Genomic DNA, 56,498 nt, shown 5'->3' on the forward strand with positions numbered 1-56,498 from the left:
TCATGTGTCGAAGATACTCGAGACAAGCGTTCATCTCATCCGCTGCGGATGAGACCGCGTTCGAGGCCTACAGGAGCCTGTGAGTATTTCGGAATGAACCGAATGCTTGCCGGGCCGAGCCGCCGGGATGTGGGGCGGGACCTCCTCGGCGGAGTCACGCTGCTCGCGTTCAGCCGGGTGCGCAGCGGCGCGCTTCCGCGGCTGGGCCGTTTCGAGGTCGTGCCCGAAGGAGATCCGATCTACCCGACGAACCGGGCCGACCTCGCAACCCCTCCCATCGACACGACCGCTCGGTCGAGGAACTGACCATGTTGGGCTCTGTCATCGGGGAGACGCTGCCGCTCGCACTCGGCATCGCGATCAGCCCTTTCACGATCATCGCGGCCATTCTCATGCTGCTTTCCGCGAGCGCTCGCCGCACCGGCCCCGGATTCCTGATCGGCTGGATCCTCGGGATCGCCATTGCGGTGACGGCGTTCGTGTTGCTCGCCGGCCTGCTCACGCCCCACGGCGATTCGGGCGGACCGAACGTGCCGCGCGCAATCGTGCAGCTCCTGCTTGCGGCCCTGTTGCTGTTGTTCGCGGTCAGGCAATGGCGAGACCGACCGAAACCCGGCATGGATCCCGCACTCCCGAAATGGATGGCGGCCATCGACGGCTTCACGTTGAAGCGCGCATTCGGCCTCGGCCTTCTGCTTTCGGCACTCAACCCGAAGAACCTCCTCATCGCCGCGAGCGCCGGAGTGACCATCGGAGACGCCGGTCTCGCCGCCCTCCCGGCAAGTATCGCGACGGGGGTCTTCGTCCTGTGCGCCACCTCGACGGTATGGGTGCTGGTCTCAGCGTTCATCGTCGCTTCAGAGCAGCTCCGGGGACCGCTTGATGCGCTGCACCGGTGGCTCGTCCGCGAGAACAACGTGGTCATGACCGTACTCATGGCATTCATGTCGGCACTCATGCTCGGCAAGGCCATCGCCTCCCTCTGAGCTCTGCTTCACCACGCTCCCTCATCCATCGGCCGCGAACCCCGCGCCCCCTCACAAGAATCGGACAACACACATGAACTTCTGGGAAAGCCTCGGCTGGATGCTGTGGGCGACCGTCTTCATCGGATATCTCTTCGCGCTGTTCGCGATCATCGCCGACCTGTTCCGCGACCATAAGCTGAACGGTTGGCTCAAGGCCGTCTGGGTGTTCTTCCTTCTCTTCCTGCCCATCGTCACCGCACTCGTCTATCTCGTCGCCCGCGGCGAAGGAATGACGGAACGCAGCAACAAGGCCGCACGCGCCGCCGAGAACGCTGCCGAGTCGTACATCCGCGAGGTCGCGGGGAAGAGCCCCAGCGAGGAGATCGCCACAGCCGCAGCACTCCTCGAAGCAGGAGCGATCAACGAGGAAGAGTTCTCCGCACTGAAGCTGAAGGTCCTCTCGTGAGCGGCGACGTGGTGAGTGCCGCGCGTTTCGGACCTGTCGACTTCTATCTTCTCGGTCTGCCCGGGGAGGGCCTCGACCCGGCCGCACTCTCAGCGCTCACCGAGCTTACGGATACCGGCCTGGTGCAGCTGCTCGATCTGATCGTCATCTCCAAGTCCGAGGACGGCGAACTCACCCTCATCGAGGTCGAGGAGTTGCCGAACGGCTTCGAGATCAATGTCGAGATGCTCGGCGCGTCCGGTCTGCTCGGGCATGAAGACATCACCGAACTCGCGGCGGCGATCCCCGCCGGCGCTGCAGCGCTGCTGGTCGCGCTCGAGCTGGTCTATCAGCGCGAACTCGCCGCCCGGACCGCCGAGTCCGGCGCGGTGCTACTGGGTTACGAGCGGATACCCGCCCCGGTCGTCAACGCCCTCATGGACTCGATCATCCCGAAACTGGAGGTCTGACATGCCGTACATCCCGCGAAGAGGTCGCCCCGGACTGCTGGGCCTCGCCGCGCGCACCGCGGTCGTAGCCGGTACCGCGACCGCCGTCAGCGACGGTATGGCCACCCGGCGACAAAGGAGAGCCCAGGCCGAATACGAGCAGGCGCAGTACGAGTTGGCCCAGCAGCAGGCCGTACGCGCGATGCCCACACCCGCGCCCGCCGCCCCGGTCGATCTCGTCGCCGAGTTGCAGAAACTCGGCGATCTCAAATCACAAGGCCTGCTGACCGACGCCGAGTTCGAAGCCGCAAAAGCGCGACTGCTCGGCTGATACTCCCCCGACGGGGCAGGGACTCCCGCTCCCGTTCCGTACCCGACATCGAATGGAGCCCGCTATGTCCGTGATCCCCGTCAACGTCCTGAACTTCAATCGCGCAGAATCCGATCTCATGTTCGCTCGCCTCGCCGCGGGCGTCGGCCTGGGCACGTGGAACCACACTCGGGAGCTCAAGCCGCTCGACGACCAGCCGATCATCCGCCAGAACCGAGACACCCTGTACAGCAGCACGATCATCGACGTGCGCGATGCGGTCACGATCACGGTGCCGGATACCGGCAAGCGCTACATCTCCGTGTGGGTGATCAGTCAGGATCATTACGGTCCGGTCATCCTGCGCGATCCGGGAGAGCACCTGCTCACGCGTGAATTGGTCGGAACCGACTACGCCGCACTCATCGTGCGCATCCTCGTCGATCCGAACAACCCCGAAGACGTCACCGAGGTGAACCGGTTGCAGGACGCCCTCACCATCGACGGCGGCGGAACAGGTGAGTTCCCGATGCCCGACTACGACGAGCAGTCGCAGACCGAGACCCGCGATGCGCTCCTCGCACTCGCTCGTGGCATCACCACGTACGACCATTCATTCGGCACCGCGGCGGAAGTCGATCCGATCATGCACCTGCTCGGTACCGCCTCCGGCTGGGGCGGCCTCCCCGAGTACGAGGCCACCTACGTCAACTTCGACGAACGTCTCCCTGTCGGGGAATACCGTCTCCGCCTGAACGACGTTCCCGTGGATGCGTTCTGGTCGGTCTCGCTGTACAACGCGGCGGGATACTTCGAGGAGAACACACTGGGTGTGAACAGCATCAACAGCCTCACAGCCACCCCCGATGCCGACGGCAGCACCACCATCCGCTTCGGCATGCATCTTGACGGTGTCGCGAACGCCCTGCCCATCATGCCGGGCTGGAACTACGTGCTGCGCCTGTACCGCCCCCGTCCCTCCGTGCTCGACGGCACCTGGACGGCGCCGCGTCCCGAAGCGCTCTAGCGGGGAGCGGGGCCACTGCCCCACCGGGTGGGGCCGCACCGGCATGCGATCCCACCCGGACCCACCATCGATGCCCTGGCCCGCGCAGACACCACTGAAGTTGGCGCACTTCGGCAACCTCGTCAGAGGACCGAGCGCGTGTGAGACAGACCTGAACGGGGATCTACCACAGTTTGTAAACCACCTCACAAGGAGCGAGATGCCTTCATTGAGAACGTTCTTGGCTGCGGCGGCGCTGACCGCGATCACAGCGTTGCCCGGGACCGGGTCCGCAGTCGCTGCGCCGGCGATCGGATCGGTCGATCTCGGTTCGTCGAGCGGATCCGGATCCGGATTCGGATCCGTCGATCTCGGCTCGTCGAGCGGATCCGGATTCGGATCCGTCGATCCCGGTTCGAGCGGCCCCGATCCCGAGCATCCGGTGTCGACCTGTTTCTGGTCCGTGCCAGTCAATCCCGAGCTCGCGGACCCGCAGCTCAACTACGCCTTCCCCGACACCGCGGCGGTCTATTGGGCTGCGCAGTTCACCATCCCGGACGATGCCGAACTGGTCATCCGGGGGCAGTACGCGCACGCGCGCTACCAGTCGTTGAACTCGTACAACGCCGGCACCGCTATGCCGACCGCCGTCCTCAACGACGTCGCGACCGCTCCGGACGCGGGATCACAGAATCCTTACCTCCCGGGCGCCGACCGGCTGAAGGAAGACGCCAGGTCGTACACGGTCTCTGTCCTCAACGAAGCCCCGCCGGCCGAGCCGCAACCCAACACTCTGTATGCCGGTGTGCCAGGGCAGGATCGGATCAGCCTCCTCTACCGCATCTACCTTCCCGACAATGGACGTGATCTCACCGGCGGCGTAGGACTACCGGAGCCAGAGTTGCGCTTCTCCGATGGCCGGGTGCTACGCGGCGACGCATTGTGTTCGGCGGTCGACGCGGACAACGCGATCCTGAAGCCTGCCGCGCTTCCGCTGGATACGTACAAGGCCTTGCGCGACCAGCCGGGCAAGCCGGCGACATTCCCTGCGGACCAGACACCGGTGTGGCGGGCGTACTACAGCGCCGAGTTCACGCTCGGGTGTACCTATCTCGGCAAGTGTGACGGCACGCCCCAGCGGGTGGGCGGACAGTACTCCAACATCGACAACAGCTACGTCACGGCCGAAGTCAACCGCGGGTTCGGTGACGTTTTGGTACTTCGTGGCGAACTGCCGCGGACTCCGAAGACGACGACGGGCGCGCGGGATGTCGACAGCGCTGTCGACATGCGGTTCTGGTCGATGTGCAGCAACGAATCACTGGCAACGACGAAGGTGATCGCATGCCTGTACGACGAGCAGGTGGCCACGGATGCGGCAGGTCGTTACACGATCGTCGCGTCGCTGCCTGAGGACCGACCTGTGAACGCTACCAAGGAGTGCGGGGTGTCATGGCTGCCGCTCTCGCCGACTGGCGATGGCGCCGGGCATCCCGACGATTCCCTCCTGATCATGCGGAACATGCTGCCGTCCAAGGACTTCAGTCATGCCGCGCACGATACCAAGACTCCCGGCGATGAAAAGGCCGTGATGGGGCAGTACTTGCCGGAAGGGCAGTACACGGCCAAGTCCGCTTTCGAGGCGAGTGGCTGCGCCGAGTAGTCGGACATCCGAACGAGCCGCGTGCATCTCGGCTGTCCGTCACCGGCACTTCGCGAATCAGGTTCACGGGTTGGTCTGCGGCCGCGGCCAACCCGTGATGGCGCCTGCCGAGTGCCGGTGAAAGGTAACTCCGAGACCGAGAGTGTGCATGCATGAGTGGGAATGCCGGACGCCGGCCCTGTCGTGCGAGTCGCGAGGCGAGTACACGGGTGCTGGTCCGTGACCGGGTGATCCGTGTGATCGAGGGTGAGGCCCGGCAACCGCGGATCCGCATCCTGCGCGGACCGTTGGGTGCCGGGAAATCCTTGGCCGCGGACCAGTGGGCGACCGTGCAGACCGCACCGGTCGCTTGGGTGAGTGCGCGTGAGACCGCAGGAGACCTGCACCGATTCTGGGCACTCGCCGCCGCACGGCTGGCCACGGCCGCCGGCATCCAGCGCGAGCACGATCTGGATCACTACCCGTCGCTGCTGCACGTCGTCGGCAGCATCTCCGGTCAGATACACCTGGTCGTCGACGACTGGCACCTCCTCTCCTCCCGCCAGGCGGACGAAGCCCTGGCCCAGCTCCTCGACAGCGGACCCCTGCTTTCGCTCCTCGTTCTCGGACGCCGTTTCACCGCCCTGGATACTCCGCTGACCACCGCCCGGTACGCAACGTGGTCCATCGCCCCCGAAGACCTCGCGTTCACCCGCGAGGAGACCACGGCGCTCGCGGGCACCCAGGACACCGATCCAGGCTGGCTGGAATGGGTGCGGCGACTCGTCAGGTCGTGGCCGCTCGCCCTCACCGCGGCCTGCACGGACAACCGCACGGACGCGTCGGCCTCCTCCTGGGCGGAGGAGTTCCTGACCGGCAGTCTCGAGACGCTCCTGTTGGATCGGGCGGATCCTGAACGACGGCTCTTCAGCGTCATTTCCGGATGCGGCACGCCCATGCCCACCGCTGCACTCGCACGCCTGTCCGGACTGACCAGGCAAGAGACGGCCACCGCTCTGCATACGCTGGAGAACGCGGGTCTCGTCCTACGCGACCCGGCCAACGGATCGAACCGCGTGCATCCCGCGTTCGAGACCGCTGCTCACGCGATTGTGGAGCGCGAACTCGGGAACGAGGAGATCTTCGATCTGAAACTGACGTGGGCGCGCGAGGCAGAGGGCAAGGATCCGGCCACCGCCGCGCGGCTGTTCAGCGAAGCCGGCCACCACACCGAACTCCAACGGCTGCTGGAATCGCACCCACGCCTGGTCCTCGCCCCTCGGACCATCGCGTCGGTGCTTGCCGGAGTGCCTCGCGATGTCTCCGACCGGTCGCCGCTGCTCGCCGGCGCCCGGATGCTCCACGGCTATGGCCGCGCGGGTACCTCGGCACTCTCGCTTCGCAGCCTCGTGCGGGCCTTCCGAACCGCAGCCGACGCGGCGGGCCACGCCCACACCGAGACCTCCGCCGTCACCCGGTATCTGCACATGACCGCAGATCGGGTCCTCGGGAATTCGGTGGACGCACGGAACCACGCCGAAGCCTTGGAGCTCCAACTCGCGGAGACCTCCGACGATGGGGCCTCCCCCTTGCGCACGGCACGATCCCTCATGCATTCGGGGATCGCGTTGACGTACACGCTGAACGGAGAACTCACTGGCGCATCACGGAACTTCGGGGAGGCAATCCGATTCAGCGATCAGACGGGAGACGCCCAGGATCGGCTCTGTGCGCACGCCGGAATGGCCTTCCTCCATGCCGTCGAGGGAAACATCCACGCGGCACGCCACGAGATCGAACGAATCGGGCGGCACCACGAGACGGACGGAGAATCCGTCCCCGCGCCCATCGGGTGGCAGCTCGAGTTCGCGAGAGCGGTCATCATCTTCGAAACCCCGGACACGAACCGGCCCGCGGAGCCGCTGGACGAGGAAGAGGGCTGGGGTCGCTGCGAGTTCTGGCCACTGCTCGTCATCGCTGCGGCAGCATCGGCGCGCACACACTATGGAGACGCCGAAGCGCTTGCACTGCTGACACGCGCCCGGGCCGTGAACCTCCCGCCCACACCGTACTTGCAGACAGAGCTCGCGGCCTACGCCGCGAACATGCTGCTCGCGCAGGGCGATGTCACCGGCGCGGAGCGACAGCTTCGAGAGCTTCCGACCTTGCCCGTCGTGGAAGTCACATCTGCTCGGATAGCCCTCACCCGCGGGCAGCCCAGTGATGCCATCACCAGGCTCGACCGAGTACTGAGGCGGCAGGTCTCGCCCCGCTACCGCGGTGAAGCGCTCATCCTTCTCGCTGTAGCGCTCTGGGGCACGGGTTGGGCAGGCAAAGCGGCGGTCGTGTTCGAGCGGGCGATGGCCCACATGCACCTCCACGGGCAGGGCACCGTGCTCGGCTCCGTGCCCTTCGACCGCCTCCGCGCACTCGCGGTCCACGCACGAGAAACCGGCATCGTGGATGCTGTCGACGAGATCGACGGGCTGCCCGCAGTGCTGCAGGTGTCGCTGGTTCCCCCGCTCACGGAGGCAGAGAGACGCACCCTCGAGGCACTCCGAAACGGGCGAACCACCCGGGAAGCGGCGGCCGAGCTCTTCATCTCACAGGACACCGTGAAATACCGACTGAAGAGCATCTATCGGAAGTTCCAGACCGCGAATCGCGCAGACATCCTCTACCGTGCCGAACGAGCCGGCCTCCTCAGTCGATGACCCGCTTACCGAGCGTCTGATCAGAAGCAACGCGGCCACGGAGTCGATCTTCCAGCTACGTCAGAGCTTGACCATCGGCACGCCACCGATCAGCATCAGGCGCACCTTACCGGCCGAACCGAAGTCGATCGTCACGGTCGCCGTCGGTCCGGCGCCCTTCGTCTCGAGCACCTTACCGAGCCCGTACTTGTCGTGACTGACACGGTCACCGACCGCGAGCACGAGGTTGTTGTTGCGTCCCCGGGGAGCACCGAAGCCAGGCGTCGTACCGGCACCGCGGTTACCACCGCCGCCGCCGAATCCGGAACCGCTGTAACCGGATCCGCCGTACCCCTGACCGCGCGCGCGACCGCCGCCGATGGCTCCGCCACCACCGAGCACACCGGGATCCTCGCGTCGCCAGTTCACCAGATCCGCCGGAATCTCTTGCAGGAAACGCGATTCCGGGTTGGTGACCGGCTGCCCCCACGCCGAGCGCACGATCGCGCGGGTCAGGTACAGCCGGTGCCGGGCGCGGGTGATCCCGACGTATGCCAGGCGGCGTTCCTCCGAGAGTTCCGCCGGGTCGCCGAGCGCGCGCATGTGCGGGAACTGCCCGTCTTCCCAGCCGGTCACGAAGACCACCGGGAACTCGAGCCCCTTCGCGGTGTGCAGTGTCATGAGCGTCACGACGCCCTCACCCGAGTCGGGCACCTGGTCCGAGTCGGCGACCAGCGAGACCCGTTCGAGGAACGCCGCGAGCGAACCGGGATCGGGCAGCCCCTCGTCGTCGACCACGTCGTCGGGGCCGGTGCCGGTGTCCGCATTCTCCTCCGCGAACGCGGCGGCGTTACGGGCATCGGAGCTGAATTCCCGTGCAACGCTCACCAACTCGTTGAGGTTGTCGAGACGGGCGCCGTCCTGCGGATCACTGCTGGCCTCGAGCTCGCGGCGGTACCCCGTGCGGTCCAGGACGGCCTCGATGATCTCGCCGATGTCGGTGAGATCGTTGCCGTCGGCGTCGGTGCTCACCATCAATGCCCGCAGGCCGTCCATCAATTCGAGGAACGACGCGATGGCCTTCGCGGACCGGGTGTTGAGGAGTGGGACGGCACCTTCGGCGCCGGCACGGAGGGCCTGCGCGAACCCGACCCCCTTCTGCTCGGCGTACACCGACACGCACGCCTCGGCCCGGTCACCGATGCCGCGGCGCGGGGTGTTGAGGACGCGCCGCAGGCTCACCGTGTCGTCCTCGTTGGCGAGCACCCGTAGGTACGCGACGATGTCGCGCACCTCCTTGCGCTCGTAGAACCGCGTGCCGCCGACCACCTTGTACGGGATGCCGAGGCGGATGAAGATCTCCTCCAGCGCGCGGGAGGAGTTGTTGGTCCGGTAGAACACCGCGACGTCGCCGAACTTCGCGTCGCCGGCGTCGACCAGGCGATCGATCTCCGACGCCACGAACTGTGCCTCGTCGTGCTCGTTGTCGGCGACGTAACCGGTGATGAGCTCGCCTTCGCCGGAGTCGGTCCACAGACGCTTCTCGCGGCGGCCGGTGTTCCGGGAGATCACCGAGTTCGCGGCCGACAGGATGTTCTGCGTGGACCGGTAGTTCTGCTCGAGCAGGATGGTCCGGGCGTCCGGGTAGTCGCGCTCGAACTCCTCGATGTTGCGAATCGTGGCGCCGCGGAAGGCGTAGATCGACTGGTCCGCGTCACCCACGACGCACAGTTCGGCCGGCGGCACGGTGTGGGGGTCGTCGCTCGCCTCGCCCACGAGTTCACGCACCAGCACGTACTGCGCATGGTTGGTGTCCTGGTACTCGTCGACCAGCACGTGCCGGAATCGGCGCCGGTAGTACTCCGCGACCTGGGGGAACGCCTGCAGCAGCCCGACGGTCTCGCCGATCAGGTCGTCGAAGTCCATCGCGTTGGCGGCCCGCAGGCGCTGCTGGTAGTGCGCGTACACGCGGGCCACCAGCTTGGGCATCTCGGCCGGATCCCGGTCTGCGGTGGCCGCGGCCTCCTCCGGATCGATCAGCTCGTTCTTGAGGTTCGAGATGTGCGTGGCGAGCAACCGCGCGGAGAAGCGCTTGGTGTCGATGTCCAGGTCCTTGGAGATCATCGTCAGCAGGCGGCGGGAATCGTCGGCATCGTAGATCGAGAAGTTCGAGTTGAGGCCGGGCAGCAGCGCCGACTGTGCCCGCAGGATTCGCACACAGCTCGAGTGGAACGTCGAGACCCACATGCTGTTGGCCCGGGGGCCGACCAACTGTGCCACCCGCTCACGCATCTCGGCGGCGGCCTTGTTGGTGAAGGTGATCGCCAGGATCTGTCCGGGCATCACGCCGCGCTCACCCAGCAGGTACGCGATTCGCCGGGTCAGCACCGCCGTCTTGCCGGAGCCGGCACCGGCGACGATGAGCAGCGGCGATCCCGCGTGCAGGACGGCCTCACGCTGCTGCGGGTTGAGGCCCCCGAGGAGGGCCTCTGCCGAACCGCGCGCACCGCCCGGCGACATACCTGACGACATACCTGCAGCGCCGATCGTGGACCCGGAAATAGTGTTCATCGCCTGTCAACGCTACCGGCGAAGTCCGACACTTCGGCAGCTACCCGATCCCGTCGCCGGTGAAGGCAGTCACCTCTGCTTGGGTTGGTCCCCGGTGCGTGGCAAACTGGAGTGATGATCATTGCCACGCAGGGGCGCCAGCCGGGTGCCCGATGGCGCTCGCCCCGCGAGCACTGGCGATTTCCCAGCGGGTACCGGCCTATGGTGCCCGCGGCCTGATCCCCCGCGAGCCCCGAGGTCCACATCGGATCCCGGGGCGTTCTTGTGAGCTGGACCCGGATTCGTAACGACTCGAGGGAACCGAACGAACCTAGTTCTGACACGAGGAGAAGAATATGAGCATTCCGACCGCAACTCCTTCATCCGAGTCACCCGTTCCTGCGAGCGAGGCCGAGATCGACGAACTCCGCAAGGAGATCGACCGCCTCGACGCCGAGATCCTGGCGGCGGTGAAGCGCCGCAGCGAGGTGTCCCAGATCATCGGGCGTACCCGTATGGCATCCGGCGGCCCCCGGCTGGTGCACAGCCGGGAGATGAAGGTTCTCGAGCGGTTCAGCGAGCTCGGCCAGGAGGGTCACACCCTCGCGATGCTGCTGCTGCGCCTCGGACGCGGCCGGCTGGGGCACTGACCGCACCCGCACCGAACGTCACACGAGAACCGCCCGGTCCCGCGACCGGGCGGTTCTCGTGTGTCGGGCTCACGTCAGCGCGATGTACTTCGTCTCGACGTACTCGGCGATCCCCTCGCTGCCGCCCTCCCGCCCGAACCCGGACGCCTTGACGCCACCGAACGGTGCGGCGGTGTCGGAGATGACCCCGCGGTTGACGCCCACCATCCCGGTCTCGAGCGCGTCCGAGACGCGCAGTGCCCGGTCCAGATCGCGGGTGTAGATGTACGCGGCCAGACCGAACTCGGTGTCGTTGGCGGCGGCGATCGCCTCTTCCTCGGTGTCGAAGCCGGTGATCGCGGCGACGGGGCCGAACACCTCTTCACGCAGGATCCGGGCGGACGCGGGGACGTCGGCGAGCACCGTGGCCGGGTAGAACCAGCCCGGCACGTCCGGTGCCTCGCCGCCCAGCAGGACCTTCGCACCGGCCTGCACGGCATCGTCGACGAGGTCGGTGACCGTCTCGAGCTGGTCCCGGTTGATCAGCGGCCCGAGTGTCGTCTCGGGGTCGATGCCGGCACCCATCTTCGACGCTGCCATGCGTTCGGTGAGTTTCGTGGTGAACTCCTCTCGGACCGCATTTGCGACGTGGAAACGGTTCGCGGCGGTGCACGCCTCGCCGCCGTTTCGGAGTTTTGCGGCAACGGCTCCGGCGACTGCGCTATCCACGTCAGCGTCGTCGAACACGACGAACGGCGCGTTCCCGCCGAGTTCCATCGAGGTACGCAGCAGCCCCTTCGCGGACTTCTCGACCAGCAACCGGCCCACCGTTGTGGATCCGGTGAACGTGAGCTTGCGCAGCCGGGGATCGTCCAGCAGCGGTTCGGTGACGGCACCCGAGTGCGACGTCGGCAGCACCGACAGCACGCCCTGCGGCAGCCCTGCCTCGACGAACAGTTCCGCGAGCGCGAGCATCGTCAGTGGAGTCTCGGAGGCGGGCTTGACGATCATGGTGCAGCCGGCGGCGAGTGCGGGACCGATCTTGCGGGTGCCCATCGCGAGCGGGAAGTTCCACGGGGTGATCGCCAGACAAGGGCCCACCGGCTGCTTACTGACGAGGATCCGGCCGTTGCCGGCCGGCGCCGACTGGTAGCGGCCCTCCATCCGCACGGCCTCCTCGGCGAACCAGCGGAAGAACTCGGCGCCATACCTCACCTCGGCACGGCTCTCGGGCAGCGCCTTGCCCATCTCGAGGGTCATCAACTGGGCGAACGTCTCGGCACGCGCGGTGATCTTGTCGAACACCGAACGGAGCAGTTCGCCGCGGTCACGGGCCGGCGTCGCGGCCCAGTCCGACTGTGCGGCCACGGCGGCGTCGAGCGCCTTGACGGCATCGCCGGGACTGGCGTCGGCGACCTGAGTGAGGACCTCCCCGGTCGCGGGGTCGTACACGGGAAAGGTGGCACCGTTCTCGGCGTCGACGGGGGTGCCCCCGATCCAGAGCTTGGTAGGAACGGCACGAATCAATTCGGCTGGGTTCATGATCTCCATCATGCGCCGAGTCCGCGCACCGCGAGTGGTTCCGTGTCGTTGACCGAGAGTCGACACGATGTTCGCAAGCGGTGCCGATAAGCTGCGTCCATGAGCACAGACATCACCGGTACCGCAGCCTGGAAGAACCTGGATGCGCATCATCGGGTGATCGAATCTGCCCATCTACGAGACTTGTTCGCGGAGGACCCCCGGCGCGGCACCGACCTGACGGTCGTCGCGGGTGACCTGTACGTCGACTACAGCAAGCACCGCGTGACCCGCGAAACCCTGGACCTGCTCGTCGACCTCGCGCGGGCCTCGCACGTCGAGCAGCGCCGCGACGACATGTTCGCGGGCGCCCACATCAACACGTCCGAGGACCGCGCGGTGTTGCACACCGCGCTGCGCCTGCCGGCCGACGCGGAGCTGGTCGTCGACGGCCAGGACGTCGTGGCGGACGTCCACGACGTCCTGCGCCGCATGGGCGACTTCACCGACCGGCTGAGGTCCGGGCAGTGGCGCGGTGCCACCGGCGAGCGGATCCGCACGGTCGTCAACATCGGTATCGGCGGCTCGGACCTCGGGCCGGTCATGGTGTGCGGTGCACTGCGGCACTATGCCGACGCCGGGATCTCGGCGCGGTTCGTCTCGAACGTCGACCCGTCGGATCTGGTCGGCACGCTCGCCGACCTCGATCCGGCCACAACACTGTTCGTGGTCGCCTCCAAGACGTTCTCCACGCTCGAGACGCTCACCAACGCGTCGGCCGCACGCCGATGGCTGGTCGACGAACTCGGCGAGAGCGCGGTGCCCAAGCACTTCGTCGCGGTGTCCACGCACGCGCAGCGGGTCGCGGAGTTCGGCATCGACACCGACAACATGTTCGGGTTCTGGGACTGGGTGGGCGGCCGCTACTCGGTCGACTCGGCGATCGGCCTGTCGGTGATGGCGGTGATCGGCAAGGACCGGTTCGCCGAGTTCCTGTCCGGGTTCCACACGATCGACGAGCACTTCCGAACGGCACCGCTCGAGCAGAACGCGCCGGTACTGCTCGGGCTGATCGGCGTCTGGTACTCGAGTTTCTTCGACGCCGAATCCCGTGCAGTACTTCCGTATTCGAACGACCTGGCCCGGTTCGCAGCCTATCTGCAGCAGCTGACGATGGAGTCCAACGGCAAGTCGGTGCGCGCCGACGGCTCGCCCGTCACCACCAAGACCGGCGAGATCTTCTGGGGCGAGCCGGGCACCAACGGACAGCACGCCTTCTACCAGTTGCTCCACCAGGGCACCCGCCTGGTTCCGGCCGATTTCATCGGTTTCGCCGAGCCCACCGACGATCTATCCACCGCGGACGGCACCGGCAGCATGCACGACCTGCTCATGAGCAACCTGTTCGCGCAGACGAAGGTGCTCGCGTTCGGCAAGACGGCCGAGGAGATCGCATCCGAGGGAACGCCCCCGGAGCTGGTGCCGCACAAGGTGATGCCGGGCAACCGGCCGTCGACCACGGTACTGGCGCCGCGGCTGACACCTGCGGTGATCGGCCAGCTCATCGCGCTGTACGAGCACCAGGTGTTCGTCGCGGGCGTCATCTGGGGCGTCGACTCGTTCGACCAGTGGGGCGTCGAACTCGGCAAGGCTCAGGCACTCGAACTCGGCCCGGTCCTCACGTCGAGGGAAGCACCTCCGAAGCAGGACGATTCGTCGACCGACGCGCTGGTGCGCTGGTATCGGAGGCAGCGCGGCCGCTCCGTCTGACGTCGGACACCCTCACGCCGCGTGCGGGTGACTCCACCCGCACGTGGTGTAGACACGCCCGTCGTAGTCGACGAGCCGGGCAGCCAGTTCCTGCTGTTCCAGCCAGGCCACCGCGCCCAGGCTCCTTCGCTGCGACGACGCGGCGGCCGCGTAGGCCCACAACGCGTCCCCGGCCATCACCGACACCTGCGCCCAGCTGCCGCCGACGCCCTCGCCGGTCCGTGCGCGGTCGGCACCTGCGGTGGCCAGCGCGGTACCTGTCGGCAACTCCACCGCCCCGTCACCGGGGACGGGAACCTGCCATCCCCCGGCCGGGCAGTGTCCGGCTGTCGAGACGTTGCCGCCGACGCGAACCAGCACACCGCACTCGAGTTCGTTGGCGACCAGCGCCGCAGCGCGGTCCGCGGTGTCCGCCTTCGCGGTGTCGGCAATGTCGAACGACACCCCCCACGGCGTGAGCACGGTGTCGTCGTCGATCTGCACGTCCGCGAACGTCGGCTCCGGATGGATGGACGGGACACCCGATGGAGGCTCTTCGAGGGCGAGCGGGCTGACCACCCCGTCGGTCATGCGCGCGACCCAGAGTGCCGATCGCAGCAGCCGGGCCAGCCGGACGCTGACCCGCACCGGCAATCCCTGCGCCAGATTGACGGCGTGGATCTCGGCGTCGCCGCGGTGGAGGCTGCAGGCGGCCTCTGCCTCGGCGAGGACCGCCCCGACAAGTCCCGCCGCGGGCCCCAGCGCCGCGGCTTCGGTTACCTGGACCTCGATCTCCTCGTTCCAGGCGCTCCATCTCGTGTCGACAAGCATGACGTGCTCCGTGAATCAGGACATTTGCTGCACCCAGTATGCGCCTGCACGGCAAACACACTGGTCAGCGTGTCGCGCGGACTCCACCGACCGCAGTGAGGGCGAACCGGACCAAGTCCTCGATCACGGCTGGATCGGCGCCGCCGGATGCCAGCGGGCCGGCCAGGACCTCGGCGGTGGCGCCGACCAGCGACGCCGCCACCAGCGGAACGTTCTGGGGTTCGAGCTCACCGTCGGCGATTCCGTCGGCGACAGCGGCGGCGAACGCGTCGGCGAAGGTGCGCCGGAAGATGAGGCGTTCCGCATCCACCGCGGCGTCGACGGGTTCCGCGAGCAATGTGTACGCCAGCTTCGGGTTTCGCATGGCCCGTCCGCCGAAGGTCTCGATCACCGCCGCGATCCTCTCGGCGGCCGAACGACCCGGCCCCGCAGCCGCGTTCACTTCGGCGACCTCCCGACCGACGATCTCGCGGAACACCGCGACCACGAGGTCCGACTTGCCGGAGAAATGCGTGTAGACGCTGCCGGTCGCGACTCCCGCACGGGTGGCGACCGCCGCGATCGTCAGGCCCTGATAGCCCTCCTCGGAGAGCACCGCGACCGCGGCCTGGAAGATGGCGTCGCATTGGGCCGCGAGACGCGCCTCGACTGCGGGGGTTCGACGGTAGGCCATGAGATCAGTGTCCCAGCAGGGCCCGCGAACCCGCGATTCCCCCGTCCCGCACCGTCACCCCGGGTAGCGTCGAACCATGCCGGTGCGCACAGAACGAGCCGGGCCCGTCACGACCATCGTGTTGTCCCGGCCCGACGTCCGCAATGCGGTGGACGGGCCCACCGCCGCCGCTCTGGCCGATGCATTCCGCGAGTTCGACAACGATCCCGACGCCGCGGTCGCGGTCCTGTGGGGCGAGGGTGGCACGTTCTGCGCGGGCGCCGATCTCAAGGCACTGGGCACGGACCGGTCCAATCACGTCACCCCCGACGGCGACGGCCCGATGGGACCGACCCGTATGCAATTGTCCAAGCCGGTCGTCGCCGCGATCTCGGGGCACGCTGTGGCGGGCGGCCTGGAGTTGGCGTTGTGGGCAGACCTGCGAGTTACGGAGTCCGACAGCGTCTTCGGGGTCTTCTGCCGACGGTGGGGCGTACCACTGATCGACGGTGGCACCGTTCGGCTGCCCCGCATCATCGGCGCGGGACGCGCCATGGACCTGATCCTGACCGGCCGCGCGGTCGGCGCCGACGAGGCCCTCGCGATAGGCCTCGTCAATCGGGTGGTGCCGCCCGGGCAGTCACGGGCCGCCGCCGAGGCGTTGGCCACCGAACTCGCCCGCTTCCCGCAGACGTGCCTCCGCGAGGACCGGATGTCGGCGCTCGAGCAGGAGGGGCTGTCCGAGGCGGACGCCCTGGCGTCCGAGTTCCGGCACGGCATGGTCGCGGTCACCGTCGACGCGCTCGGCGGCGCCGCCCGGTTCGCTGCCGGCGAGGGCCGACACGGCAGCTTCGGCAGCTGAGGCCCGCCTGGCGGTAACGTCCGATCCCATGGACCGGTTGACCATGGTGGACGAGATCTTCCTGCGCCGACATCACGGCTACGGGATGCCGATCGTGATGCAGGGGTTGTGGCGCACCGCCGACGCCGTGGACGTCGGGGTGCTCGAATCGGTTCACGCCGCACTCTCGCGGGGCGCACTCGGACGGCGGGTGGTCCGGCCCCGAATGCCCGGCGCCCGGCCGCGGTGGGAGGCGAGCACCGCCACGCACCCGCTGCGCTACGGGATGCACCCGGTCGACGACGTCGTGGCGTGGGCCGACGCGTGCGCCGACGTGGACGTCGATCCGGAGTCCGGGCCGGCGTGGGCACTGTCGGCGGCACCGATGTCGGGCGGCGGCACCGCGATCTCCTTGGTGTGTTCGCACGTCGTCGCCGACGCGCGCGGACTCGTGTCGGCGGTGGACGCCGCACTCACCGGCAGGCCCCCGGCTCCGGCACCGGCTCGGACGTCGGATGTCGCCGATGCCGCGCGAACCGTGGGCGCCGTACTGGTCGACGGCGCGACGGCCTCGCTGGGGCTGGTGTTCAGCGCGACGCGGCGCCGCGAGCTGCGCGAGTTCCGCGAGACGGCGGCCGCCGACCGCCGGCCGGACAGCACGCACGTCACGACCGGGACGACCACCGCGATCCTCGACGTCGACGCCGCGGCGTGGGACGCGGCGGCCGCCGCGGAGGGCGGCACCGCCAACAGCCTGTTCATCGCACTCGTCACCGCGGTCGCAGATGCCGCCGGCGTCCCGATGCCGCTGCACATCAGTGTGCCGGTCGACACCCGCGCCTCCGACGCTGTCGACAACGCGCTGGTCATCACTGAAGTGGTTGCGACACCCAATGATTCACTGGCCGATATCCGCCGGCTGAGCAAAGAGGCGTTCGCCCGGCCGCCGATGGGCGCTCCGTCCGGATTCCCCGAGGAGATCGCGCAGATCCTGCCCGACCGCCTCGCGAACCGTCTGACGGCCGGGGCCGGGGAACGGGACGCGCTGTGCTCGAACATCGGCCGGTTGCCGGATGCTCTGGCATCACTCGGCCCCTATCGGACCACCGGTGTCGCGACCCGCGCCATGCATCCTGGGCTGTCCGTGGACGGGCCGGCCTCGACCACCACGCGACTGTCCGGCTACATGTGCGCCTACGGCGACACGTACACATTGTCACTGGTCGGAGTCGATCCGCGGCACTTCGGAGACTCCGGTCGGCTCCGCGACCTGGCCGTCGCCCAACTCGGAGCGCGGGGACTCTCGGCACGCCCGTGGCGCTAGACGGCACCAAGCGGCATCAAATTGGCACCACCCATTTTCGGATACTCATTTACATGGCATCACATTGATGCCATAGTGGTGCCATGAACCTGGAACCGTACGTCAGCGCTCTTCAGCACGACCTCGCAGTCGCGGCCGAGGCCGGTGGCCCCGACGCCCGTGCACTCGCGGAGCGGCTGACCGCGCCACTCGATTCGGCAGTACGCCTGGCGCTGCTCGATGCGCTGTCGGCAGCCGCCGGCGAGATCACCCGCGACCTCGCCCCGGGATCGGTCGATCTGCGACTGCGGGGCCGCGAGCCGAGCTTCGTGGTCACTCCCCCGCCCGCCGAGCCCGTGCAGGGCAGCGACGAACCGTCGAGCCCCGAACCCTCGTCCCGGGCGGCCGAAGTCGACGAGGGACCCATGACGCGGATCAATCTTCGTCTGCCACAGGACCTCAAGGACCGCGTCGAGGAAGCGGCGCGAGTCGCCGGAATGTCGGTCAACGCATGGCTGGTTCGGTCCGCCGCCACCGCGCTCGACGAGGGCGGCGGCACGAGACGACCCGAGCGTCGTGCCCCGACGGGCGGCGACCGGTTCACCGGCTGGGTCCGCTGACCCCGACTGCGCGCCCGAACCCCGCACATCACACACCGAGGATCACGATGCCCACTTTCAGTACTACCGAACCGATTTCGGCCACTCTCTCGTTCGTGGTCGGTGACGCCACCGTCACCGCCACCGACCGGGACGACACGGTCGTGGAGATCCGCCCCAGCGACCCGCACCGCGACTTGGACGTGCGCGCGGCCGAACAGACCCGGGTCGAGTTCGCGTCGGGACGACTCGTCGTCAAGGCGCCGCGGCCCCGAGTGCTCGGCGTGTGGGGCAGGGCCGGGTCGATCGACATCACCGTCGAGCTGCCGACCGGCTCCGGGGTCGAGTCCGACGCCTCAGTCGGCGCTTTCCGCTCCACCGGCCGGCTCGGCAACTGCCGGCTGAAGACCGCGACCGGCGACATCCGCCTCGACGGCACCGGCGACCTGACCGTGAACACGGGCGCCGGCGCGATCACGGTCGAGAGCATCGGCGGTGACGCAGATCTGTCGACCGGATCGGGCCGGATCGAGGTCCGGCGCATCGACGGCAACGCCCTCGTCGAGAACTCCAACGGCCACAACCGGATCGGCTCCGTCGCCGGTAATCTACGGGCCAAGACCGCCAACGGCGACGTCGTCGTCGGTAGCACCGGGGGCGACGTCGACGCGGCGACCGCCAACGGCGAGATCCGGATCGGCGAGGTGACGCGCGGCGTCGTGTCGCTGCGCACCGGGAACGGTGAGGTCGAGACCGGTATCCGCGAGGGCACCGCCGTGCGCGTCGACGCCCACACCTCGTTCGGCAAGGTCCACAACCTACTCACCGAGACCTCCGGCCCGGCAGCGACCGAGGATCGGGTCGAACTGCGAGCGCGTACGAGTTTCGGCAACATCATCATTCGCCGCTCCTGACCGGAGCGGACCACAACTCGAAAGGCGGAACAATGACGGCCACGGTTTCCACAGCATCAGCAGTTCGAGTTCGATCCCTCCGGAAGTCGTTCGGGGACAAGGTGGTACTCGACGGAATCGATCTCGACATCGACGAGGGCACCATCTTCTCGCTGCTCGGCCCCAACGGCGCCGGCAAGACCACCGCAGTGAACATCCTCTCCACCCTCGTCCCGCCCGACGCGGGCGACGTGCGCGTGGCAGGTCACGACCTGAAAAGCGACCCGGATGCGATCCGCAGTTCGATCGGTGTCACCGGCCAGTTCTCCGCGGTCGACAGTCTCCTCACCGGCATTGAGAATCTGCTGTTGATGGCCGATCTCCATCACCTGGGGCGGGACGCTGGACGGCGCCGGGCGGGCGAACTGCTCGAACGATTCGATCTGGTCGCTGCGGCCTCGAAACCCGCCGGAAGCTACTCGGGCGGCATGCGACGCCGACTCGACCTCGCGATGACGCTGGTCGGACGTCCCCGGATCATCTTCCTCGACGAGCCGACGACGGGACTCGATCCGCGCAGTCGCCGCACGATGTGGGACATCATTCGCGAACTCGTCGCGGGCGGCGTCACGATCTTCCTGACGACGCAGTACCTGGAGGAGGCCGATCAGCTCGCCGACCGGATCGCTGTCCTGGACGGTGGCCGGCTGGTCGCAGACGGCACACCGGCGGAACTCAAGCGGCTCGTTCCCGGCGGACACGTCCGCCTCCGATTCGCGGATGTCGACGAACTGTCCACGGCTGCACGCTCTCTCACCGAGTCCACTCGCGACGACGAGAACCTCACCCTGCAGGTCCCCGGCGATGGCAGCATCCCGTCGCTGCGGTCGATTCTCGACCGTCTCGACGCCGACTCGATCGAGGTCACCGACCTCTCGATCCACACTCCCGATCTCGACGACGTGTTCTTCGCTCTGACCGCCCGTTCCGACTCCCCGAAGGAGGCTTCGCGATGACCACTCTCTCCTACGCCGTGAGCGATTCCGCCACGATGCTGCGGCGCAATCTACGGCACATGATCCGGTACCCGTCGATGACGGTGATGCTGATCGGAATGCCGGTCGTCCTCCTGCTGCTGTTCGTCTACGTCTTCGGTGGGACACTCGGTGCGGGGCTGGGAGACCCGTCCGGTGGCCGCGGTGCATACGTCGACTACGTCACACCCGGCATTCTGTTGATGACCGTGGCCAGTTCCGCTCAGGGAACGGCGATCTCGGTCGCGACGGACATGACGGAGGGCATCATCGCCCGGTTCCGCACGATGGCGATCTCCCGCGCGTCGGTCCTGACCGGGCACGTCGTCGGCAGCATGATCCAGACGATGCTCAGCCTGGCGGTGGTGACCGGCGTCGCCGTTCTCCTCGGATTCCGGCCGACGGCCGGCCCGGTGGAGTGGGTCGCCGCAATCGGACTGCTCGCGGCGTTCACGCTCGCGATCACGTGGCTGTCGGTCGCACTCGGCCTGGTCTCGCAGAGCGTGGAGACGGCCAGCAATCTGCCGATGTTCCTGATCCTGCTGCCGTTCCTGGGCAGCGGGTTCGTCCCCACCGACTCGATGCCGACAGGACTGCGCTGGTTCGCCGAGTACCAGCCGTTCAGTCCGGTCATCGAGACCCTCCGCGGCCTGATGCTCGGCGGACCGATCGGCACCAACGGTGTGCTCGCGGCGGCGTGGATCGTCGGAATCGCGGCGTTCGGGTACATCTGGGCGAAGCGCCTGTTCGAGCGGCGCTCGGCACGCTGAACCCGCTCGTGGCCCGACCGGAAGCGGCGCGAAACCGCCCGGTCGGGCCTACCGTTGATTCATGGCTCCCGAAGAGTTCGATGTCATCGTGATCGGTGGCGGGCCGGCCGGGGAGAACGCGGCGGCCTATGCCATTGCCGGAAGCGGCCGCACTGCGGCACTCGTCGAACACCAGTTGGTGGGCGGCGAGTGCTCGTACTGGGCGTGCATGCCGTCGAAGGCACTGCTGCGGCCGGTGGAGGTGCTCGGCACCGCGCGCCACATGCCGGGTGTGGAAGAGAAGGTCAACGCCTACGGACTGGACGTCGAGGCGGTCTTGGCGCGCCGGGACGGTTTCACACACAACCTCGACGACTCGTCACAGGTCCTGTGGGCCGATTCGATCGGCATCGACGTGATCCGCGGCAGCGCGCGGATCACCGGTGTCCGTGAGGTGACCGTGGGCGACCGGGTGCTGCGGGCCCGGCACGCGGTGGTCCTCGCGACCGGCACGACGGCGAGCGTGCCCGACCTGCCGGGCCTGCGCGCCGCGCTGCCGTGGACGTCGCGCGACGCGACGAACGTACGGGAGGTCCCGAAGCGTCTCGCGGTGGTCGGCGGTGGCGTCGTGGCGTGCGAGGCTGCGACGTGGCTGCACGAACTCGGCGCCGGCGAGGTGACGCTCGTCGTCCGCGGATCCCGTCTACTCGACCGCACCGAACCCTTCGCCGGTGAACTCGTCGCCGAGAAGATGCGCAAGCACGGCGTGAACCTCCGCTTCGGTACCGGCGTGGTGTCGGTCGCGCGGCACGATCCGTCGGACACCGGTATCGGCCGGATCCACGGCGGACCTGTCACGCTGACGCTGCGCGGTGACGGCTCCGACCCGGAACTCGAGGTCGACGAGATCCTCGTCGCGACCGGGCGCACCCCTGCCACAGCAGGATTGGGAATCGAGGCACTCGGCATCCCCGGCCTGGCGCCCCACGGCTACGTCACCGTCGACGACCACCTCACGGTCGCGGGCGTCGACGGTGACTGGCTGTACGCCGTCGGCGACGTCAACGGCCGGGCCCTGCTCACCCACATGGGCAAGTATCAGGCGCGGGTGTGCGGCGACGTGATCGCGGCACGGGCGGAGGGTCGACCGCTCGACGGGCCCCGTTTCGTGGCATCCGCCGATCATGGGCAGGTGCCGCAGGTGGTGTTCACGACACCCGAGGTCGCGGCGGTCGGCCTCACCGAACGCCAGGCCCGCGACGAGGGCATCGACGTCGACGTGCTGGCGGTCGACATCGACGTCGCCGGCGCCGCCCTGTCCCGCGACGACTACACCGGACGGGCCTCGCTGGTGATCGACCGGGCCACCGACACCGTGGTGGGCGCGACGTTCGTCGGGTCCGGGGTCGCGGAACTGGTGCACGCGGCGACGGTCGCTGTGGTGGGCCGGGTACCGGTCGAGACGCTGTGGCACGCGGTCCCGTCGTACCCGACGGTCAGTGAGGTGTGGTTGCGGTTACTCGAGGCCCGTCGACAGTCCTGAGGGACTGGCTGACACGATCGGTACGCGGTACGCTTATGGCACATTTGGAGGTGGGCCATGCTCGTCGACCGCGACCGTGCACGCGACTCGATTCACGCGCTGTCCGATCAGGATCTGGTGGAACTGCTCGCCGAGGAGTTCTCCCGTCGACCGAACCTGCGCCCCGTCCGCGACGACGTGACCGCACTGATGGCGATGGGCCCGGCACTCGCGCTGCAGCACGAACGTGCTGTCGCCAACCCCGCCGCCGCCGCGGTGGCGCGCACGCGCATCGTGTCCTCGGCGCTGCGCTCGCTCGTCGACGATCACGAGATGTTCGACTCCACGACCGTGAGCCGGGTGCTCGGCAAGTCGGCCACCAGCCGAAACACCGCCAGCCGCCTGGCGGCGGCGGGCACCGTCATCGCACTGCCCGCGTCCGGTCACAAGCTCTTCCCCGCCTTCCAGTTCGACGTCGAACGCCGTGAGGTGCGGCCGATCGTCGCCGAGATCAACCGGACGATCGGCGCCAAGGACGACCCGTGGGGTGTCGCGTCGTGGTGGCTCAGCCCGACCGCGTTCGCCGACGATCCGCGCTCCCCTGCGGCGCTCGCCGTCGCGGGTGGGCACGAACAGGATCTCCGGGACATGGCCGACGACCTGATCCCGGACTGAGCGGCCCGTGACCCACCCGGATCCGCCCGCGCAACTGCCCCCCGCTCTAGTCGTCACGATCCCCGCCGACACATCGGTGTGGCGTATCCACAGCGCGGCCCGGGGCGCCGCCGATCTCAACCCCATCCCCCGCCCACGCCCGCGCGCCGGCGGCAGATTCGACAGTCTCGACGGCTCCTACGCTTACCTCTATCTCGGCGACAGTCCCGCCGCCGCGGTCGCGGAGACCCTGTGCCGGAACCTGCCGGTCGACCAGTCTCCGCGGCTGATTCCGCGGGTCCAGATCCGCGGACGCGTGCTGAGCGAGTTGCGCACCACCCGCCCGGTGCGGGTGGCCGATCTGACCGGCACCGGCGCCGCACGCCTCAATGCCGGCGTGTGGCTCACCAAGTGCGATCCGTCCGGCTACCTGGCCACAAGGCGTTGGGCCGCAGCCGTTCTCGCGGCCAATTCCGGGATCGACGGCCTGCAGTACCGGCCCCGGCACGACGAGAACAATCTCGCTTGGATGCTCGCCGGCTCCCCCTCCACCGCCGCGCACCCCGCGGTCACGGCTGTCGGCGGCGTGGTCCCGCTCGAATCTGCGGACGGGCACTACCTCCTCGGGGCGTTGCTCACGGCACACAACGCAGCGTTGGCGCCGTGATCGGCCCCGCCCACGACGACCGGCATGCAACACTCGTGACGTGTCGTCGACGCGAATCCGCCGGATCCTGCACGCCCCACGCGAGCGGGTCTACCGCGCACTGACCGATCCGACCGCGATCGCGACGTGGCGAGTGCCGGCCGAAATGAGTGCACAGGTACACGAGTTCGATGCCCGGCTCGGCGGGAAGTTCCGGATCTCGCTCACGTACGACTCCCCCGACCGGACAGGAAAGACCAACGCCCACACCGATACCTACCATGGGCATTTCGCCGAGATCGTGCCCGGAGAAAAGGTGGTCGAGGTCCTCGAGTTCGAGACCGACGATCCCGCGATGCGTGGCGAGATGACGATGTCGATCATGTTGCGTGACAACGATCGCGGCACCGAACTGATCGCCGAGCACGAGAACCTGCCGCCGGGCGTCGATCCTGCGGACAACGAGTTGGGATGGAACGAGGCACTGGACCGACTCGCCACGCTTGTCGAACACGGGTGACGACCCCACAGCCCCCCGTCAGGGGGCGATCGGTGCGGTCAGTGCCGGGAACCAGATGTCGGTGAGGACCTCCGCCGCCTGCGCGCGGGGAACTTCGATCGTCCCCTGGAGTGCCCACCGGGTGAAGAACCGCTCGAGCTGTGCGACGAGTAGTTCGATACGCAACCGGGCCTCGTCCTGCCGGTCCTGCGGCCAGCGCGCCAGGTACTGCGCCATCGAATTGGGCAGGGCGAGGATCCCGTCGCGGGACGTCTCTCGGAACGACGGTTCGAGAGCGACCGCCTCGTCCCATGCGGGCAGGATGTCCTTACACTCGTCGAACCAGTCGATCGCGCGGTTCACCCAGGCAGTGAACTCCGCGCGGGAGCCGGTGTGGAGTACGCGGTCGAGATCCTCGTAGAACTCGAAGGCACTCGGCACCATCTTCTCCGCACTGATGGCGCGCAGGATCTCGACCTTGCCGGGAAAGTGCAGGTAGAAGGTGGCGCGGCTGCAGCCGACCGCGGCGGCGATGTCGTCGACGGTGACCGCCGCGTAGCCGCGCACGCAGAACAACTCCCGAGCGCACTCCATCAGCTTGGTACGGGTCCACAACTTCTGTTCGTCTCGCAGACTTCTGCGCCGGCTCTTGATCTCGTCCGCAGCAACTCCCACGCCTAGACGATCGCGCACGCGGACGGGCGCAGGCAAGTCGAATCGAGGGTCGAATGACGGATCGTCATTCACTTGACACATCGTCAGCCAAGTTGAAGTATGACGCACATCACTCTACCTGGGCGCCGGTGCCGATCACGGCGACCACACCTGCCCGCGTCGAAAGGAACCACCTCGTGACCAAGTCTGTCGACCCACAGGCCTACATCGCGTCCGTCATGGCCGGACTGACGGGGGCGGGCGGGCCGTTCGAACTCCACGAGGAGGACGTCCTCGGGGCCCGCATGCCGGTGATGAAGCACCGCGATCGATCGCTGGGAGACGTCCTGGCCGCCTCCATCGCCTTCGGCGACCGCGACTACCTGGTCACCGAGGATCGCCGGATGAGCTACGCCGAGCACGGGGCGGCCGCCGTGGCCCTGGCCCGCGCACTGCGGGAACGGTACGGCGTCGGCAAGGGCGACCGGGTCGGCATCCTCGCCGCGAACACGCCCGAGTGGGTCGTGTCGTTCTGGTCCGCGCAGGCACTCGGTGCGATCGCGGTCGGATTCAACGCGTGGTGGACCGCACGGGAGATCGAGTACGGCATCGACCACGCCCGGCCGTCGGTACTGATCGTCGACGCCAAGCGCGCGGCGCTCCTCGACGGCCTCGATGTCGACGTCCCCGTCCTCACGATGGAGGACGACCTGCCGCGACTGATCGACGAGTTCGCGGGCGCCGACCTGCCCGACGCGATCGTCCTCGAGGACGATCCCGCGGTGATCCTCTACACCAGCGGCACCAGCGGCCGCCCGAAGGGCGCGGTGCACTCGCACCGAAACCTGTTGGCCGTCATCGGCTATCACCGCTACAGCGACGCCCTCGCCGCGGCATTCACGGGCGCACCGGTGAGCGACGGGCCGAGCGATCTTCGCTATCTGCTCACCTCGCCCCTGTTCCACATCGCCAGCCTGCACAACCTCGTCGTCCCGCGTCTGGCCACGGGCAGCGCGGTGGTGATCTACGAGGGTTCGTTCGACGCAGACCGGGTGCTGCGACTCATCGAACGTGAGAAGGTTACGAACTGGGGTGCGGTGCCCACCATGGCGAGTCGCCTCCTCGAGCACGACGACGTGACGCGTTACGACCTGTCGTCGCTGACGTCTTTCGCGCTCGCGTCGGCGCCGTCGTCGCCGGGCTTCCAGCAGCGTCTGCGAGAGAAGTTGCCGTTCGCCCGCAACGCACTGGTCGACAGTTACGGGCTCACCGAGTGCAGCACCGCCATCTCGGTCGCGACACCACCCGACCTGCAGGCATTCCCCGGCACCCTCGGCAGGCCCATCATCGGCGTCAGCGTCGAGATCCGCGACCCGTTCGGCGATCCGGTGCCCGACGGAACCGAGGGCGAGATCTGTGCGCGCAGCCCGTACGTGATGCTCGGATACTGGGGCGACGACGCGGCGACCGCCGCCGCCATCCGCCCCGGCCGCTGGCTGCACACCGGCGACTTCGGGGTGATCGAGAACGGGATGGTGCGCCTCACCGGGCGTCGCTCCGATCTGATCCTGCGCGGCGGAGAGAACGTCTACCCGGTCGAGATCGAGCAGTGCCTCGACGAGCATCCCGCGATCGCGGAGTCCGCGGTGGTGGGAGTCGACCATGCCGACCTGGGGCAGGAGGTCGGTGCCGTGGTGGTCGTCCGTCCGGGGATGTCGGTGACCGAGGACGACCTGCGGGAGTTCGCGTCCGAGCGTCTCGCGTACTTCAAGGTCCCCACCCGGTGGAAGATCACCACCGACTCGTTGCCGCGCAACGCAACCGGAAAGACGATCCGTACACGAATCGCTCTGTGAGCGAGCACGTTCCCCGTTCCCCGCGGTGAGAGAGGCAAGATCCCCATGAGCTACGACGCGATCGTCAAGAACGGTCGGTGGTTCGACGGCACCGGCGCCCCGTCCGCGCCCCGGCACCTCGGCATCCGAGACGGACGGGTCGCCACGGTCTCGGCCGCGGCGCTCGACGAGACCGGCTGCCCGCGGGTGATCGAGGCGGCCGGCAAGTGGGTGATCCCCGGCATTCTCGACATCCACACCCACTACGACGTCGAGGTCCTGCTGCGTCCCCAGCTCGACGAGTCGGTGCGGCACGGCATCACGACCGTGTTCGTGGGGTCGTGCTCGCTGTCGACGGTCCACGTCGGACCGTCGGACGCGGGTGACCTGTTCGGCCGGGTGGAGGCGATTCCCCGTCGCCACGTCGTCGAAGGTCTCGAGGACAGCAAGACGTGGGGGTCGGCACGCGAGTACGTCGCCGCCCTCGAGGACCTGCCGCTGGGGCCGAACGTCGCGGCGTTCATCGGTCACTCCGACATGCGGGCGGCACTGATGGGACTGGACCGGGCCACCCGCAAGGAGGTGAAGCCCACCGACTCCGAGCTCGCCGAGATGGAGCGGCAACTCACCGAGGCGCTCGACGCCGGGTTCGTCGGGATGTCGTCGCAGCAGCTGATGTTCGACAAGCTCGACGGCGAGGTCTGCCGCTCGCGCACCCTGCCGTCGACGTATGCGACAGCGCGGGAACGTCGCCGGCTCAACGCAATCCTGCGCCGACGCGGCCGGGCCCTCCAGGGCGGCCCGGACGTCGCGCGACCGCAGAGCCTGGTCGTGATGGCGCTCAGCAGCCTCGGCATCTTCCGCAAGCGACTCAAGGTCAGCCTGCTGTCCGCGGCCGACGTCAAGGCCATTCCCGCTGTCGCGCACATCTTCCCCGTCATCGCGAAGGTCCTCAACCGCCTCGGCGGCGACTTCCGCTGGCAGCATCTGCCGGTCCCGTTCGAGGTGTACTCCGACGGCATCGACCTACCGGTGTTCGAGGAGTTCGGCTCGGGCGCCGCCGCACTTCACCTGTCCAATCAGATCGACGAGCGTCGCGCACTGCTCGCCGACGAGGGCTACCGGCGCCGGTTCCGGAAGGACTACGACAAGAAGTACGGCCCACGGGTGTGGCACCGCGACTTCTTCGACGCCGAGATCGTCGAGTGCCCCGACGAATCGGTCATCGGAAAGACCTTCGGTCAGGTCGGGGTGGACCGCGGTGGCGTGCACCCCGTCGACGCCTTCCTCGACCTGGTGGTCGAATACGGCCCAAAGGTGCGGTGGCGCACGACCATCTCGAACCATCGGCCCGAGGTGCTGAACATCCTGGCCGCCGACCCCGGTGTGCAACTGGGCTTCTCCGACGCGGGCGCGCACCTGCGGAACATGGCGTTCTACAACTTCGGCCTGCGCTTCCTGCGGCGGGTGCGCGACGCCGAGCGAGCGGGCAAGCCGTTCCTGTCGCCCGAGCGCGCCGTGCACCGGCTCACCGGGGAACTCGCCGACTGGTACGGCCTGGACGCGGGGCACCTCCGCGAAGGCGACCGCGCCGACCTGGTGGTGATCGACCCCGAACGCCTCGACGCCTCGCTCGACGCCTACGCCGAGTGCCCGATCCCCGAGTTCGACAACCTGTCCCGGATGGTGAACCGCAACGACGACACCGTCACCGCGGTCTTCGTCGGCGGTGAGTACGTCTTCGGCGACGGGCGGCCCGACCCGCTGCTGGGTTCCTCGCGGACCGGGCGCTTCCTGAAGGCCCAGTGACGCTCGGAGGGTGCAGCGGGTCCGGGAGAGCGCCGCTCAGCTCAGCGTTCTGAGGCTTTCCAACCTGCTCAGGATAGGTGCCCGCCACTCCTCGAGATCCTCCGGGCCGTTCTCTGCCCACAGCTCGTGAAGCTCGGAGGTGTCGCTGTCGGCGATGGAGCGTTCGAGCGTCGTGAGGATCCACGCGCGCTGATCCGGCGTCAGGGACCCGGTGTACGCGGCGGCGTCGATGCCCTCGAACTGTGGGGGCACCGGGCGGAGTCCGTGCGCCACGGCGACGACCTCCGCCAGCACGACGGCGGCCTGCGCGTCGTCCGCCTCGAGGTACTCCTCGTCGACATGGCGGGTGTAGTCGTCGATGTCGAAATCACCGGCCCGGAGCGCGTCGAGCAGGTCGCCCGCTCCGTCGTTCTCGAACGGTCCCGATCCCCAGGTCCCCATCCCGCACTCCTCCTGATCTGCGGGCCGCTCGGCCCGTCGACCCGACCTTACAATCGGCCACCGACAGTGACCGTCTCGGCGCGATGCCATCCTGTCGTGGTGGCGTACACGGGATCTAGAACGAAATCGACGCACGTCTGGCTGGCTCCCGCGGACGAGGCGCTCGTCGGACGTGCCATCGCCGAGGCAGCTCCGGGTGCGGCCTGGTTGTGCAGTCGTCCCGGCCCGGTCGGCCTCCATCCGGTCCATCTGCACCGGACAGTCGAGGAGGCGTTCTGCTGTGGGCCCGTGCAGGCCTTCCTGCTCCTGCCGGTCGGGGCCGAGCCACCCGACGGCGTCGCAGCGGCCGAGGACGTTCGGACGACGCCGGGGCTGATTCATCGCGCGATCGTGCAACTCCTGCGCTCCCGGCACGTGGAGGACGAGTGGGGGCAGTCGCCGGGCCACGAGACCGCGCTCCAGGCGGGGCGGCTCGCGGTCCGGTGGTCCGAGCCCGAGGTCGGGCCGGCTCCTCATCGACTGCTGCGCGAGCAGACCACGGTCGTGTGGAAGGCGTTGCGTTCGGCCACGAGCCCGGCGACCCTCGTCGCCCCCGACGGGCAGACCGCCTCCGGCGCCCGCATCGGGCCGGCAGCGCGCGACATGGTCGTCACGACGGGGATCCCGCTGACACGCGGCGGCGACGAACGGTGCACGCTCGGCTAGCGGGGGGCACCGTTCCGGCTCGTCCGACCGCGGTCGGACACAGACGTATAGTCGCGCCATGACCCCGAGTCTGGAAGTCGGCACCACCGCCGGCGTCGTGCGCGGCCGTCGCATAGGCGACCTGCTTGCTTGGCGTGGAATTCCCTTCGCGGCCCCACCCGTCGGCCCCCTGCGTCTGCGCGCGCCGCAGCCCACGCAGCCGTGGAGCGGAGTCCGCGACGCCACCGCGTTCGGCGATGCCGCACCGCAGCACCGGATGGGCACGGCACTGCGGCCGGGCAAGTACCAGCCGATGTCCGAGGACTGCCTCACGCTCAACGTCCTCGCCCCGGCGGCACCGAGTTCGACACCTCGGCCGGTCATGGTGTTCATCCACGGCGGCGCGTTCACGATGGGCACCACCGCGATGGGCCTCTACGGCGGCGACCGTCTCGTCCGCCGGGGCGATGTGGTGTTCGTGTCGATCAACTACCGCCTCGGTTCGCTCGGATACCTCGACTTCAGCGAGTTCTCCACACCCGAGCGACCGTTCGACTCCAATCTGGGGCTGCGCGATCAGGTGGCGGCACTGGAATGGGTGCAGCGGAACATCGCCGCATTCGGCGGCGATCCCGCCAACGTCACGCTGTTCGGCGAGTCCGCAGGCGCGACCTCGGTGACCACGCTGATGGCGACGCCGGCCGCCCGGGGGCTGTTCGCCCGGGCGATCTCCGAAAGCTCGGCACCGGTGCTGGTGAACGACGCGGTCCGAGCACGGCAGTGGGCGCGGGACTTCGTGACGCTGCTCGGATCGAACGCGGACGACGCCGCGGCGGCCGCTCATGCTCTGGACGCCGCCACCCCGGCCGAGCTCGGCAAGGCCGGCCACCGTCTGGGTGCACGGGTTCTCGCCGAGACACCCGGACTGCACCCGTTCGGACCAACCGTCGACGGCGATGTCCTGCCCGTCGCGCCGGTGCAGGCGTTCACCGACGGGACCGCGCATCCTGTTCCGCTGATCATCGGCACCAATGCCCGCGAGGGCACGCTCTTCCCGAAGGTCCTCGACGGCCTGCCCACCGATGCCGCCCGCATCGACGCGATGTTCGCCCTCACCGATCCGGACGCCCGGGCGCGTGTCGTCGACGCGTACGCCGGGTACCCGGACCCGGTCGCGGCGATCGATCTGGGCGGCGATCTGACGTTCTGGATTCCGTCGGTCCAGATCGCCGAGGCGCACTCCGTCCATGCCCCCACCTACAGCTACCGTTTCGACTTCGCACCGCGCCTCATGCACTGGCTCGGGCTCGGCGCCGCCCACGCGTTCGAGATGTTCGCGGTGTTCGGGTACGGCGATTCCGCGGCGGGACGAGCACTCACCGCGCCCGGTGGCCGACGCGGACTGCGCGCCGTCACCGATCGGGTCCAGGAGCACTGGATCTCGTTCGCCCACAACGGGGTCCCGGCCCCGTGGTGGCCGCGGTACGACGCCGACGCCCGCCGCACCCTGATCTTCGACGTCCCCACCCGCGTCGAACGCGATCCGGGCCGGGATCGCCGGCTCGCGTGGACGGGCTATCGCGGATACCGCGGCGAGGGGCTGGACCGAGACCGCGCCGAATCCGAGCATCGGGCATGACGGACGTCGACCTCGAGGTCACCCTCGAGGAAGGCGTGGTTCGCGGACGTCGGCATCCGGATCTGTTGTCGTGGAGGGGAATTCCGTACGCCGAGCCCCCGGTGGGAGCGCTCCGGCTGCGCGCTCCGGAACCGGTGCGGCCGTGGACCGGAGTGCGCGACGCCACCGAGTTCGGCCCGCCGGCCCCGCAGCAGCGCCGCCGCGGCAGCGAGGACTGCCTCACCCTCAACGTCCTTCGGCCGGCCGAACCGAGCACCACCCCGCGGCCCGTCATGGTCTACATCCACGGCGGGGCCCACACGGCAGGGACGTCGTCGGACCCGCTCTACAGCGGCGCCGAGCTGGTCCGCCGCGGCGACATCGTCTTCGTGTCACTGAACTACCGGCTCGGAGCCCTCGGCTATCTCGACTTCTCCGAGTTCTCCACTCCCGAGCGGCCGTTCGACACGAACCTCGGTCTTCGCGACCAGATTGCCGCACTCCGGTGGGTGCAACGCAGCATCACCGCATTCGGCGGCGACCCCGCCAACGTGACGTTGTTCGGTGAGTCGGCCGGCGCCGACGCCGTCGTGACCCTGATGTGCACACCGGCCGCGAAGGGCCTGTTCGCGCGTGCCATCGCCCAGAGTCCTCCCCCGGCCACCTCGAACGGCCGGGAACTGGCTGCGCGGTGGGCCCGCGAGTTCCTCGACATCGCGGGCGTTTCCGGATCCGCGGTGTCCGAGTACCTGAGCACCGCCGCACCCGCACTTCTCGTACAGGCGGCCACCACACTCAGCGCCCGGGGCGCCGACGAGGTGCCCGGCACCCGCCCGTTCGCGGCGGTCGCCGATGGCGATCTACTGCCGGAGCACCCACTGAATGCGTTCGAGGCGGGAACCCAACACCGGGTGCCGCTGCTGATCGGCACCAACGCGCAGGAGGGGCGGATCTTCCCACGATTCCTCGACATCCTGCCCACGAACCGAGATCGGATCGAGAAGATGTTCGTCGACACCGATCCCGCGATCAAGACTCGTGTGATCGACGCGTATCCCGGATACCCGGGCCGGCGGGCCGCCGCAGACCTCGGCGGCGACGTCGTCTTCTGGGAGCCGTCGGTGCGTTGCGCGCACGCGCACACCCGGCACAGCGACACCTACATGTACCGGTACGACTTCGCGCCCCGTCTCCTGCGCGTGAGCGGCCTCGGCGCGACGCACGCGACGGAACTGTTCGCGGTGTTCGGTGCGCGGGGCCTTGCGGCCCGCACCCTCACCTCGCTCGGTGGCCGCCGCGGGCTGCGCGCCGTCACCGACACGATGCAGTGCCACTGGCTCGGTTTCGCCCGCAATGGGCGACCGCTCGGGACGTGGCCGCGGTACTCGCTGGACCGCCGTGACACGCTGATCATCGATGAGGTGTCCCGGGTGGAGTCCGATCCGCTGAGCGGCCGCCGCGAGGCCTGGTTCGGATACCGGCACCGTCACTGATCCGTCCGTGAGCTACGGTTGCGAACTGCAACCAAATCTCAGGCTGTGGGAGACCTCGATGTCCGTGCTCGACAGGCGCCTGGGCGGCGACGGCTGGGCCGCTCAGCTCACGCGGTTCGCCCTGGTGGGTGGATCCAGCAATGTGCTGTACGCGCTGTCGTTCCTCGTTCTCGACGCCTACGGGACGCTGCTGGCGAACGCTGTCGGCGTCGCGACCAGCACGATGCTGGCCAACGAACTGCACCGCCGCCGCACCTTCCGCGCCGCAGACCGGGTGCCCTGGTTCGCCGCACAGTGGGAGGGCGGCGCGCTGGCCCTGCTGGGGCTGATCATCAGTTCGCTGGTGCTCTCCGTGCTGCACTTCTTCTTCCCCGACGTCAGCGACCTGGTGTCGATCGCGCTGGTGATCGCCGTCAGCGCCGTCGTGGGCGGCCTCCGGTTCATCGCACTGCGCGGCTGGGTGTTCGGCCGCCGACAACCGCTACTTCAGCAGCCGTGACATCCGCCGGTCGGCGAGGAGCTTGCCGCCGGTCTGACATGTCGGGCAGTACTGGAACGACCGCTCGGCGTACGCCACCTCCCGCACCGTGTCCCCGCACACCGGGCACGGCATCCCGGTCCGTGCGTGCACGGTCATCCCGGCGCGCTTCTCGCCCTTGAGCCGGGCAGCCTCCTGGCCCACCGAACGTTCGACGGCGTCGGACAGCTCCGCGCGCATCGCGTCGTACAGCCGGTCCACCTCGTCCGACGACAGCTTCGACGTCGTCGCGAACGGCGACAGCCGGGCGGCGTGCAGGATCTCGTCGGAGTACGCGTTCCCGATGCCTGCGAGCAGCGACTGGTCCACCAGCGCGGTCTTGATCCGGGAGGTGGCCCCGGCGAGGATGTCGCCGAACTGCGGACGCGTCACCTCGAGCGCATCGGGTCCGAGCCTGGCGATGCCCGGCACCTGCTGCGGGTCTGCCACCACCCACACCGCCAGCCGTTTCTTGGTGCCGGCCTCGGTGAGGTCGAACGCGGGCGTCTCCCCGTCCGGGGTGAAGAAGTGCACCCGCAGCGCCAACGGCCCCTTACCCGGCTTCGGCGGCGCCGGGCTGGGGTTGTCGATCCAGCGCAGCCACCCGCCGCGGGACAGGTGCGCGATCAGCCACAGGCCGTCGCAGTCCATCGCGAGGTGCTTACCGAACCGCCGCGCCCCGGTCACGTTGCGGCCCTGCAGGGCGCTGATCGGTGGCTCGGCAGTCTTGAGCACGCTCAGCGCCGCGACGTCGACGCGTCCGACAACCGCCCCGACGGCATGGTCCCGCAGGAACTGGGCCAGGGCCTCCACCTCGGGCAGTTCGGGCATGGGGTCAGCCTAAGGCGGCTCCGCCGCCCGTGCGCCTTTTTGGTAGCTCCGCCCACCAGAAGTGCGCACGGGCGCGTCAGCGCCTGATCAGGTAGATGTCCATGATCCAGCCCTTGCGCTCGCGCAGTTCGGCACGGACGCGCACGATCTCGTCCTCCACCTCGCGGAGCTTGCCGGAGATCAGCACCTCGTCGGGCAGACCGAGGTACGCGCCCCACCAGATCTCCGCGTCGGCTCCGGGCACGTGGGTGAAGCTGCATTCGGCGTCGAGCATCACGACGGCGGTGCCGACGCCGTCGGGCAGGCCGTCCCGCAGCCGCCGCCCGGTGGTGACATGGACGGGCTCGCCGATGCGGTTGAGCACGATCCGGTGCTGTGCGGCGAGCGACTGGATGCTCGTGACGCCGGGGATCACCGTGTAGTCGAACGCGACGTTGCCGCGCGACAGGACGCGCTCGACGATCCGCAGCGTGCTGTCGTAGAGCGACGGATCGCCCCACACCAGGATCGCGCCGACACCCTCCTCGGCCGCGAACTTCTCCTCGAACACCTGCGCGCGACGGTCGTGCCAGTCGTCGACGACGCCGTTGTAGTCGGACGGGGTCCGGTCGCGCGGCGGGTCGACGATGTCGACGATCCGGTAGTCGCGGTCCATGTGCTCGGTGAGCATGGTGGTCCGCAGATCCACCAACTCCTGCTTCTCGTCACCCTTGCCGATGACGAAGAACACGTCGGCCCGGTTCATCGCCTTCACGGCCTGGATCGTCACCTGGTCGGGGTCGCCGGCACCGATGCCGATCACGAGAAGCTCACGCATGGGCGCAGGCTATCGCCCGTGCGCCTTTCCGGTAGCACCCACCACCAGAAAGGCGCACGGGCGGCACCGCCGCCTAGACTCGGGTCCGTGCATTCCCCCTACGAAGATCTCCTCCGCCTGGTCATGGACACCGGAACCGCCAAGGCGGACCGCACCGGAACCGGGACGCGCAGTGTCTTCGGGCACCAGATGCGTTGGGACCTCGCCGAGGGCTTCCCGCTGGTCACCACCAAGAAGGTGCACCTGAAGTCCATCGTCTACGAGCTGCTGTGGTTCCTGCGTGGCGAGTCCAACGTCAAGTGGCTGCAGGAACACGGCGTCAGCATCTGGGACGAGTGGGCCGACGCGGACGGCGAACTGGGCCCGGTCTACGGCGTGCAGTGGCGCTCGTGGCCCACCCCTTCGGGCGAGCACATCGACCAGATCACCAAGGTCATCGAGATCCTGAAGACCAACCCGGATTCACGCCGGATCATCGTCTCGGCGTGGAACGTGGCCGACCTCGACGACATGGCGCTGCAGCCGTGCCACGCGTTCTTCCAGTTCTACGTCGCCGACGGCAAGCTCAGCTGCCAGCTGTACCAGCGCAGCGCGGACCTGTTCCTGGGCGTGCCGTTCAACATCGCCAGCTACGCGCTGCTCACCCACATGGTGGCGCAGCAAGCCGGGCTCGAGGTGGGCGACTTCATCTGGACCGGCGGCGACTGCCACATCTACGACAACCACGTCGACCAGGTCACCGAGCAGCTGACCCGCGAGCCGCTCCCCTACCCGACGCTGAAGCTGAACAGGCGTGACTCGATCTTCGACTACACCTTCGAGGACGTCGCGATCGTCGACTACCGCCACCACCCGGCGATCAAGGCGCCGGTGGCGATCTGATGATCGGTCTGATCTGGGGACAGACCACCGCGGGCGTGATCGGCCGGGACAACGCCATCCCGTGGCGGATCCCCGAGGACATGGCTCATTTCAAGGACACCACCATGGGTCACCCCGTGGTGATGGGGCGGCTCACGTGGGACTCGCTCCCGCCGAAGTTCCGTCCGCTGCCGGGACGCCGGAACATCGTCGTCACCCGTCAGAGCGGCTGGACCACGGACGGCGCCGAGACGTCGAGCGGCATCGAGGCGGCCCTGGCACTCGCCGGAGACACCGCCTGGGTCGTGGGCGGCACGCAGATCTACACCGCCGCAATGCCGTTCGCGGATCTACTGGCGGTCACGGAGATCGACGCGGACATCGAGGGCGACGCCTTCGCACCCGAGATCGGCGACGAGTGGGTGGTCGGCGACGAGGGCGACTGGCACATCTCGGAGAAGTCCGGGCTGCGTTACCGGTTCCTCACGTACGTTCGCGGCTGACCGGCCACTACCCGACGGTGGCCGAACCGTTAGGCCGATAACCCGGTCATCTCCGGCGCGGTGGGTCATACTGCGGGGACCCCACCCTGCAGTCACCGGGAGTGACATTTGATGGACAAGACCTCACTGACGGCCCTCGCCCGGCAGCAGCTCAAACTGGCGGGCACGTCGTCCAGCGGACGCAGTTCGCAGACCGTGTACGGCGGCCATCAACGCAGCCTGCGTCAGACCGTGATCGCGCTCGGCGCCGGCAAGAGCCTGGCCGAGCACGACAGCCCCGGGGAGGCCACGCTGCTGGTGCTCAGCGGCAAGTTGGCGCTCATCTGCGGCGAGGACTCGTGGAAGGGATCGGCCGGCGACCTGCTGATCATTCCCGCGGCGCGGCACAGCGTCGAGGCGCTCGAGGACGTCGCGTTCCTGCTGACGGTCGCGAAGTAGTCAGACCGTCTGCCCGTCGGCTGCGGGCAGGACCCCGATCGCGAGGAGACCGGCGACGAACCCGCGCACCGCGACCTCGTCGGTGGTGTCGACGGCGCCCTCGGTGACGATGAGCGAGGCCACCAGACGGAAGGCCCACTCGCAGATCGTGCGGGGGCTCACCTCCGCGAGCTGCTGCGGGGTGAACATGCGCTCGAAGTGCGGGACCAGGAAATCGGCGCCTCGCTCGATCAGCGGGCTCGCGCGCACCGTGAACCACGGCAGGACGAGGGACGGATCGTCACGAAGTGCCTTCTGCAGCAGTGCGTGCCGCCGCGCGTAACACACCGCGAAGGCGATGCAGTCGACGAATCCGGCGTGCAGTTGATCGCGCCCGCGCAGCACCGGATCGAGCACCGCGAAGAACCGGGTGACCTCGCGCTTGAACAACTCCTCGAAGATCGCGGCCTGATCCCCCACGTACTTGTAGACCGTCGGGCGCGACAGGCCCGCCCGCTCGGCGATCTGGGCGTGCAGTCGCGGGCTGTAGCCGACGTCGATCAGGCACGCTTCCGCCGCATCGAGGATGCGTTCGCGAAACGCGGTGGGGCTCAGATCTTGTGCACGGGCATTCACCGCAGAGAGTGTAGTAGTGCGGCTCGGCGATTGCTCCGCGGCAGTCACGACGCGATTACTGTTCCGCAGCATCACAGACACCATTGACGCCCGTCGCGGATGCGCTTACGTTTCTAGGTGAGATCGGCGAACGCTGCGCCCCGGCGGCGAGTCCCTCGGGGTACGCCCAGGAGGACGGTCATGGCTCAGACGACGAGTCCACCCGACCGGGAGTCGGTTGTGGACCGGCTGCTCGAGGGATCGGTCAAACGCTCGTACGCCCCGGTGGTGGACATCGACTGGGACGCACCGCTCGAGGACGGCAAGTACTTCCTCCCACCGGACGTGCTGTCGCTGTACGGCACCCCGATGTGGGAGTCGATGAGTGAAGCCGAGCGGATAGAGCTCTCCCGGCAGGAGTCCGCGAACATCCTCAGCGTGGGCATCTGGTTCGAGAACATCCTCAACCAGGCGCTGCTACGGCACCTGCTGCACAACGATCCCGGGTCCCTGCACACCCGCTACACGCTCACCGAGATGGGCGACGAGTGCCGCCACATGGCGATGTTCGGCCGGGCGATCGAGCGGATGGGCGCCAAACCCTATCGGCTCCGCTGGTATCAGGCGGCGGCGGTCGATGTGCTACCCAAGACTTTCCGCGGGACCATGCTGTGGGTGGCCGCGCTGATCGGCGAGGAGATCTTCGACGCCACCCAACGCCGCGTCGTCGACGATCCCCGGCTGCAACCCCTGATCGCCCGGCTCATGCGGATCCACGTCACCGAGGAGGCGCGGCACATCCAGTTCGCGCGGGCCGGGGTGCGCCGGCGGATCGCCGAGACCCATCGGATCGAGAAGGTCTGGGTCGGTACCGCCCAGGGACTCGGCGGACTGCTGCTCGAGCGCCTGTTCACGAATCCGGCGATGTACAAGCGGGCCGGCCTGGATCCGCGGGCGGCGCGGCGGCAGGCCCTGGCGAATCCGCACTTCCGGGCGAACCAGCGGCGCGGGTTCGCCGACCTGGCCGCGTTCCTCGAGGAGACCGGGATGATGCGCCGGCCCTCGCGCGCGATGTGGCGTCGAGCGGGGTTCCTGTGACGGCGGTGCCCGCGCTCCGGGTGCTGATCGTCGGCACCGGGTTCTCAGGACTGTGCATGGCGATCCGCTTGCAGGAGGCGGGAGTCGACGACTTCGTCATCCTGGAGAAGGCCTCGGACGTGGGCGGCACGTGGCGGGAGAACACGTATCCCGGGTGCGGGTGCGACGTGATGTCGTTGATGTACTCGTTCTCATTCGCCCCGAACCGGCAGTGGACGCGGATGTACGCCCGCCAACCCGAGATCCTCGACTACATCCGCCGGATCGTCGACGACTACGGCCTGACGCCGCACATCCGCTTCGACTCCGAGGTCGTCTCCTACGACTTCGACGAGGCCGCCGACCGCTGGACTGTCCGCACTGCCGCCGGCGACGTGTACCGGCCACGGATCGTCGTGGCCGGTCCGGGCCCGCTGCACAAGCCCAGCATCCCCACGTTTCCCGGCCGGGATCGTTTCACGGGGAACGTCTTCCACTCCGCCGAGTGGGATCACACGGTGGACCTGACCGGCAAGCGCGTCGCGGTGATCGGCACCGGAGCGAGCGCGGTCCAGTTCGTCCCCGAGGTCGCGAAGCAGGCCGCACACGTGGACGTCTTCCAGCGCACCGCGCACTGGGTCCTGCCGAAACTGGACCGACCCATCACCCCCACCGAGAAGCGCCTGTTCCGCACGGTTCCGGGCACGCAGAAGACGTACCGCGGCGCGATCTACTGGAGTCACGAATCGCTGATCGCCGGGTTCATGCACCCGCGGCTGATGACCGTGCTCGAACGTGTGGCCCGGGGTCTGCTGCGCCGCCAGGTCCACGACCCGCGTCTGCGTGCGACCCTCACCCCCGACCACACGATCGGTTGCAAACGGATCCTGGTGTCCAGCAACTACTATCCGGCACTGCAGCGCAACAACGTCGACCTGGTGACGGCGGGGATCGCGGAGTTCACCGAATCCGGTCTCCGGACCGTCGACGGCGTCGCGCACGATGCCGACGTCGTCGTGTTCGGGACCGGGTTCGAGATCGCGGACCGGTTCGCGCACGAACACATCGTCGGGCGCGGCGGTCTGAGCATCCAACAGGCGTGGCGCGACGGCATGGAGGCCTACCTCGGGGTGGTCGTCAGCGGATTCCCCAACTTCTTCCTCATGATGGGGCCCAACTCGGGTGGCGGAAACCAGTCGATCGTGTTCGTCATCGAAGCGCAGGCCCACTACATCCTCGAGTGCCTGAGGATGATGGACGGTCGCGGCGCCACCCGGATCGAGGTGCGCGGCGGCACCCAGCGCGACTTCAATCGCCAGGTCCGGCAGAAGCTCGCGGGCTCGGTGTGGAACTCGGGCGGCTGTGACAGCTGGTACCTGGACCGGACGGGACGCAACCGGGCGGTCTGGCCCGGGTCGAGCGCGTCGTACTGGCTGCGCCTGCGACACCCCGACGTCGACGACTTCGACCTCAGCTCGGCACAGGAGCGCGACGAGGAGGGCTACCGTGGTCCCGCGGTTCTCGAGGGCGCCGGAATGGCACTCGACGTCGACGTGCACCTCACCGGGCACGTCGACCCGCTCGACGGCCACTACCACTGGTACGGGCAGGTCACGGGGGACGATCGGATCGCCGAGCTGAAACGCCCGGACTCCGGGGTACCGACCCTCCGGATCGGTGACGGACCCGTCGTGGACGCGACGCTCGCCGAGCGCGATCCGTGGGGGCACTTCCGGATCACCGGGGTCGGCGCGCCGCCGTTCGCGCTGGACGACCTCCTGGTCTGACCCCAGCCTGTCAGGCCGAACCGCCGGAAAGGGAGTCCGGCGCCGACCCCCTCCCCCGAGGATCGACGCCGGACAGTCGAGATGTCGTCACGCAAGCCACCACGACCTCGGCGACGACAACTTCACCGACTGAATCGACGCATGAGTGCAACGTGTTACACCCGCGTCGGAGAATTTTCCCGCCACTATGCTGCGTGCATGGTGAACGGCGGTAACTGGGGCTTCGAGGAGTTCGACAACCTGGAGGAACTGCTCGCCGACATGCGCAGTCGACTCGTCGACAGCGTCGCGACGCCGGCCCGGCTGCGGGAGTTGCTCGAGGCCGTCCTGGTGGTGGGCGCCGGACTTGAACTCGATTCGATCCTGCAGCGCATCGTGCAGGCCGCGACCACCCTGCTGGACGCGCGCTACGGCGCGTTGGGCGTGCGCAACCCCGACGGTGGACTGTCCGAGTTCGTGTACGAGGGCATCACCGCGGAGGAACGGGCCCGGATGGGGCACCTGCCGGAGGGTCACGGGCTGCTCGGGCTGCTGATGGAGCATCCGCGACCGGTACGTGTCGCGCACCTGGGCGCGCACCCGGCGTCGGTCGGCTTCCCGCCGAACCATCCGCCGATGGACAGCTTCCTCGGCATGCCGATCATCGTGCGCGGGCGGGTGTTCGGCAGCATCTATCTCACCGAGAAGCGAACCGGTCCGGAGTTCACCGACGAGGACGAGACCATCCTCGACGCCCTCGCCACGTCCGCGGGCGTCGCGATCGACAACGCCCACCTGTTCGAGGAGTCCCGCACCCGGGAACGCTGGCTGTCCGCACTCGCGTCGTCCAACGCCCGCCTGCTGTCCGGCGGATCCATCGACGAGGCCCTCGAACTCCTGGTGACCCGCACCCGCGATCTGTGCGGCGCGACCGGCGCCTACGTGCTGGTGGTCGAGGACGAGGACGACGCCGTCGTGGAGGCGGCGTCCGGCGACGACGGCCCGCGACCGGGCAGCCGGATCGACCTGTCGGGCTCGGACCTGCTGCCGGTGGTCCGCGGCCGACGGCCCGCACTGTTCACCCGGCACGATCGTGTGGCCCCGTTCACCGCCGGCACCGACATCCGGGTGGCCGCCCTGCCGCTGTCCACGACGTCCGGTGTCGCAGGCATGCTCGTCGTCACCCGCGAGGGCCTCGGGTGGGCGCCCGACGAGATCGCCCGGCTGGGGTCGATGGCCGACTCCGCCGCCCTCGCCGTCGAGTTCGCCGACCAGCAGCACCGGCGACGACAGCTCGACGTGCTGGCCGACCGCGACCGCATCGCCCGCGACCTGCACGACAACGTCATCCAGCAGCTGTTCGCGACCGGCATGAGCCTGCAGAGCCTGCTGCTCGACGAGAACGCGCCCGTGCCGGAGTCCGCGTCGGGCACGATTACCAAGTCGGTGTCCCAGCTCGATCGGATGATCCACGAGATCCGCACCACGATCTTCGACCTGCAGACCGCCGGCGAACAGGCTCCGACGAGCCTGCGTCGACGGCTGCTCGACGCGATCGGCGATCTGACGGACCGCTCGGCGCTGGTCCCGAACGTGCAGTTCACCGGCGCCATCGACACCCTGGTGCCGCCGCGGATCCACCAGCACGCCGAGGCGGTGCTGCGCGAGGGCCTGAGCAACGCGCTCCGGCACGCGGACGCGACGACGATCACGGTGGCGATCGACGCCGCCGATCACCTGACGATCCGAATCTGCGACGACGGTGTCGGTGTGTCCGAGCCGACCCGACGAAGCGGGCTCGACAACCTGGCCCGCCGGGCCGAACAGTGCGGCGGCAGCTGCACCGTCCTGCCCGGCCTGAGCGGTGGCACCGAGCTGACGTGGCGGGTGCCGCTGCGGTGAGCGGCACCGCGCCACGTCGGTGTACGTTCCGCGCCGGCCACGCACCGCTCCCGAGGATCAGCCGCACGTGGCCGACCCGGGTGTCGAATCGGAACAGCAGCTGGGAAGCGGATTCCGGGGGACGCTCAGCCCGCTGTACGTGGCGGCTGTCATGTGGCTCATCTCGATCGGGGTGCAGTGATGGATGCGTACCCGATTCGGCTCGGCCCCCTCGGGGCGCTCATCGATCGGACGCGATACATGTGGTTCGCGTTCAACGGCTGGAGGTAGGTGATGGGCGGCGGGGATTGGCCGCGACACCCCGTGAACGCCGAGTGTGACGTGCGATCGCGTACAGCGGCACGTTCTGCTCCTGCGTAGTTTCGCGGCAAGTTTCCTCGAGACTTCCTACGGGGCATTCGACATGTGACGTTCGCGGGACGACACCCGCCCAGGCGGGTTGCCCGGTTTCGGAGACTGAACATCCGGGTAGTCGCCTACCATGAGCAGCATCACCGAGGCCGTCGACGTGAACGTCCCGGTCCACATCGCCTACGGCCGGTGGGCACAGTTCGAGACGTATCCGCAGTTCTTGTCCGGGGTCCGCGAGGTTCGACGACTCGACGACGGTCACCTGCACTTCGTGGTCCACCTCGCCGGCGTAACCCGCGAATTCGACGCCGACATCACCGAACTACACCCGTACGAGCGACTGAGCTGGCACTCCGACGGCGGCCCCGAGAACGCCGGGGTCATCACATTCCGCCCGATCGACACCACGCATACCCGGGTGACCGCCCACATCGACATCGACCCCAGAGGATTCGTCGAAAACCTCGCCGACAAACTCGGCTACCTCAACCACCTCGTCCGCGGCAACATGGCGCAATTCAAACAATTCATCGAAGATGACGACACCCGGGCCGGCCGTTGACGACGGTACTGACGTGGACCACGGAGTTTTGTCGCGGCCAGACGTTCTCTCCAGGGCCTCTTGACACGCGCACGTGGTGTGTCGTCGCAACTAATCTGTCCGCCACGGAGCGAGCAATGACGATCTCGGGTACAGGGCTCTCTATTCCAGCTAAAAGCCGGGTCGCCGCTCCCCTACCTGGGTGAAGCGCCTGTTGAGGGCAAATACGGAGGCCGTGATCGTGGGGTGGGTCGATGGCACCGGGGCGGCCCGTGATGGCGTCGGATCACTTCTCCTGGGCGCGTACGACGGTGACCGGCCGAATCTACATAGGGAAGGCAGGAACGGGCTTCACGATGGCAGCCAGACGGTCGCTGCGTGCGCAGCGCGAACCGCTCGAGGGGCCAACGAGTCCGTTCGCTGTGCCGCCACCGGCCCGGGACACCCGGGGCGTGCACTGGACCTTCCCCGACCTCGTCGGAGACGTCGCTTTCAGGGAGTGCACCGGCGGGAGCCTTCGGAATCCGAGCTGGCGAGGCCTGCGCGACGACAAGCAGGCCGTGGCAACGATGACCGATGCCGAACTCGATGCCGCCATCGCCCTGCACGAGCGCGGACGCCGGTTGCTGATCGCCGGGGACGTCGACGGCGCTGGGCTGGTGGCGATGGAAAAGTCGATCTGCGTGTCGGTTATCGAGAGCAGACTCACGGCGCTGAATCCCGGCAGCATCGATCCTGGTCGCCAATCCGCCGTCGGGGTCACCACGACCACTGAATGACCGTTGAATCATTGCACCGCAGTCCAATTCGAACGGTCTCTCCCTCGCGTCCCCAACCGCTGGGCTAACGTCGGCGGTGGACGGCCAATCGGAGGGGGAATCCTGGCCGGACCCGCTGGCGATGACGGACCCATGCCGTCGCTGCCGGATGACGGGGGGCGCGCATGGTGGCACTGTGCGCCTCCCGTCGCGGATTCCCTCGATACCTGTACGGGGACAACTGAGATGGCCGAGCTACCGAAACGACGCCGCCGCGCGACCAGCGCGCAAGCACTGAAAGCTGCATGGTGGCTGTGCATTGTGGTGATCCTCACGGTGCCGGGTGTCTTCGCGTTGATGGTCGGCACCGCTGTTCTCGGCGCGCTTCTGATCACCGCCTTCACCGCGTTGTGCGTGTGGATCGCCTGGCTGCTGATCGGCATTCGCTGACCACGCATCCCTCCGGCGCACAGCCCCCGGCGCCCGTAGGCGCCGCTGATGCGCAAAATGGGAGAAGGTCCCTCCCCGAGGTATGGGGAGGGACCTTCTTCGTTCACCAGCGGATCTCGGCCTGACAGGCCGGTAGTCCGCGGCCAGTGTTTCAGACGCACCTGCCCTCGGTCCGTGTCACGACCGGGCAGCGATCACCTGTACCAACCCGACGCGCCGTAGAACGGCGCACCGAACTTCGCGGAATCCTGCACGACAAGTCCGACGTTCCCTCCCCGGTGCGAGGCAGCTTCTTCGATGAACTGGTGCCCGGTGACCGGGGTCCAGCCGCCGGTGTACCAAATCGAATCGTGCGGCAGCCTGACCTGCCAGTTGTCGCCGTAGACAAGGTTGATCAGGTCACCTGCACGAAGCTGCGCGGCCAGAACAGTCTCCTCATGGGTCAGGACGACACCGACGTATCCGTCGCCGCTGATGGGCGTAGCAGCGCTCGCGGTCCCGGCTCCCGCAGCGATGATGGCGGCCGTCGCCACGCCGACGGCAGCGATGGACGCAGCGCGCTTGATGCTCATGAAAATGGGTTCCCCTCCGTGTTCGTCCGCGTGCACACCCCGACGCGGCCACCCCTCGCGGCCGCTGTGCCGGACATCGACCCGACCGTAGCAACTCCGGCGCGAACGACGAATACGCCCAGCCCGCCCTCGGACTGAACTAGATCTGTTGCGCTGCAACGCTACTCGGACCGAAGGCCAAAACTTCACCGCTGCGGGGTGATCGAACTAACAACGCCGATGTCCGACCGAACGGGTGAATCCGGGGGTGAATCTCGCAGGTCGGATCAGCTACCCAAGGTGGGACTTCCGAGCTGCCGACTCTGCCCAGATTCATATCCACCACCGCCAGAACCTGGGGGCTGGCAGCTTGACGTCGAACAGTTCGACAGCCGATGCGACGGCCGTGGTTGTCACGGCCGCGATCTTGGTCACACAACAGCAGGTCCCTTCCGAAGTTCGTGCTGGTCAACCGATCCGCGGTCGAAAGACCTGAGCGACGGGCGGCGTCGATGGATCAACGCTGTCGGAAGTCCGTCAGCCCGGTACTCGACGCCGTCGTCTGCCGGGGCGCGGTGGTCGGTGATCGTGAAGGCGTATCCCGTTCCGGGAACGTCGGCCTGGGCGCATGCGTAGTCCGGATCGTTGTGGCGAGCGGCATGTTCGACCATCAGGTCGCCGAGCACGGTCATGTTTCCTTGGACCGCTCAGCTGCGGGCCCCGTGAAGTAGACGCCGCCTTCGGTGTCACCAGCCTCGCAGGCTGCGGATCGTCTCCTCGAGTACCTCGTCGATCGTGGTGCGGGGTGGCTCGCCGCCGCGACTAGCTCCGCCGGTTGTTGCGCAGCTCCGTCGCGAGAACCGCGGCCTGGGTGCGCCGCTGCATGCCGAGCTTGGCGAGCAGGCGCGAGACGTAGTTCTTGATCGTTTTCTCCGCGAGGAAAAGTCGCTCGGCGATTTCCCGGTTGGTCAGGCCCTGCCCGATGAGATCGAAGACCGCGCGTTCCTGTTCGGACAGCTCGGCGAGCGGGTCGGTGGTGCGCTCGGAGCGAATCCGCTGCATCAGGGCGGTCGTGGCGCGGCTGTCGAGGAGGGAACCGCCCGCGCCGACCGTCCGCACGGCCGAGATCAGGTCGGTGCCGAGGATCTGCTTGAGCACGAAACCCGACGCGCCGGCCATGACGGCGTCGAACAGGGCCTCGTCGTCGGAGTACGACGTGAGCATCAGGCAGCGCAGGTCCGGCAGCACGGCCCGCAGGTCGCGGCACAGTTCCACACCGTTGCCGTCCGGCAACCGGACGTCGAGCACTGCGACGTCGGCGCCGCTGGACGGAATCCGGGCCAGCGCCTCGCCCACCGAGGCGGCCTCGCCGACCACGGTGAGGTCGGGCGCGCTGCCCAGCAGATCCACCAGTCCGCGCCGCACGATCTCGTGATCGTCGACGAGAAAGACCCGTGTCATCGGTGCACCTTCCTTAGCTGTCGGGAAAACGCTACCGCGCCGCGCGCTCCTCGCGGATGCCGGACCTCCCGCTGCACGGAATCCGATCTGTCCGTGTCCGGGATGCCACCTCTAGCGTCGGTCCCGAGTTCGTGTGGTGAGAGGAGTCCGATGACGCGTGCGGCGGAAGCCATCGTCTACATCGTCGACGAAATGGTGGTCGCGCCCGGCCGGGCGCGCGAATTACTCGCGTCATATCTCGAGCGGTACGCCCCCGGGGCGAAAGCGCGCGGCCTCACCCTCGACCGGGTCCTCATCAGCCCACCGGTCTGGCTCGCCGACCAGTCGAACACGGTCACCGTGACGTGGACCGTGCCGGGAGTCGACGCGTGGTGGCAGCAGCGGTGGGCCGCGGGACGGGATCCGAGCGTCGCGCAGTGGTGGGCCGACGCCGACGACTGGCTGATCAGCCGGAGTCGCAGCACGTCGTGCGCTGTCGACGATCTGGAGGCGGTGGCCGGTGTTTGAGGTCACGAAGCTGGTCCGGTTCGCCGACGGCGTCGACGAGGCCGCCCGGCAGTCGATGATGACGGGCCTGGCGTCCGGCGCCGCGCCTCACGCACGTCACGTGCTGATCTGCGCCACCCTGCCGGGAGGGATCGCGGCCGGGGACGTGATCGTGCGACTTCGTTTCGACAGCGAATCCGACTGGCGTGCAGCACAGAAGGACGTCGATGGAAGGCTGTGGACCGCGGCGGTCGAACACGTGGATTCGGTCACGCACACCGGGACGTCCCGGGTCGCCCCGGGCGGCCCGCCACCGACGGTGTTCCGGACGCTGCTGGTCTCCGTGGATCCGGCCACCGACCCGGAATTGGTGCGGCAGTTCGAGACCGAGACCGCCGCGATGGCCGACCACATCGGCTCGATCGGGGCGTCGCAGCTGAGTCGGGTGCACGACGCGACCGGCACCGCGCGGTGGACGCACGTGTGGGAGCAGGAGTATGCGAGCCTCGACGGACTCACCGGGCCCTACATGACCCACCCGTACCACTGGGCACACGTCGACCGCTGGTTCGATCCCGAGCGCGGTCAGCGGATCGTGACCGCGCTGTGCCACAGCTTCTGTCACGTCGAGGAGTCGGTCCTCGACATCTGACCGGAGGTCGGCCGACTCAGCCGCGCTGCGCGATCCACGCGGCAACCTGGGTGCGGGACGTGAAGCCGAGCTTGGTGAGGATGTGGTCGACGTGGCCCTCCACGGTCCGCGGCGCGATCACGAGCCGTTCGGCAATGGCGCGGTTGGTCATGCCCTCGGCGACCAGTTCCGCGACCTGCATCTCGCGCCGGGTCAGCCCGTGCCCGGCGTCGGCAGGCTTCGCCGGGGCGTCCGGTGCCCGCTCGCGGAGCGCGTACGCGATTGCCTCGCCGGTGCCCATCGCCGCGCCACGCGCGTGCGCCTCGTCGAACAACCTGTCACCGAGGGCTTCCCGAGACGAACGTTCACATCGATCGTGATGCACGACCAGCGGTTGGAAGGCAGCGATCGGACTTCCGGTGGAGGTGAACAAGACCTCTGCGGCCCCCAGCAGCACGGCCGCCCGCTCCGGTTCCCGTTCGGCGGCCGTCCAGGCGAGTTCCTCGAAGCACCACGCTCCTCCGAACTGGTTACCCAACAGTCGCAACAGGCGCAGGGAATCCTCGAGCAACGCCGTTCCCCGGCTGTGGTCACCACGACGCCAGAGCGTGGAGCCGTAGTCGGACATCGTCATTGCGCGCCACATGATCTCACCACGGGATTCGGTCAGGGCGATGGCCTCGTCGTAGATGTCGGCGGCACGGTCCTCTTCACCCAGGACGTCGACGACGAAGGCCAGCCAGTAGAGCGCCGGTACGAGCAGGAATTCGTCGTCGACGGCCCGGAAGCCCGCGGCGGCCCGCTCCAGATCTCCGAGCGCCTCCCCCAGGTATCCGCGGGTGACCGCGGCGCAGCCCTCCGCGAAGGCGGCCAACGCGGCCGATCCGACATCCGCGGACCCCTCGACCAGTCGACGCGCGTCGTCGGCAAGTGCGACCGCGGCGGCGGCATCCGTCTGCAGGGAAGCCAGCATGCTGTCGACACACAACGCCTCGATGCGCTCCGCTGGCGGCCCCTCGCCTCCACGTAGGGCTCGGTCCAGCCAGTACCGGCCCTCGTTGAACCGTCCCCGCACGATCCAGAACGAGTAGAGTCCGCCGGCGATCCGCATGGCGTTCCCGATCGAGGCCGTCCCACTCATGCAGAACTCCAGCGCGGCACGGAGATTCAACTGCTCACGGTCCAGTTCCGCCATCCACCCCACCTGCCGGGGGCCGATCCAGTCGGCCTTCGCGCGGAGGACCAGTTGCTCGTACCAGTCCCGGTGGCGGCGCTGCAGGACGTCCGATTCGCCGACGGCCTCGAGCTTCTCCTGGCCGTACTCCCGAATCGTGTCGAGCATCCGGTATCGCACCGCTCGGTCCACTTCGTCCCGGATGAGGATCGACTTGTCCACCAGCGACGCGACAGCGTCGACCAGATCGGGTTCGACCGACTCGTCCGCGAGCACACCTTCCGCCGCCTCGAGATCGAATCCGCCCGCGAACACCGCCAGGCACGCCCACACGGTCTGTTCCTCGACCGTGCACAGGTCGTAGCTCCAGTCGATGCTCATCCGCAGGGTCTGCTGGCGCCCCGGGCTGGTGCGGCCTCCGAGAGTCAGCAGGCGGAACTTGTCACTCAACCGCTCGAGGATCTGCTGGACGGACAACGATCGCAGCCGGGCGGCCGCCAGTTCGATCGGCAGTGGCAATCCTTCGAGGCGTGCGCAGATCTCCGCGACCACCGGTCGGGTGTCGTCGGTCAACTCGAATCCCGGCACGGCGGCGCGAGCCCGCTCCTCGAACAGTGTCATCGCTTCTGACGACGGATCCGTGCCGGCTGCGCCGGGCACACTCAACGGCGGAACCTGGACGGCGGACTCCCCGCCGATGCCGAGTGGCTCACGGCTCGTCGCCAGGACCGACAATCCCGGGCAGGACCGCAGCAGGGTTTGCACGAGATCGGCGACCGCGGCCACGAGATGCTCGCAGTTGTCGAACACCAGCAGCGTCCGACTGTCGGCGAGGTGCTCGACCAGCACCTCCTCCGGAGGACGAGCCGACCAGTCCTGGATGCCCAGCACCGTGGCGACCGTCTGCCCCAGCAGGTCCTCGTCCCGGAGTTCGCCCAACTCGACGAACCACACCCCGTCGGTGAACACCCGCTGCGATTCCCGCGCGACGCGAAGGGCGAGCCGGGACTTACCCACTCCGCCCGAACCGATCAAGGTCACGAGGCGCGATTCGGAAAGCAGCCGGCGTGTTTCAGCCACCTCGGCGCGCCTGCCCACGAAGCTGTCGAGCTCCTCGGGCAGGCTGCCTCTGCCGATCCTGACATCGGCCCGCACAACGCCGTGCACAATTCCAAGATACGTCCGACCCCCACCGCTCAGAGGCACTCCCACCAGCGCATCGCCATCGGACCGAAGCGCACGATCAGTCGGTTCGCGCTCGGGTCCCCGCGTGGCGAACGCTACGATTCGGTGCGAACGTTCTGCTGCCGAAGGGGACCACGAATGACCACGGGTATCGAACAGCGCGAGTTCCAGACGGAGACTCGCCAGATTCTGGATCTGATGATCCACTCGGTGTACTCCAACAAGGACACCTTCCTCCGCGAGCTCGTCTCCAATGCGTCGGACGCGCTCGACAAGCTCAAGCTGGAGGCCTACCGCGACAAGGACCTCGAGGCCGACACCTCGGATCTGCACATCGAGCTCGCCGTGGATGCCGAGACCCGCACTCTGACGGTGCGGGACAACGGCATCGGCATGTCACGCGACGAGGTGATCGACCTGATCGGCACGCTCGCGAAATCGGGCACCGCCGAGCTGCGCCGCAAGCTGCGCGAGGCGAAGGACGCGGCGGCGTCCGAAGAACTGATCGGCCAGTTCGGCATCGGCTTCTACTCGACGTTCATGGTCGCCGACAGGGTCACGCTGCTCACCCGCAAGGCCGGCGAGAAGCACGGGACGCGGTGGGAGTCGAGCGGCGACGCCACCTACACGATCGAGACCGTCGACAACGCCCCACAGGGCACGTCGGTGACGCTGCACCTCAAGCCCGAGGACGTCGAGGACCACCTGTACGACTACGCGTCCGAGCGCAAGCTCCGCGAGATCGTCAAGCGCTACTCGGATTTCATCGCGTACCCGGTGCGGATGCAGGTCGAGCGGCCCGCACCGAAGGGTGACGACGACACCGAGGACACGGAGCCGAAGACGGTCGTCGAGACCGAAACCCTCAACTCGATGAAGGCGCTGTGGGCCCGCCCACGCAGCGAGGTCTCGGACGACGAGTACAACGAGTTCTACAAGCACGTCAGCCACTCGTGGGACGATCCGCTCGAAGTCATCCCGATGAAGGCCGAGGGCACGTTCGAGTACCAGGCGCTGCTGTTCATCCCGTCGCATGCACCGTTCGACCTGTTCTCCCGTGAGCACCGCGCCGGTATCCACCTGTACGTCAAGCGGGTGTTCATCATGGACGACTGCGAGGAACTCATGCCCGAGTACCTGCGCTTCGTCAAGGGTGTGGTGGATGCGCAGGACCTGTCGCTCAACGTCTCTCGCGAGATCCTGCAGCAGGACCGGCAGATCCGGGCGATCCGGCGCCGGCTCACCAAGAAGGTCCTCACCACCATCAAGGACATGCTCTCGTCCGAGGACGAGGCGAACCGGGAGAAGTACCGCACGGTGTGGTCGCAGTTCGGCCGAGTCCTCAAGGAGGGCCTGCTGTCGGACTTCGACAACCGCGACACCCTGCTCGAGATCTCGTCGTTCCCGTCGACGCACAGCGAGGACGAGCAGACCACGCTGGCGCAGTACGTCGAGCGGATGAAGGACGGCCAGGAGCAGATCTACTACCTCACCGGCGAGTCCCGCCAGCAGCTCGAGGCGTCACCGCACATGGAGGCGTTCCGAGCCCGCGGCCTCGAGGTGCTGCTCCTCACCGACCCGGTCGACGAGATGTGGGTGACGTCGGTCCCCGAGTTCGACGGCAAGCCGCTGCAGTCGATCGCGAAGGGCGAGGTGGACCTCGACACCGAGGAGGAGAAGAAGGACGCCGAGGCCGAGCGCGAGGAGCAGGACAAGCAGTTCGCCGACGTCCTCGGCTGGCTCACCTCGACCCTCGAGGATCAGGTCAAGCAGGTGCGCCTGTCGACGCGCCTGACCGACTCCCCCGCCTGCATCGTCGGCGACGAGTTCGGCATGACGCCGTCTCTGGAGCGCATGTACCGGGCGTCGGGCCAGGAGGTCCCGCACTTCAAGCGGATCCTCGAACTCAACCCGACGCACCCCCTGGTCGAGGGTCTGCGCGCCGCGCACGCCGAGCGCGGCGACGACCCGAGCCTCACCGAGACCGCCGAATTGCTCTACGGCACCGCACTTCTCGCAGAGGGCGGCGAGCTGGAAGATCCGGCACACTTCGCAAAAATCCTCGCGAACCGCCTGGCACGGACGATCTAGACACGTCCACACGCTCGAGACAGCGCCCGCGGGAGTCCCACTCCCGCGGGCGCTGTCGTACACGACGACCACCGCACCGAGCACTGCCCCTCGAAACCGGCCATGAACTTCCCCGGGGTGCGTAGCATCTAATCCATCTCGTTCGATTCCCTTCGGGAGGCCGACGTGCGTGGACTTGGCATAGATCTCGGAACAACGAACACTGTCGTCGGAACTCTGGACGGCGGAATCGTCCTCAACGAACCGTCTTTCATGCTGGTCCGGAACAAGGATCCGCACCGCGCCCTCGTGATCGGCCAGGATGCGCGCAACCTCGTCGGCCGCACGCCGGCAGGCATCACGCAGGTTCGACCCATGCGTGACGGCGTGATCGTGGACCTGGAGTCGGCCCGGGCATTCGTCACGGCCGTCATCGAACAGGTCGTCCCGCGCCGACGGTACGGCCGGCGGCCGACGGCGGTCATCTCGGCGCCGGCCGGGGCCACCCCGCTCGAGCGTCGGGCGCTGCTCGAGGTCGGGCACGAGGCCGGCCTGCGCAAGGTCGGGCTGATCCCGGAACCGGTGGCGGGTGCTCTCGGATGCGGAGTCAATCCGCTCGAGCCCCGCGCCCATCTCGTGGTGAGCGTCGGTGGCGGCGTCTCGGAGGTCACCGCCATCTGTTTCGGGGGCGTGATCTCGCACCGCAGTTGCCAACTGGCGGGAGAGGAACTGACCGAGGCACTACACCACTACCTGCGCGAAGAGCACCAGATCATCGTCGGCGAACTCACCGCCGAGCGCGCCAAGATCGGCGCACCCGATACCGCCGACGAGCAGTCGCTCGTGGTGGAGGGGCTCGACGCCGTCACGGGGCGTGCACGGCTGATCTCACTCGACGTCGAGGAGATCGTGGAAGCACTGCGGCCGACCACGACCGGCATCGTGCAGACACTCACAGCTTGCTTGGAAGACCTTCCCCCGCAGGCGATCAGCGACGTAATGTCCGAAGGCGTCCTGGTGATCGGGGGTGGCGCGATGCTCCGCGGACTGTCCCACCTGTTCGAGGAGTCGTTCGGCCTCCCGGTGAAGACGGCCGAGCGCCCGCTCACGTGCGTCGCCGAGGGTGCCACGGCCTGCCTGGATCACCCGGAGGTCGTCGCCGCGTACAGCGTCTGATCTCCCACATCCCTCTGATCCCCCGCAGCGTCTGATTCGCTGCGGGGGATCACCTACAACAGCTGATCACCGACCCGGTGACGGTGCCGGCGCCGGCACCGGTCGCGCCGCGAGGTAGCGCTCGAGGATCGACTTGACCACGGGACCGGATGTCGCCGATCCGAATCCACCGCCGCGCACCAGCGCCGTGACGACGATTTCGGGGGACTCGAAGGGCACCACCGCGGAGAACCAGGCGTTGAGACCGCCCGGCGCCGACGGATCCTCCGCCGTGCCGGTCTTGGCGCCGGCCGTCACCGGCAGGGTGGCGAGCTGACCTGCCGTACCGGCTGAGGCGGACGCCCGCATCCCGGCGCGGACGGGACCTAGCTTGTCAGCGAAGGGCAACCGCTGAGGCTCCCCCGTCGAGATCGGCGCGCCGTCTCCGGTCCCGTCGGCTGCGGCGAGCTGTGGGGTGACCATCGCCCCGGTGGCGATGCCGGACGTCCACCGCGCCACCTGCACCGGGGTTGCCGTCACGGTGCCCTGTCCGATGCCCATCAACAGGGTCGAGCCCGGATACCAGGTGCCGCCGATGTCGGCGACCGTTTCCGGTGTGCCCAGGAATCCCTCGGACTCGCCGGGCAGGTCGATCCCCGACCGGCTGCCCACTCCGAGCTCTGCGGCGGTCTTCGCCATCCGCTCGGGACCGAGGAGTTCACCGAGCTTGTAGAAGTACACGTTGTCCGACCACTGGATCGCGCCCAACAGCTTGTTCGGCCCCATCGGCTGCCAGTTCGCGAACGTGTGCCCGCCGTAGCTGTAGGCGGCACCGGTCTCGATCACCTGCTCCGGGTCCAGGACCTGGTCCTCCTGATTCGCCGACGCGACGACGATCTTGAAGGTCGAGCCGGGCGGCGCAGCGGTCTGGTAGGCGTGGTTGAGCATCCGTCCGGGCCCCGATCCCTCGGTCTGGGCCGCCAGCGCGACCGCATCGACGGGTGGACCGTAGACGTTGTTGTCGTACCCGGGCACGCTGGCGAGCGCGAGCACCCCGCCGGTGCGCGCGTCCATCACCACCGCCGCGCCCAGGTCACCTCCGCTGCTGCGGACCGCCTGCGCCAGTGCATCCGTCGCCAGGGTCTGCAAGCCGATGTCCAGGTGCAGTCGCAGGTCGTGGCCCGGCACCGGATCCACGCGCCCGGCCGGTCCGACCAGGTTTCCGGCGGGATCGACGTAGACGCACTGCCTGCCGTCGGTGCCGCGGAGCAACGCGTCGTACTGCTTTTCGAGGCCCGCCCGGCCCACCCGCGACCCGAGGGCCAGCTGCGGCCAGCGCTCCATGTCCTGCGGATCACCGACGCCGACGTAGCCGAGGACGGAGGCGAGTGTGGGGCCGTACGGATAGTGCCGCTTCCCGGAGGGGACGACGAGCACGCCGGGCAGCTTCGCATCGATGATCCGACGCGCCTGATCGGGTGGAACCTGTCCGACGACGGCCTGCATCTCCCCTTCGCCGCGGTCCGCCAGGGTTTTCGCCAGCTCGGTGTCGGGCTCACCCAAGAGCGCGGCGAGCATGCTGCGCTCCCCGGAGTCGTCCTCGTCGAACATTCGACTGACCACCGAGATGGAGTACTCGGGCACGTTGGTCGCCAGCGGCACACTGTTCCGGTCCAGGATCTCGCCCCGTTCGGCGGGCAGTCGGATGCAACGGGTCATCTGGGTATCGCTCAGCGCGCGCAACTCCGGACCGCGGTCGCTCTGCAACTGCCAGGCGAACACCGACATCGCCACGAGGAGCGCGGTGACCGCGAGGGACCCCGCCGTGACTCCCCGCGGCCGTCGCCTGCGGGTGGACGGCTGAGCCCACAGCGGTCGGCCGACACCGTCGCGGCGCACCGCGAGCACGAGCCCGATCGCGACGAATCCGACGACCGCGACCGTGCCCCCGTAGCTGAACATCGGGAGCGGCATTCCGGTCTGGGGCAGCACCGACAGGCTCGCCCCGATGGACAGCACCGCGTGGATCCCGAACAACCCGCCGACGCCCGCGGCCACGAGCGCGGCTTCCCGGGTCCGGGCGCGCCGTGCGGCGAGAGCGGCACGCCAGGTGATCACCAGGCTGGCCACGATGACGGCAATACCGGCGAACAGACCCCACCCGTACACGACGCTCGCGAACGCGAGGTCGTGCTCCGCTTCGGGAAGGTATGCGGCCCTCAGGTCGTAGATGGGGTCTCGCGCCAGGCCCCACAGGCCACCGCTGCCGATCGCGATGTCGGCCTGCATCGACGCCCAACCCGATCCGCTCGGATCGGCATCGCTCGACACGAATGTCTGGATCCGTTCGAGCTGGTACGGACGGAGGAAGAGCACGGCAATGGGCAGAGCGGCGATACCCAGTGCGAATAGCGGCATCAGCGGCGCCATCGGCACCCTGGCCAGAATCAGCATCAACAGCGCAATCGCGACGAGCACCACGGCACTCGACAGGTCGGGCTGCAGAGCAACGAGTGCGACGACGGCACCCGCGATCGCCAACGCCGCCGTCAACCTGCCGAACGTGTAGCCGCCGGCCAGGATGGTTGCCGACACCATGACCAGACCGAGCTTGGCGATTTCGGACGGCTGGACGGTGAACAGGCCGAAGTCCAGCCACCGCTGTGCGCCCTTGACCGCAACCCCGACGAGCGGCACCGCTGCCAGCATCACGACCGAGACCGCGAGGGTCACCCCACCGAATCGGGTCAGACTGTTCACCCGCACGCGCGACACGACCCACATCAACCCGAGGCCGATCACGGTGAAGAACGCGTGGCGGATCGCCTGCGACGTGAGCCCGATCGAGACCAGGTTGAGCAGGCCGAGGACCGCGAGAACGACCGCCGCCGAGACGATCCAGGGGTCGGACTCCCGATCGTGTCCCCGCGCCCGGCCGCCGTCCCCGATCATCGGCAGGCCGCCTGCTCGGCGGGCACGTACAGCGGCTCCGACGCGGCCACCGCCGGGGCGCTCGTGACCGCAGCGACGGCCAGGGCGGAGCTGTTCGGCAGCGTGGTCCTGCTCAGGCCGTACACGCCGTCCCGCCCCGGCTCGGCCGGGATGGTGACGTCACCGCCCTCGTGCACCTCACCGGAGCATCGGTCGTAGACGTTCAGCTTCCAGGTGACCGCACCGACCGCCGACGGATCGAGGCGGACGTCCACCCGTACCGCGCACGGTTTGCCGGGGCTGCACGATCCGTCGGCGAAACTTGCTGTGACCCCAGCGATCTGGCCCGAAGCGGCCGGGGCACCGGTTTCGACCGGCGTCGGCTCGACACCACCCGCGGAGGCGGCCGGGTCCGCCGGTGCGGGTGGTGGCGGCGACACCGGCTCGATGCGGTTCTGCGCCGAGGACGAGCTCACCGGATCGAGGAGAGCGTCCCAGCCCCGGCTCAGCTGCTCCCAGGCGCGAGGGGCTGCCACAGCCGACCCGGCGAGAATGACGATCGCAAGCACTGCGTACAGGCCCTGTCGCCGGGACGGCCGTCTCCGCTGACTGTGCCAGGGACTGCGGACCGGCGGATACCAGCCGATGCTCGGCGCGAGCGACCCGGCCGGCACCGACGGACTGTTCTGTACATCGGACCGATCCTTCCGACCTTCCACTACCCGACCA

The 56,498-nt window shown here is 68.4% G+C and carries 55 protein-coding genes (2 of these 55 cut by a window edge); 39 read left to right on the forward strand and 16 right to left on the reverse strand.

The features are described from left to right. Positions 1-4, reverse strand: partial view of a LuxR C-terminal-related transcriptional regulator gene (locus AC1RIF_RS01990; protein WP_492599693.1) — the 5' end (the start) only. Its footprint begins 1,472 nt before the window's first position; only the first 4 of its 1,476 coding nucleotides appear in the window; its start codon is at positions 2-4; its stop codon lies off the left edge, out of view. An 89-nt stretch (positions 5-93) separates the two neighbouring features. Between AC1RIF_RS01990 and AC1RIF_RS01995 the strand changes: the two genes are divergently transcribed. The 8 genes from AC1RIF_RS01995 to AC1RIF_RS02030 all read left to right on the forward strand — a co-directional run bounded on the left by AC1RIF_RS01995 (position 94) and on the right by AC1RIF_RS02030 (position 7,534). Then, positions 94-306, forward strand: coding sequence for a hypothetical protein (locus tag AC1RIF_RS01995; protein WP_492599694.1), 213 nt, complete (start codon positions 94-96; stop codon positions 304-306). 2 nt (positions 307-308) lie between these two features. Continuing rightward, positions 309-986, forward strand: coding sequence for a GAP family protein (locus AC1RIF_RS02000; RefSeq protein ID WP_492599695.1), 678 nt, complete (start codon positions 309-311; stop codon positions 984-986). A 73-nt stretch (positions 987-1,059) separates the two neighbouring features. Beyond that, on the forward strand, positions 1,060-1,434 hold the full coding sequence (locus AC1RIF_RS02005) for a PLDc N-terminal domain-containing protein (RefSeq protein ID WP_492599696.1): 375 nt from the start codon (positions 1,060-1,062) through the stop codon (positions 1,432-1,434). Continuing rightward, a complete protein-coding gene (locus AC1RIF_RS02010; RefSeq protein ID WP_492599697.1) occupies positions 1,431-1,883 on the forward strand; it encodes a DUF6325 family protein in 453 nt (150 codons plus the stop codon). The genes AC1RIF_RS02005 and AC1RIF_RS02010 overlap by 4 nt, the downstream gene beginning before the upstream one ends. Position 1,884: 1 nt before the next feature. After that, positions 1,885-2,193, forward strand: a complete 309-nt coding sequence (locus tag AC1RIF_RS02015; RefSeq protein ID WP_492599698.1) for an SHOCT domain-containing protein — start codon at positions 1,885-1,887, stop codon at positions 2,191-2,193. Between the two features lie 64 nt (positions 2,194-2,257). Beyond that, positions 2,258-3,199 carry a DUF1214 domain-containing protein gene (locus tag AC1RIF_RS02020; protein ID WP_492599699.1) on the forward strand — a complete coding sequence of 314 codons (942 nt, stop codon included), beginning with the start codon at positions 2,258-2,260 and terminating at the stop codon, positions 3,197-3,199. Positions 3,200-3,641: 442 nt separating this feature from the next. Beyond that, a complete protein-coding gene (locus tag AC1RIF_RS02025; RefSeq protein WP_492599700.1) occupies positions 3,642-4,841 on the forward strand; it encodes a hypothetical protein in 1,200 nt (399 codons plus the stop codon). Between the two features lie 152 nt (positions 4,842-4,993). Continuing rightward, positions 4,994-7,534 carry a helix-turn-helix transcriptional regulator gene (locus AC1RIF_RS02030; protein ID WP_492599701.1) on the forward strand — a complete coding sequence of 847 codons (2,541 nt, stop codon included), beginning with the start codon at positions 4,994-4,996 and terminating at the stop codon, positions 7,532-7,534. 60 nt (positions 7,535-7,594) lie between these two features. Here the strand turns inward: AC1RIF_RS02030 and pcrA are convergent, their stop codons facing one another. Beyond that, complete coding sequence (pcrA, locus tag AC1RIF_RS02035) at positions 7,595-10,084, reverse strand: DNA helicase PcrA (protein ID WP_492599702.1); 2,490 nt, start codon at positions 10,082-10,084, stop codon at positions 7,595-7,597. 335 nt (positions 10,085-10,419) lie between these two features. Between pcrA and AC1RIF_RS02040 the strand changes: the two genes are divergently transcribed. Further along, on the forward strand, positions 10,420-10,713 hold the full coding sequence (locus AC1RIF_RS02040) for a chorismate mutase (RefSeq protein ID WP_031938715.1): 294 nt from the start codon (positions 10,420-10,422) through the stop codon (positions 10,711-10,713). 69 nt (positions 10,714-10,782) lie between these two features. On the opposite strand, the gene AC1RIF_RS02045 is transcribed toward AC1RIF_RS02040, so the two are convergent. Further along, positions 10,783-12,234, reverse strand: coding sequence for an NAD-dependent succinate-semialdehyde dehydrogenase (locus AC1RIF_RS02045; RefSeq protein ID WP_492599703.1), 1,452 nt, complete (start codon positions 12,232-12,234; stop codon positions 10,783-10,785). Between the two features lie 99 nt (positions 12,235-12,333). Between AC1RIF_RS02045 and pgi the strand changes: the two genes are divergently transcribed. Next, a complete protein-coding gene (gene pgi, locus AC1RIF_RS02050) occupies positions 12,334-13,983 on the forward strand; it encodes a glucose-6-phosphate isomerase (protein ID WP_492599704.1) in 1,650 nt (549 codons plus the stop codon). A 12-nt stretch (positions 13,984-13,995) separates the two neighbouring features. Here the strand turns inward: pgi and AC1RIF_RS02055 are convergent, their stop codons facing one another. After that, positions 13,996-14,793 carry an FAD:protein FMN transferase gene (locus tag AC1RIF_RS02055; RefSeq protein ID WP_492599705.1) on the reverse strand — a complete coding sequence of 266 codons (798 nt, stop codon included), beginning with the start codon at positions 14,791-14,793 and terminating at the stop codon, positions 13,996-13,998. A gap of 64 nt (positions 14,794-14,857) precedes the next feature. Next, entirely contained in the window at positions 14,858-15,466 is a 609-nt protein-coding gene (locus tag AC1RIF_RS02060) for a TetR/AcrR family transcriptional regulator (RefSeq protein WP_492599706.1), read from the reverse strand. Positions 15,467-15,542: 76 nt separating this feature from the next. Here AC1RIF_RS02060 and AC1RIF_RS02065 point away from each other — a divergent pair, with 76 nt between their 5' ends. The 10 genes from AC1RIF_RS02065 (at position 15,543) to AC1RIF_RS02110 (ending at position 24,206) form a co-directional block, all read left to right on the forward strand. Further along, on the forward strand, positions 15,543-16,307 hold the full coding sequence (locus AC1RIF_RS02065) for a crotonase/enoyl-CoA hydratase family protein (RefSeq protein ID WP_492599707.1): 765 nt from the start codon (positions 15,543-15,545) through the stop codon (positions 16,305-16,307). Positions 16,308-16,335: 28 nt separating this feature from the next. After that, the gene (locus AC1RIF_RS02070) at positions 16,336-17,610 is read left to right on the forward strand and encodes a hypothetical protein (protein WP_492599708.1); all 1,275 of its coding nucleotides are present in this window, start codon (positions 16,336-16,338) and stop codon (positions 17,608-17,610) included. Between the two features lie 83 nt (positions 17,611-17,693). Then, complete coding sequence (locus AC1RIF_RS02075; protein ID WP_492599709.1) at positions 17,694-18,209, forward strand: hypothetical protein; 516 nt, start codon at positions 17,694-17,696, stop codon at positions 18,207-18,209. Positions 18,210-18,256: 47 nt separating this feature from the next. Beyond that, positions 18,257-19,102 carry a DUF4097 family beta strand repeat-containing protein gene (locus AC1RIF_RS02080; protein WP_492599710.1) on the forward strand — a complete coding sequence of 282 codons (846 nt, stop codon included), beginning with the start codon at positions 18,257-18,259 and terminating at the stop codon, positions 19,100-19,102. 32 nt (positions 19,103-19,134) lie between these two features. Then, positions 19,135-20,097: an ATP-binding cassette domain-containing protein gene (locus AC1RIF_RS02085; protein ID WP_492599711.1), complete on the forward strand. Its 963-nt coding sequence runs from the start codon at positions 19,135-19,137 to the stop codon at positions 20,095-20,097. After that, a complete protein-coding gene (locus tag AC1RIF_RS02090; RefSeq protein WP_492599712.1) occupies positions 20,094-20,885 on the forward strand; it encodes an ABC transporter permease in 792 nt (263 codons plus the stop codon). The genes AC1RIF_RS02085 and AC1RIF_RS02090 overlap by 4 nt, the downstream gene beginning before the upstream one ends. Before the next feature lie 61 nt (positions 20,886-20,946). After that, complete coding sequence (locus AC1RIF_RS02095; RefSeq protein WP_492599713.1) at positions 20,947-22,407, forward strand: dihydrolipoyl dehydrogenase family protein; 1,461 nt, start codon at positions 20,947-20,949, stop codon at positions 22,405-22,407. Between the two features lie 57 nt (positions 22,408-22,464). Then, the gene (locus AC1RIF_RS02100; RefSeq protein ID WP_492599714.1) at positions 22,465-23,061 is read left to right on the forward strand and encodes a hypothetical protein; all 597 of its coding nucleotides are present in this window, start codon (positions 22,465-22,467) and stop codon (positions 23,059-23,061) included. A gap of 7 nt (positions 23,062-23,068) precedes the next feature. Then, a complete protein-coding gene (locus AC1RIF_RS02105; protein ID WP_492599715.1) occupies positions 23,069-23,707 on the forward strand; it encodes an RES family NAD+ phosphorylase in 639 nt (212 codons plus the stop codon). Positions 23,708-23,747: 40 nt separating this feature from the next. Further along, entirely contained in the window at positions 23,748-24,206 is a 459-nt protein-coding gene (locus AC1RIF_RS02110; RefSeq protein ID WP_492599716.1) for an SRPBCC family protein, read from the forward strand. Positions 24,207-24,224: 18 nt separating this feature from the next. Here the strand turns inward: AC1RIF_RS02110 and AC1RIF_RS02115 are convergent, their stop codons facing one another. Beyond that, entirely contained in the window at positions 24,225-24,860 is a 636-nt protein-coding gene (locus tag AC1RIF_RS02115) for a TetR/AcrR family transcriptional regulator (RefSeq protein ID WP_492599717.1), read from the reverse strand. Between the two features lie 176 nt (positions 24,861-25,036). Here AC1RIF_RS02115 and casG point away from each other — a divergent pair, with 176 nt between their 5' ends. Beyond that, positions 25,037-26,695, forward strand: coding sequence for a steroid-24-oyl-CoA synthetase (casG, locus tag AC1RIF_RS02120; RefSeq protein WP_492599718.1), 1,659 nt, complete (start codon positions 25,037-25,039; stop codon positions 26,693-26,695). Positions 26,696-26,740: 45 nt separating this feature from the next. Next, positions 26,741-28,483: an N-acyl-D-amino-acid deacylase family protein gene (locus tag AC1RIF_RS02125; protein ID WP_492599719.1), complete on the forward strand. Its 1,743-nt coding sequence runs from the start codon at positions 26,741-26,743 to the stop codon at positions 28,481-28,483. Between the two features lie 36 nt (positions 28,484-28,519). On the opposite strand, the gene AC1RIF_RS02130 is transcribed toward AC1RIF_RS02125, so the two are convergent. Next, positions 28,520-28,924, reverse strand: coding sequence for a DUF4259 domain-containing protein (locus tag AC1RIF_RS02130; RefSeq protein WP_492599720.1), 405 nt, complete (start codon positions 28,922-28,924; stop codon positions 28,520-28,522). Positions 28,925-29,023: 99 nt separating this feature from the next. Here AC1RIF_RS02130 and AC1RIF_RS02135 point away from each other — a divergent pair, with 99 nt between their 5' ends. The 4 genes from AC1RIF_RS02135 to AC1RIF_RS02150 are packed head-to-tail and all read left to right on the forward strand — an operon-like array spanning position 29,024 to position 33,218. Then, complete coding sequence (locus tag AC1RIF_RS02135) at positions 29,024-29,629, forward strand: hypothetical protein (protein WP_492599721.1); 606 nt, start codon at positions 29,024-29,026, stop codon at positions 29,627-29,629. Positions 29,630-29,687: 58 nt separating this feature from the next. Then, positions 29,688-31,247, forward strand: a complete 1,560-nt coding sequence (locus tag AC1RIF_RS02140) for a carboxylesterase/lipase family protein (protein WP_492599722.1) — start codon at positions 29,688-29,690, stop codon at positions 31,245-31,247. Next, positions 31,244-32,719 carry a carboxylesterase/lipase family protein gene (locus AC1RIF_RS02145; protein ID WP_492599723.1) on the forward strand — a complete coding sequence of 492 codons (1,476 nt, stop codon included), beginning with the start codon at positions 31,244-31,246 and terminating at the stop codon, positions 32,717-32,719. Before AC1RIF_RS02140 ends, AC1RIF_RS02145 begins: the two co-directional genes overlap by 4 nt. Before the next feature lie 58 nt (positions 32,720-32,777). Further along, the gene (locus AC1RIF_RS02150) at positions 32,778-33,218 is read left to right on the forward strand and encodes a GtrA family protein (RefSeq protein ID WP_492599724.1); all 441 of its coding nucleotides are present in this window, start codon (positions 32,778-32,780) and stop codon (positions 33,216-33,218) included. On the opposite strand, the gene AC1RIF_RS02155 is transcribed toward AC1RIF_RS02150, so the two are convergent. Together AC1RIF_RS02155 and cobF are read right to left on the reverse strand one after the other, a co-directional pair. Further along, positions 33,201-34,067: an Fpg/Nei family DNA glycosylase gene (locus AC1RIF_RS02155; protein WP_492599725.1), complete on the reverse strand. Its 867-nt coding sequence runs from the start codon at positions 34,065-34,067 to the stop codon at positions 33,201-33,203. The two genes, AC1RIF_RS02150 and AC1RIF_RS02155, sit on opposite strands and share 18 nt — an antisense overlap. Positions 34,068-34,143: 76 nt before the next feature. Then, on the reverse strand, positions 34,144-34,884 hold the full coding sequence (gene cobF / locus AC1RIF_RS02160) for a precorrin-6A synthase (deacetylating) (RefSeq protein WP_492599726.1): 741 nt from the start codon (positions 34,882-34,884) through the stop codon (positions 34,144-34,146). Between the two features lie 123 nt (positions 34,885-35,007). Here cobF and AC1RIF_RS02165 point away from each other — a divergent pair, with 123 nt between their 5' ends. The 3 genes from AC1RIF_RS02165 to AC1RIF_RS02175 all read left to right on the forward strand — a co-directional run bounded on the left by AC1RIF_RS02165 (position 35,008) and on the right by AC1RIF_RS02175 (position 36,686). After that, positions 35,008-35,766, forward strand: a complete 759-nt coding sequence (locus AC1RIF_RS02165; protein ID WP_492600115.1) for a thymidylate synthase — start codon at positions 35,008-35,010, stop codon at positions 35,764-35,766. Further along, the gene (locus AC1RIF_RS02170; protein ID WP_492599727.1) at positions 35,766-36,248 is read left to right on the forward strand and encodes a dihydrofolate reductase; all 483 of its coding nucleotides are present in this window, start codon (positions 35,766-35,768) and stop codon (positions 36,246-36,248) included. Before AC1RIF_RS02165 ends, AC1RIF_RS02170 begins: the two co-directional genes overlap by 1 nt. A gap of 111 nt (positions 36,249-36,359) precedes the next feature. After that, complete coding sequence (locus AC1RIF_RS02175) at positions 36,360-36,686, forward strand: cupin domain-containing protein (protein ID WP_492599728.1); 327 nt, start codon at positions 36,360-36,362, stop codon at positions 36,684-36,686. Here AC1RIF_RS02175 and AC1RIF_RS02180 read toward each other — a convergent pair whose 3' ends face one another. Beyond that, a complete protein-coding gene (locus AC1RIF_RS02180) occupies positions 36,687-37,301 on the reverse strand; it encodes a TetR/AcrR family transcriptional regulator (protein WP_492599729.1) in 615 nt (204 codons plus the stop codon). 180 nt (positions 37,302-37,481) lie between these two features. On the opposite strand from AC1RIF_RS02180, the gene AC1RIF_RS02185 reads away from it, so the two are divergent. From AC1RIF_RS02185 to AC1RIF_RS02210, 6 genes are all read left to right on the forward strand, one after another. After that, positions 37,482-38,378 (forward strand): AurF N-oxygenase family protein, encoded by an 897-nt coding sequence (locus tag AC1RIF_RS02185; RefSeq protein WP_492599730.1) that lies wholly within the window; start codon positions 37,482-37,484, stop codon positions 38,376-38,378. After that, positions 38,375-40,144, forward strand: coding sequence for a DUF4873 domain-containing protein (locus AC1RIF_RS02190; protein WP_492599731.1), 1,770 nt, complete (start codon positions 38,375-38,377; stop codon positions 40,142-40,144). The genes AC1RIF_RS02185 and AC1RIF_RS02190 overlap by 4 nt, the downstream gene beginning before the upstream one ends. A 198-nt stretch (positions 40,145-40,342) precedes the next feature. Further along, positions 40,343-42,025 carry a GAF domain-containing sensor histidine kinase gene (locus tag AC1RIF_RS02195; RefSeq protein WP_492599732.1) on the forward strand — a complete coding sequence of 561 codons (1,683 nt, stop codon included), beginning with the start codon at positions 40,343-40,345 and terminating at the stop codon, positions 42,023-42,025. A gap of 481 nt (positions 42,026-42,506) precedes the next feature. Then, positions 42,507-42,938 (forward strand): SRPBCC family protein, encoded by a 432-nt coding sequence (locus AC1RIF_RS02200; protein ID WP_492599733.1) that lies wholly within the window; start codon positions 42,507-42,509, stop codon positions 42,936-42,938. A gap of 335 nt (positions 42,939-43,273) precedes the next feature. After that, on the forward strand, positions 43,274-43,696 hold the full coding sequence (locus AC1RIF_RS02205; protein WP_492600116.1) for an ATP dependent DNA ligase: 423 nt from the start codon (positions 43,274-43,276) through the stop codon (positions 43,694-43,696). Positions 43,697-43,921: 225 nt separating this feature from the next. Beyond that, the gene (locus tag AC1RIF_RS02210; RefSeq protein WP_492599734.1) at positions 43,922-44,125 is read left to right on the forward strand and encodes a hypothetical protein; all 204 of its coding nucleotides are present in this window, start codon (positions 43,922-43,924) and stop codon (positions 44,123-44,125) included. A 194-nt stretch (positions 44,126-44,319) separates the two neighbouring features. Here AC1RIF_RS02210 and AC1RIF_RS02215 read toward each other — a convergent pair whose 3' ends face one another. From AC1RIF_RS02215 to AC1RIF_RS02225, 3 genes are all read right to left on the reverse strand, one after another. Further along, a complete protein-coding gene (locus AC1RIF_RS02215; RefSeq protein ID WP_492599735.1) occupies positions 44,320-44,697 on the reverse strand; it encodes a hypothetical protein in 378 nt (125 codons plus the stop codon). Positions 44,698-45,107: 410 nt separating this feature from the next. Beyond that, a complete protein-coding gene (locus AC1RIF_RS02220) occupies positions 45,108-45,368 on the reverse strand; it encodes a hypothetical protein (RefSeq protein ID WP_492599736.1) in 261 nt (86 codons plus the stop codon). Positions 45,369-45,498: 130 nt separating this feature from the next. Further along, positions 45,499-46,137, reverse strand: a complete 639-nt coding sequence (locus tag AC1RIF_RS02225; protein ID WP_492599737.1) for a response regulator — start codon at positions 46,135-46,137, stop codon at positions 45,499-45,501. 150 nt (positions 46,138-46,287) lie between these two features. Here AC1RIF_RS02225 and AC1RIF_RS02230 point away from each other — a divergent pair, with 150 nt between their 5' ends. Continuing rightward, positions 46,288-46,644, forward strand: a complete 357-nt coding sequence (locus tag AC1RIF_RS02230) for a hypothetical protein (protein WP_492599738.1) — start codon at positions 46,288-46,290, stop codon at positions 46,642-46,644. Next, positions 46,637-47,275: a Dabb family protein gene (locus tag AC1RIF_RS02235; protein WP_492599739.1), complete on the forward strand. Its 639-nt coding sequence runs from the start codon at positions 46,637-46,639 to the stop codon at positions 47,273-47,275. The genes AC1RIF_RS02230 and AC1RIF_RS02235 overlap by 8 nt, the downstream gene beginning before the upstream one ends. A 16-nt stretch (positions 47,276-47,291) precedes the next feature. Here the strand turns inward: AC1RIF_RS02235 and AC1RIF_RS02240 are convergent, their stop codons facing one another. Further along, positions 47,292-49,640, reverse strand: a complete 2,349-nt coding sequence (locus AC1RIF_RS02240; protein ID WP_492599740.1) for an ATP-binding protein — start codon at positions 49,638-49,640, stop codon at positions 47,292-47,294. A gap of 111 nt (positions 49,641-49,751) precedes the next feature. On the opposite strand from AC1RIF_RS02240, the gene htpG reads away from it, so the two are divergent. Together htpG and AC1RIF_RS02250 are read left to right on the forward strand one after the other, a co-directional pair. After that, entirely contained in the window at positions 49,752-51,704 is a 1,953-nt protein-coding gene (gene htpG / locus AC1RIF_RS02245; RefSeq protein WP_492599741.1) for a molecular chaperone HtpG, read from the forward strand. A 165-nt stretch (positions 51,705-51,869) separates the two neighbouring features. Next, the gene (locus AC1RIF_RS02250) at positions 51,870-52,859 is read left to right on the forward strand and encodes a rod shape-determining protein (RefSeq protein WP_492599742.1); all 990 of its coding nucleotides are present in this window, start codon (positions 51,870-51,872) and stop codon (positions 52,857-52,859) included. Positions 52,860-52,925: 66 nt separating this feature from the next. Here AC1RIF_RS02250 and AC1RIF_RS02255 read toward each other — a convergent pair whose 3' ends face one another. Together AC1RIF_RS02255 and AC1RIF_RS02260 are read right to left on the reverse strand one after the other, a co-directional pair. Next, positions 52,926-55,790 carry an FtsW/RodA/SpoVE family cell cycle protein gene (locus tag AC1RIF_RS02255; protein ID WP_492599743.1) on the reverse strand — a complete coding sequence of 955 codons (2,865 nt, stop codon included), beginning with the start codon at positions 55,788-55,790 and terminating at the stop codon, positions 52,926-52,928. Further along, positions 55,787-56,498, reverse strand: partial view of a hypothetical protein gene (locus tag AC1RIF_RS02260; RefSeq protein ID WP_492599744.1) — the 3' portion only. Its footprint extends 542 nt past the window's final position; only the last 712 of its 1,254 coding nucleotides appear in the window; the start codon falls outside the window, past its right edge — the gene reads right to left on this strand; its stop codon occupies positions 55,787-55,789. Before AC1RIF_RS02260 ends, AC1RIF_RS02255 begins: the two co-directional genes overlap by 4 nt.

It is taken from the genome of Prescottella sp. GW823-FHT02E09 (genome assembly GCF_058797375.1).

Coding starts and splice junctions, on each gene's coding strand:
- AC1RIF_RS01995 (WP_492599694.1), top strand. CDS start 94: ATGAACCGAATGCTTGCCGGGCCGAGCCGCCGGGATGTGGGGCGGGAC.
- AC1RIF_RS02000 (WP_492599695.1), top strand. CDS start 309: ATGTTGGGCTCTGTCATCGGGGAGACGCTGCCGCTCGCACTCGGCATC.
- AC1RIF_RS02005 (WP_492599696.1), top strand. CDS start 1,060: ATGAACTTCTGGGAAAGCCTCGGCTGGATGCTGTGGGCGACCGTCTTC.
- AC1RIF_RS02015 (WP_492599698.1), top strand. CDS start 1,885: ATGCCGTACATCCCGCGAAGAGGTCGCCCCGGACTGCTGGGCCTCGCC.
- AC1RIF_RS02020 (WP_492599699.1), top strand. CDS start 2,258: ATGTCCGTGATCCCCGTCAACGTCCTGAACTTCAATCGCGCAGAATCC.
- AC1RIF_RS02030 (WP_492599701.1), top strand. CDS start 4,994: ATGAGTGGGAATGCCGGACGCCGGCCCTGTCGTGCGAGTCGCGAGGCG.
- pcrA (WP_492599702.1), bottom strand. CDS start 10,084: ATGAACACTATTTCCGGGTCCACGATCGGCGCTGCAGGTATGTCGTCA.
- AC1RIF_RS02040 (WP_031938715.1), top strand. CDS start 10,420: ATGAGCATTCCGACCGCAACTCCTTCATCCGAGTCACCCGTTCCTGCG.
- AC1RIF_RS02045 (WP_492599703.1), bottom strand. CDS start 12,234: ATGAACCCAGCCGAATTGATTCGTGCCGTTCCTACCAAGCTCTGGATC.
- pgi (WP_492599704.1), top strand. CDS start 12,334: ATGAGCACAGACATCACCGGTACCGCAGCCTGGAAGAACCTGGATGCG.
- AC1RIF_RS02055 (WP_492599705.1), bottom strand. CDS start 14,793: ATGCTTGTCGACACGAGATGGAGCGCCTGGAACGAGGAGATCGAGGTC.
- AC1RIF_RS02060 (WP_492599706.1), bottom strand. CDS start 15,466: ATGGCCTACCGTCGAACCCCCGCAGTCGAGGCGCGTCTCGCGGCCCAA.
- AC1RIF_RS02065 (WP_492599707.1), top strand. CDS start 15,543: ATGCCGGTGCGCACAGAACGAGCCGGGCCCGTCACGACCATCGTGTTG.
- AC1RIF_RS02070 (WP_492599708.1), top strand. CDS start 16,336: ATGGACCGGTTGACCATGGTGGACGAGATCTTCCTGCGCCGACATCAC.
- AC1RIF_RS02075 (WP_492599709.1), top strand. CDS start 17,694: ATGAACCTGGAACCGTACGTCAGCGCTCTTCAGCACGACCTCGCAGTC.
- AC1RIF_RS02080 (WP_492599710.1), top strand. CDS start 18,257: ATGCCCACTTTCAGTACTACCGAACCGATTTCGGCCACTCTCTCGTTC.
- AC1RIF_RS02085 (WP_492599711.1), top strand. CDS start 19,135: ATGACGGCCACGGTTTCCACAGCATCAGCAGTTCGAGTTCGATCCCTC.
- AC1RIF_RS02090 (WP_492599712.1), top strand. CDS start 20,094: ATGACCACTCTCTCCTACGCCGTGAGCGATTCCGCCACGATGCTGCGG.
- AC1RIF_RS02095 (WP_492599713.1), top strand. CDS start 20,947: ATGGCTCCCGAAGAGTTCGATGTCATCGTGATCGGTGGCGGGCCGGCC.
- AC1RIF_RS02100 (WP_492599714.1), top strand. CDS start 22,465: ATGCTCGTCGACCGCGACCGTGCACGCGACTCGATTCACGCGCTGTCC.
- AC1RIF_RS02125 (WP_492599719.1), top strand. CDS start 26,741: ATGAGCTACGACGCGATCGTCAAGAACGGTCGGTGGTTCGACGGCACC.
- AC1RIF_RS02130 (WP_492599720.1), bottom strand. CDS start 28,924: ATGGGGACCTGGGGATCGGGACCGTTCGAGAACGACGGAGCGGGCGAC.
- AC1RIF_RS02140 (WP_492599722.1), top strand. CDS start 29,688: ATGACCCCGAGTCTGGAAGTCGGCACCACCGCCGGCGTCGTGCGCGGC.
- AC1RIF_RS02145 (WP_492599723.1), top strand. CDS start 31,244: ATGACGGACGTCGACCTCGAGGTCACCCTCGAGGAAGGCGTGGTTCGC.
- AC1RIF_RS02150 (WP_492599724.1), top strand. CDS start 32,778: ATGTCCGTGCTCGACAGGCGCCTGGGCGGCGACGGCTGGGCCGCTCAG.
- AC1RIF_RS02155 (WP_492599725.1), bottom strand. CDS start 34,067: ATGCCCGAACTGCCCGAGGTGGAGGCCCTGGCCCAGTTCCTGCGGGAC.
- cobF (WP_492599726.1), bottom strand. CDS start 34,884: ATGCGTGAGCTTCTCGTGATCGGCATCGGTGCCGGCGACCCCGACCAG.
- AC1RIF_RS02165 (WP_492600115.1), top strand. CDS start 35,008: ATGGACACCGGAACCGCCAAGGCGGACCGCACCGGAACCGGGACGCGC.
- AC1RIF_RS02170 (WP_492599727.1), top strand. CDS start 35,766: ATGATCGGTCTGATCTGGGGACAGACCACCGCGGGCGTGATCGGCCGG.
- AC1RIF_RS02175 (WP_492599728.1), top strand. CDS start 36,360: ATGGACAAGACCTCACTGACGGCCCTCGCCCGGCAGCAGCTCAAACTG.
- AC1RIF_RS02185 (WP_492599730.1), top strand. CDS start 37,482: ATGGCTCAGACGACGAGTCCACCCGACCGGGAGTCGGTTGTGGACCGG.
- AC1RIF_RS02195 (WP_492599732.1), top strand. CDS start 40,343: ATGGTGAACGGCGGTAACTGGGGCTTCGAGGAGTTCGACAACCTGGAG.
- AC1RIF_RS02200 (WP_492599733.1), top strand. CDS start 42,507: ATGAGCAGCATCACCGAGGCCGTCGACGTGAACGTCCCGGTCCACATC.
- AC1RIF_RS02205 (WP_492600116.1), top strand. CDS start 43,274: ATGGCAGCCAGACGGTCGCTGCGTGCGCAGCGCGAACCGCTCGAGGGG.
- AC1RIF_RS02210 (WP_492599734.1), top strand. CDS start 43,922: ATGGCCGAGCTACCGAAACGACGCCGCCGCGCGACCAGCGCGCAAGCA.
- AC1RIF_RS02215 (WP_492599735.1), bottom strand. CDS start 44,697: ATGAGCATCAAGCGCGCTGCGTCCATCGCTGCCGTCGGCGTGGCGACG.
- AC1RIF_RS02220 (WP_492599736.1), bottom strand. CDS start 45,368: ATGACCGTGCTCGGCGACCTGATGGTCGAACATGCCGCTCGCCACAAC.
- AC1RIF_RS02225 (WP_492599737.1), bottom strand. CDS start 46,137: ATGACACGGGTCTTTCTCGTCGACGATCACGAGATCGTGCGGCGCGGA.
- AC1RIF_RS02230 (WP_492599738.1), top strand. CDS start 46,288: ATGACGCGTGCGGCGGAAGCCATCGTCTACATCGTCGACGAAATGGTG.
- htpG (WP_492599741.1), top strand. CDS start 49,752: ATGACCACGGGTATCGAACAGCGCGAGTTCCAGACGGAGACTCGCCAG.
- AC1RIF_RS02255 (WP_492599743.1), bottom strand. CDS start 55,790: ATGATCGGGGACGGCGGCCGGGCGCGGGGACACGATCGGGAGTCCGAC.